This is a genomic window from Streptomyces azureus, from assembly GCF_001270025.1.
Taxonomy (GTDB): Bacteria; Actinomycetota; Actinomycetes; order Streptomycetales; family Streptomycetaceae; genus Streptomyces; species Streptomyces azureus.
This window is the reverse complement of sequence record NZ_DF968252.1, coordinates 1-57,380: the sequence shown is the minus strand read 5'-3', so window position 1 is coordinate 57,380 and position 57,380 is coordinate 1. Positions and strand designations below refer to the sequence as shown.

49 protein-coding genes and 2 pseudogenes (1 of these 51 running past the window's edge) are annotated in these 57,380 nt (G+C 70.5%); 34 read left to right on the top strand and 17 right to left on the bottom strand.

Annotated elements, in window-relative coordinates; genetic code table 11:
• A protein-coding gene (locus AOQ53_RS13950) for a DUF3618 domain-containing protein (protein WP_059417363.1) crosses the window boundary here: on the top strand, positions 1-72 show its 3' end. The gene continues 324 nt to the left of window position 1, outside the view; 72 of the gene's 396 nt are visible here — the last part of the coding sequence; its start codon lies beyond the left edge, outside the window; its stop codon occupies positions 70-72.
• 456 nt (positions 73-528) lie between these two features.
• Entirely contained in the window at positions 529-1,215 is a 687-nt protein-coding gene (locus AOQ53_RS13945; protein ID WP_059417362.1) for an antibiotic biosynthesis monooxygenase, read from the top strand.
• A gap of 57 nt (positions 1,216-1,272) precedes the next feature.
• Here AOQ53_RS13945 and AOQ53_RS13940 read toward each other — a convergent pair whose 3' ends face one another.
• Positions 1,273-3,102 (bottom strand): endonuclease/exonuclease/phosphatase family protein, encoded by a 1,830-nt coding sequence (locus tag AOQ53_RS13940; protein WP_059417361.1) that lies wholly within the window; start codon positions 3,100-3,102, stop codon positions 1,273-1,275.
• A gap of 306 nt (positions 3,103-3,408) precedes the next feature.
• Here AOQ53_RS13940 and AOQ53_RS13935 point away from each other — a divergent pair, with 306 nt between their 5' ends.
• The 6 genes from AOQ53_RS13935 to AOQ53_RS40920 all read left to right on the top strand — a co-directional run bounded on the left by AOQ53_RS13935 (position 3,409) and on the right by AOQ53_RS40920 (position 10,707).
• Positions 3,409-4,827, top strand: a complete 1,419-nt coding sequence (locus tag AOQ53_RS13935; protein ID WP_059417360.1) for a hypothetical protein — start codon at positions 3,409-3,411, stop codon at positions 4,825-4,827.
• A gap of 180 nt (positions 4,828-5,007) precedes the next feature.
• Positions 5,008-6,450, top strand: a complete 1,443-nt coding sequence (locus AOQ53_RS13930; protein ID WP_059417359.1) for an alkaline phosphatase PhoX — start codon at positions 5,008-5,010, stop codon at positions 6,448-6,450.
• 360 nt (positions 6,451-6,810) lie between these two features.
• Positions 6,811-8,394: a TROVE domain-containing protein gene (locus AOQ53_RS13925; protein WP_059417358.1), complete on the top strand. Its 1,584-nt coding sequence runs from the start codon at positions 6,811-6,813 to the stop codon at positions 8,392-8,394.
• 92 nt (positions 8,395-8,486) lie between these two features.
• Positions 8,487-9,128: a GntR family transcriptional regulator gene (locus tag AOQ53_RS13920; RefSeq protein WP_059417357.1), complete on the top strand. Its 642-nt coding sequence runs from the start codon at positions 8,487-8,489 to the stop codon at positions 9,126-9,128.
• A gap of 37 nt (positions 9,129-9,165) precedes the next feature.
• On the top strand, positions 9,166-10,218 hold the full coding sequence (locus AOQ53_RS13915) for a 1-aminocyclopropane-1-carboxylate deaminase (protein WP_059417356.1): 1,053 nt from the start codon (positions 9,166-9,168) through the stop codon (positions 10,216-10,218).
• A gap of 96 nt (positions 10,219-10,314) precedes the next feature.
• Complete coding sequence (locus tag AOQ53_RS40920; protein WP_078945300.1) at positions 10,315-10,707, top strand: VOC family protein; 393 nt, start codon at positions 10,315-10,317, stop codon at positions 10,705-10,707.
• Here the strand turns inward: AOQ53_RS40920 and AOQ53_RS13910 are convergent.
• Positions 10,655-11,635, bottom strand: a complete 981-nt coding sequence (locus AOQ53_RS13910) for an RNA-guided endonuclease InsQ/TnpB family protein (protein ID WP_059417355.1) — start codon at positions 11,633-11,635, stop codon at positions 10,655-10,657. The genes AOQ53_RS40920 and AOQ53_RS13910 overlap by 53 nt on opposite strands.
• Positions 11,636-11,850: 215 nt before the next feature.
• On the opposite strand from AOQ53_RS13910, the pseudogene AOQ53_RS46165 reads away from it, so the two are divergent.
• The 3 genes and pseudogenes from AOQ53_RS46165 to AOQ53_RS13900 all read left to right on the top strand — a co-directional run.
• Positions 11,851-11,922, top strand: a pseudogene (locus AOQ53_RS46165) (VOC family protein); the annotation flags it as partial.
• A gap of 57 nt (positions 11,923-11,979) precedes the next feature.
• Positions 11,980-13,017: a LacI family DNA-binding transcriptional regulator gene (locus AOQ53_RS13905; RefSeq protein WP_078945301.1), complete on the top strand. Its 1,038-nt coding sequence runs from the start codon at positions 11,980-11,982 to the stop codon at positions 13,015-13,017.
• A gap of 130 nt (positions 13,018-13,147) precedes the next feature.
• Complete coding sequence (locus AOQ53_RS13900; RefSeq protein WP_059417354.1) at positions 13,148-13,723, top strand: TetR/AcrR family transcriptional regulator; 576 nt, start codon at positions 13,148-13,150, stop codon at positions 13,721-13,723.
• Between the two features lie 383 nt (positions 13,724-14,106).
• Here AOQ53_RS13900 and AOQ53_RS13895 read toward each other — a convergent pair whose 3' ends face one another.
• From AOQ53_RS13895 to AOQ53_RS13860, 8 genes are all read right to left on the bottom strand, one after another.
• A complete protein-coding gene (locus AOQ53_RS13895; protein ID WP_099054594.1) occupies positions 14,107-15,315 on the bottom strand; it encodes a TerD family protein in 1,209 nt (402 codons plus the stop codon).
• A gap of 64 nt (positions 15,316-15,379) precedes the next feature.
• Positions 15,380-15,601, bottom strand: coding sequence for a hypothetical protein (locus AOQ53_RS13890; protein WP_059417352.1), 222 nt, complete (start codon positions 15,599-15,601; stop codon positions 15,380-15,382).
• A 72-nt stretch (positions 15,602-15,673) separates the two neighbouring features.
• Complete coding sequence (locus tag AOQ53_RS13885; protein WP_059417351.1) at positions 15,674-16,663, bottom strand: zinc-dependent alcohol dehydrogenase family protein; 990 nt, start codon at positions 16,661-16,663, stop codon at positions 15,674-15,676.
• Positions 16,660-17,511, bottom strand: coding sequence for a carbohydrate ABC transporter permease (locus AOQ53_RS13880; RefSeq protein ID WP_059417350.1), 852 nt, complete (start codon positions 17,509-17,511; stop codon positions 16,660-16,662). The genes AOQ53_RS13885 and AOQ53_RS13880 overlap by 4 nt, the downstream gene beginning before the upstream one ends.
• A complete protein-coding gene (locus AOQ53_RS13875; RefSeq protein ID WP_059417349.1) occupies positions 17,508-18,449 on the bottom strand; it encodes a carbohydrate ABC transporter permease in 942 nt (313 codons plus the stop codon). Before AOQ53_RS13875 ends, AOQ53_RS13880 begins: the two co-directional genes overlap by 4 nt.
• Complete coding sequence (locus tag AOQ53_RS13870; RefSeq protein ID WP_059417348.1) at positions 18,446-19,819, bottom strand: ABC transporter substrate-binding protein; 1,374 nt, start codon at positions 19,817-19,819, stop codon at positions 18,446-18,448. Before AOQ53_RS13870 ends, AOQ53_RS13875 begins: the two co-directional genes overlap by 4 nt.
• Positions 19,820-19,896: 77 nt before the next feature.
• On the bottom strand, positions 19,897-20,664 hold the full coding sequence (locus tag AOQ53_RS13865; RefSeq protein ID WP_174523283.1) for a DeoR/GlpR family DNA-binding transcription regulator: 768 nt from the start codon (positions 20,662-20,664) through the stop codon (positions 19,897-19,899).
• Between the two features lie 311 nt (positions 20,665-20,975).
• Positions 20,976-21,785, bottom strand: a complete 810-nt coding sequence (locus AOQ53_RS13860) for an NAD-dependent epimerase/dehydratase family protein (protein WP_059417346.1) — start codon at positions 21,783-21,785, stop codon at positions 20,976-20,978.
• Positions 21,786-22,023: 238 nt separating this feature from the next.
• Between AOQ53_RS13860 and AOQ53_RS13855 the strand changes: the two genes are divergently transcribed.
• Both AOQ53_RS13855 and AOQ53_RS13850 read left to right on the top strand, forming a co-directional pair.
• Positions 22,024-22,965 carry a 5-dehydro-4-deoxyglucarate dehydratase gene (locus AOQ53_RS13855; RefSeq protein WP_059417366.1) on the top strand — a complete coding sequence of 314 codons (942 nt, stop codon included), beginning with the start codon at positions 22,024-22,026 and terminating at the stop codon, positions 22,963-22,965.
• A complete protein-coding gene (locus AOQ53_RS13850) occupies positions 22,962-24,128 on the top strand; it encodes a hypothetical protein (protein ID WP_059417345.1) in 1,167 nt (388 codons plus the stop codon). The genes AOQ53_RS13855 and AOQ53_RS13850 overlap by 4 nt, the downstream gene beginning before the upstream one ends.
• On the opposite strand, the pseudogene AOQ53_RS13845 reads toward AOQ53_RS13850, so the two are convergent.
• Positions 24,065-25,307 (bottom strand): annotated as a pseudogene (locus tag AOQ53_RS13845) (MFS transporter). The gene AOQ53_RS13850 and the pseudogene AOQ53_RS13845 sit on opposite strands and share 64 nt — an antisense overlap.
• Before the next feature lie 131 nt (positions 25,308-25,438).
• Between AOQ53_RS13845 and AOQ53_RS13840 the strand changes: the two are divergent.
• From AOQ53_RS13840 to AOQ53_RS13750, 19 genes are all read left to right on the top strand, one after another.
• Positions 25,439-26,035 (top strand): TIGR03086 family metal-binding protein, encoded by a 597-nt coding sequence (locus AOQ53_RS13840; RefSeq protein WP_059417344.1) that lies wholly within the window; start codon positions 25,439-25,441, stop codon positions 26,033-26,035.
• Positions 26,036-26,185: 150 nt separating this feature from the next.
• Positions 26,186-26,845, top strand: a complete 660-nt coding sequence (locus tag AOQ53_RS13835; RefSeq protein ID WP_059417343.1) for a GntR family transcriptional regulator — start codon at positions 26,186-26,188, stop codon at positions 26,843-26,845.
• Positions 26,842-27,753 (top strand): dihydrodipicolinate synthase family protein, encoded by a 912-nt coding sequence (locus AOQ53_RS13830; RefSeq protein ID WP_059417342.1) that lies wholly within the window; start codon positions 26,842-26,844, stop codon positions 27,751-27,753. The genes AOQ53_RS13835 and AOQ53_RS13830 overlap by 4 nt, the downstream gene beginning before the upstream one ends.
• Positions 27,750-29,483 carry an L-arabinonate dehydratase gene (gene araD, locus AOQ53_RS13825; RefSeq protein WP_059417341.1) on the top strand — a complete coding sequence of 578 codons (1,734 nt, stop codon included), beginning with the start codon at positions 27,750-27,752 and terminating at the stop codon, positions 29,481-29,483. The genes AOQ53_RS13830 and araD overlap by 4 nt, the downstream gene beginning before the upstream one ends.
• A 112-nt stretch (positions 29,484-29,595) precedes the next feature.
• The gene (locus AOQ53_RS13820) at positions 29,596-30,531 is read left to right on the top strand and encodes a carbohydrate ABC transporter permease (protein WP_059417340.1); all 936 of its coding nucleotides are present in this window, start codon (positions 29,596-29,598) and stop codon (positions 30,529-30,531) included.
• On the top strand, positions 30,528-31,424 hold the full coding sequence (locus AOQ53_RS13815) for a carbohydrate ABC transporter permease (RefSeq protein WP_059417339.1): 897 nt from the start codon (positions 30,528-30,530) through the stop codon (positions 31,422-31,424). Before AOQ53_RS13820 ends, AOQ53_RS13815 begins: the two co-directional genes overlap by 4 nt.
• Complete coding sequence (locus AOQ53_RS13810; RefSeq protein WP_059417338.1) at positions 31,421-32,707, top strand: pectate lyase family protein; 1,287 nt, start codon at positions 31,421-31,423, stop codon at positions 32,705-32,707. The genes AOQ53_RS13815 and AOQ53_RS13810 overlap by 4 nt, the downstream gene beginning before the upstream one ends.
• Complete coding sequence (locus AOQ53_RS13805; RefSeq protein WP_174523282.1) at positions 32,704-33,891, top strand: Gfo/Idh/MocA family protein; 1,188 nt, start codon at positions 32,704-32,706, stop codon at positions 33,889-33,891. Before AOQ53_RS13810 ends, AOQ53_RS13805 begins: the two co-directional genes overlap by 4 nt.
• The gene (locus AOQ53_RS13800) at positions 33,888-34,736 is read left to right on the top strand and encodes a DUF6807 domain-containing protein (RefSeq protein WP_059417337.1); all 849 of its coding nucleotides are present in this window, start codon (positions 33,888-33,890) and stop codon (positions 34,734-34,736) included. The genes AOQ53_RS13805 and AOQ53_RS13800 overlap by 4 nt, the downstream gene beginning before the upstream one ends.
• Complete coding sequence (locus AOQ53_RS13795) at positions 34,733-36,241, top strand: glycoside hydrolase family 43 protein (RefSeq protein WP_059417336.1); 1,509 nt, start codon at positions 34,733-34,735, stop codon at positions 36,239-36,241. Before AOQ53_RS13800 ends, AOQ53_RS13795 begins: the two co-directional genes overlap by 4 nt.
• A gap of 42 nt (positions 36,242-36,283) precedes the next feature.
• On the top strand, positions 36,284-38,269 hold the full coding sequence (locus AOQ53_RS13790; RefSeq protein WP_059417335.1) for a pectinesterase family protein: 1,986 nt from the start codon (positions 36,284-36,286) through the stop codon (positions 38,267-38,269).
• A 51-nt stretch (positions 38,270-38,320) separates the two neighbouring features.
• Positions 38,321-39,667, top strand: a complete 1,347-nt coding sequence (locus AOQ53_RS13785; protein ID WP_059417334.1) for an ABC transporter substrate-binding protein — start codon at positions 38,321-38,323, stop codon at positions 39,665-39,667.
• A gap of 141 nt (positions 39,668-39,808) precedes the next feature.
• Complete coding sequence (locus AOQ53_RS13780; protein ID WP_059417333.1) at positions 39,809-40,606, top strand: rhamnogalacturonan acetylesterase; 798 nt, start codon at positions 39,809-39,811, stop codon at positions 40,604-40,606.
• 34 nt (positions 40,607-40,640) lie between these two features.
• Positions 40,641-41,966 (top strand): pectate lyase family protein, encoded by a 1,326-nt coding sequence (locus AOQ53_RS13775; protein WP_059417332.1) that lies wholly within the window; start codon positions 40,641-40,643, stop codon positions 41,964-41,966.
• A 105-nt stretch (positions 41,967-42,071) separates the two neighbouring features.
• A complete protein-coding gene (locus AOQ53_RS13770; protein ID WP_059417331.1) occupies positions 42,072-43,226 on the top strand; it encodes a pectinesterase family protein in 1,155 nt (384 codons plus the stop codon).
• Position 43,227: 1 nt separating this feature from the next.
• The gene (locus tag AOQ53_RS13765; RefSeq protein ID WP_059417330.1) at positions 43,228-44,259 is read left to right on the top strand and encodes a pectinesterase family protein; all 1,032 of its coding nucleotides are present in this window, start codon (positions 43,228-43,230) and stop codon (positions 44,257-44,259) included.
• The gene (locus AOQ53_RS13760) at positions 44,252-45,517 is read left to right on the top strand and encodes a pectate lyase family protein (RefSeq protein ID WP_059417329.1); all 1,266 of its coding nucleotides are present in this window, start codon (positions 44,252-44,254) and stop codon (positions 45,515-45,517) included. Before AOQ53_RS13765 ends, AOQ53_RS13760 begins: the two co-directional genes overlap by 8 nt.
• Complete coding sequence (locus AOQ53_RS13755) at positions 45,504-46,661, top strand: dienelactone hydrolase family protein (RefSeq protein ID WP_059417328.1); 1,158 nt, start codon at positions 45,504-45,506, stop codon at positions 46,659-46,661. Before AOQ53_RS13760 ends, AOQ53_RS13755 begins: the two co-directional genes overlap by 14 nt.
• Positions 46,662-46,788: 127 nt before the next feature.
• Positions 46,789-47,586, top strand: a complete 798-nt coding sequence (locus AOQ53_RS13750; protein WP_059417327.1) for an HAD family acid phosphatase — start codon at positions 46,789-46,791, stop codon at positions 47,584-47,586.
• Here the strand turns inward: AOQ53_RS13750 and AOQ53_RS13745 are convergent.
• Entirely contained in the window at positions 47,583-49,802 is a 2,220-nt protein-coding gene (locus AOQ53_RS13745) for a family 43 glycosylhydrolase (RefSeq protein ID WP_059417326.1), read from the bottom strand. The two genes, AOQ53_RS13750 and AOQ53_RS13745, sit on opposite strands and share 4 nt — an antisense overlap.
• A 244-nt stretch (positions 49,803-50,046) precedes the next feature.
• Between AOQ53_RS13745 and AOQ53_RS13740 the strand changes: the two genes are divergently transcribed.
• Positions 50,047-51,216, top strand: coding sequence for a right-handed parallel beta-helix repeat-containing protein (locus AOQ53_RS13740; protein WP_059417325.1), 1,170 nt, complete (start codon positions 50,047-50,049; stop codon positions 51,214-51,216).
• A gap of 267 nt (positions 51,217-51,483) precedes the next feature.
• Here the strand turns inward: AOQ53_RS13740 and AOQ53_RS13735 are convergent, their stop codons facing one another.
• The 3 genes from AOQ53_RS13735 to AOQ53_RS13725 all read right to left on the bottom strand — a co-directional run bounded on the left by AOQ53_RS13735 (position 51,484) and on the right by AOQ53_RS13725 (position 53,855).
• Positions 51,484-52,317: a pectate lyase gene (locus AOQ53_RS13735; protein WP_059417324.1), complete on the bottom strand. Its 834-nt coding sequence runs from the start codon at positions 52,315-52,317 to the stop codon at positions 51,484-51,486.
• An 84-nt stretch (positions 52,318-52,401) separates the two neighbouring features.
• Positions 52,402-53,253, bottom strand: a complete 852-nt coding sequence (locus tag AOQ53_RS13730; RefSeq protein ID WP_059417323.1) for a hypothetical protein — start codon at positions 53,251-53,253, stop codon at positions 52,402-52,404.
• The gene (locus AOQ53_RS13725; RefSeq protein WP_059417322.1) at positions 53,250-53,855 is read right to left on the bottom strand and encodes a SigE family RNA polymerase sigma factor; all 606 of its coding nucleotides are present in this window, start codon (positions 53,853-53,855) and stop codon (positions 53,250-53,252) included. The genes AOQ53_RS13730 and AOQ53_RS13725 overlap by 4 nt, the downstream gene beginning before the upstream one ends.
• Before the next feature lie 269 nt (positions 53,856-54,124).
• Here AOQ53_RS13725 and AOQ53_RS13720 point away from each other — a divergent pair, with 269 nt between their 5' ends.
• A complete protein-coding gene (locus AOQ53_RS13720) occupies positions 54,125-55,582 on the top strand; it encodes an NCS2 family permease (RefSeq protein ID WP_059417321.1) in 1,458 nt (485 codons plus the stop codon).
• A gap of 90 nt (positions 55,583-55,672) precedes the next feature.
• Here AOQ53_RS13720 and AOQ53_RS13715 read toward each other — a convergent pair whose 3' ends face one another.
• On the bottom strand, positions 55,673-57,130 hold the full coding sequence (locus tag AOQ53_RS13715; protein WP_059417320.1) for a peptidoglycan D,D-transpeptidase FtsI family protein: 1,458 nt from the start codon (positions 57,128-57,130) through the stop codon (positions 55,673-55,675).
• A 54-nt stretch (positions 57,131-57,184) separates the two neighbouring features.
• A partial coding sequence (locus AOQ53_RS13710; RefSeq protein ID WP_148640319.1) for a response regulator transcription factor occupies positions 57,185-57,380 on the bottom strand: 196 nt, incomplete at its 5' end.

The window sequence follows — 57,380 nt, the reverse complement described above, 5'->3', positions numbered from 1 at the left end:
GTTGCTGTCGAGGTGTTGCGGCGGCGGCAGCATGTGACTCGCGGGCATCGCTGGCAGCGCTGGTATCGCTGAGCGGGGTGGAGGGCGGGCCGTTTGCGCCTGCGCGGTGGTGATGGGTCGGGGCCGCGTCGGGGGCGTCCGTCCTCGAACGGCGCGATGGAGTCCCACACCAGCTGACTGGCGTTGACGCGCCAACCGCTGCGGGCGGACACATCCCGACACGTCCCCTTCTCGGCGTGCGCGGGTGCGGCTGCGTCTCGGCTGAGCTGCGGGGTTCCGCTCAGCCGCCGCAGGCCCCCGCCGCGGACCGCCAATCCCGCCTCGCTGCGCCCACCCGTGCCGCTGGGTGCGGCACGGGTGGGCGCAGCGGCACCCCGTTCCGCCGGTCTGCGGACCCACCCGCCCTCAGCACGGACGTTGAGCACCTGGAAGCGCCGGGCCCTGCGACACCCCTCGCTTGACCTCAACCTTGGTCGAGGTTGAAAGGTGGGGTGCGCAGGCAACCGGCGCATATGACTGGAGTGTTCAATGAGCCCTCGAACCGAGCAGCACCCCGACCTCACCGACACCCGGATCGGTGCTCCCTTCTTCAGCACCTGGCGGGTCGGTACACCAGAGCGGCAACGGCAGACCGTGGAGGCGATCGGGCGGACGTGGGAGCGGTGGCCGTGGCCCACCGGTGATCTGCTGGGGTACCACGTCTACGCGGGGCACGACGGGTCCACGTTGATGCACTACTCGCAGTGGAGCGACGAGCAGGGGTACGAGACCTTCTTCAAAGTTCATCGGCAGGAGCGGGTCGACGAGATCGACACCGCCGTGCCGGGCATCGAGCGGGTGAGCCTCGAGCGGTACCGGCGGTACCGCAGCCTCGAGCGGGCCGTCGGGGACGTGCGGGTGCCCGGCCTGATCGTCACCGTGCGGGTCGACTTCGAGGAAGCGGCCGGGGAGCGGCGGGAGGAGTGGGTCGATCTCGTGCTCAAGGCCCTGGGTGACGATCCGGAAGGGAACGCCGGGCTGATCTCCGCTCATTTCCATCTGAGTACCGATGGCGGGCACGTGCTGAACTACGCCGAGTGGGAGAGCGGCCAAGCCTATGACGAGGCCTTGGCGGCGCCCGGGACCGGCACGTGGGAGCGGGTGCGGACGTACCCGGGGGTGAGGGGATCGAGCGGGAGCCGGTACCGGCATGCCCTGGGGCTCGTCCCCGGGTGAGTGCGGTGCCGCGGGGCCGGCTGGACGCTCTGGTCCAGCCGGCCCGTGGCCGAGGAGTTACGGGCGGAAGCGCAGGACCTGCGGGTCGTGGTCGCTGATCTGGTCGTTGAACTCCGCGTTGACGTGCACGCTGTCGTACTCGAAGTCGCAGTCGCGGCGGATCGACGGGCTGATCAGGATCTGGTCGAGGACCTGGCTGTTGCCCTGATAGACGTACGAGTAACGCTCGCTCCTGGGCAGCGACTTGATCGCCGACCAGAGTTCGCCCCGGCCCTCGAGGATCCTGGTGGTGCCGGAGAACTCGAAGTCGTTGATGTCGCCCAGGGCGATGACGTCCGCGTTCTTCTGGGTGTCGAGGATGTCCTTGACGAAGGCGTTCACCAGCGTGGCCTGCTGGTGGCGCTGGGTCTCGGAGCTGCGGGCCGGCGGCTGGTACTGGGAGGTCAGGCCCTGGTCGCCGCCCTTGGAGTTGAAGTGGTTGGCGATCACGAAGACCGTACGGCCGCGGAAGACGAACTCGCCGGCCAGCGGCTTGCGGCTGTTCCTCCAGGCCTCGTCGGCGGGGGCGATCCGCCCGGGGCTGAGCGTCAGGTGCGCCTTGCCGCGGATCTTAGTCACGCCGGTCGCCGCCGTGGCGTCGCCGCCCGCGCGGTCCGTGAAGGAGACCCGCTCCGGGTTGAACAGGAACGCCTGGCGGATGTTGCCGCCGGGCTCACCGCCGTCGGCCTTGTCGGCCGGGTCGATCGAGCGCCAGTCGTACGTCGGGCCGCCGGCCGCGACGATCGCGTCGATCAGCTTGGTCATGGTCTGGTCGGCGGCGACCGTACCGTCGTTCTCCGCGCCGTTGTTGTCCTGGATCTCCTCCAGGGACACGATGTCCGGCGACTTCAGGTTGTTCACGATCGCGGAGGCGTGCTCGGCGAAGGTGTCGTCGGTCGGGTCGAGGTTCTCGACGTTGTAGGTGGCGACCGCGAGTTCCGAGGAGCGCTGCTTGCGCGTCGTCTCACGCTTCAGATCCGCGGACTTGAGCGTTCCGAGTTCGCTCGCGACCAGGGTGTAGCCGCCGAACTGGTTGTAGTCCAGCGGGCCCGCCGTCGTGCCGGTGAGCGTGTCGCCGACGTTCGCCTTCGGGAAGTCCGCCGCCGCACCGAGGGACTGGATCTGGAGGCGGCCGGTGTTCTGGGCGTCATAGGAGCCGTAGACCGTGCCGCCGTTGCGGCTGCGGTTCTCGTGCGGCTTCACCGTCACCCAGAGTTCGGTGTACGGGTCGGTGGCGCCCACGACACGGGTGTCGGTGACGCGGACGGTCATGCCCTCCAGTGCCTCGTAGTGGTCCAGGGCGTACTTCGCGGGCTTGAGGGGGAGGGCGTTGATCGAGCCGTTCGCCGTGGTGTCGCCGGCCGGGGCGTAGGCGGCGGGGACCGACCTCGCGTCGACCGTCGTGGCGGCGGGGAGCCGGTTGCCGCTGGAGACGACCGTGGTCGTCGGCTTGGTGATCTCCGTCAGGGACTGGTTGCCGGAGGCGGTGCCGCCGGGGACGTACTCCGAGACCGTGCCGCTGACCCTGACGGAGTCACCGACGGCGACCCCCTTCGGCGTCGAGCCGGTGAAGACGAAGACGCCCTCGCTGGTCGCCGGGTCGGCGTCCGGGTTCGGGTCTTGCATCCAGAAGCCGCGGGACTGGCCGTAGGTCCGGATGCCGGTGACGATTCCGGTCACGTCCGTGACCTGCTTGCCGGCGTACGGGGACGTCCGGGTGACGCCCTGGATGTCGTGGATGCGGACCGGGTCCGCGTGGGCCGGGGTGGTGAGGACGATCGTGGATGCCGCGGAGCACGCGGCGGCGACGGTGAGCGCGGCGAGGCGCGCGGACGACTTGCTCGGCAACGGGGTTCCCTCCGGGGACGTGACAGGGCGCCGGGACGAGGGTGGTGCGTGGACTGTCTGCCGCTACCTGTGGGGCGGGCAGTGTGACGCGCGTAGAAGGCGGTGGACGGGCGGGTCTGGTGGGGCCGGCCCGGTGAACAAGTGTCCGCCGACTTCTACGCGCGTCAATCTCCAGCCTGCTCAGGTCACTTGTCAAGGTTTCGGCCATGTACAGCTCCTGACGGGGACATGAAGTAGGCGGCATAGGTGTAAATCCGTCTAGGCTGAGCGGCTGAGTCGTATGAGGCGCCCTAGGAGAAACAGCCGATGTCAGACAGCTCCCCCCTGCCGCCGGTGCGGCTGCACCCCGAAGCGGAGCTGGCGCGCGACGCACTGTCCACGCCGTTGCTGTCCCGGGCCGCCCGGCTGGCCCGCTGGGCCGGGCCGGAGACCCGGGTCGACGCCGGGGGCGGGCTCGTCGACGAGCAGCTGCCCGCGGCCGCCGAGGTGCTCGGACTGAGCGGGGACGACGCCGCCGCCGACGCCAGCGAGGCGTGGCGGGTGGCCCTGGACACCGGGCTCGTCGAGATCGTCGACGAGGAGGAGGGCACCGTCACGGCGGGCGAGGACATGGCGCTGCTCACCGGCGGCTCGCCGCAGGACGTGCTCGCGGTGTGGCTCGCGGCCCTGGAGACGGTGCTCGCCGACGCGAGCGTGCCCGACCTCGACGGTCTCGTGGCCGAGGGCGGCGAGGTCGACCTCTCCGCCCTCGACTGGGACCCGGAGGCCGAGGCCGAGTTCCTCGACGGGGTGCTCGGCAACCTCTACCTGCTGACCGCCGGCGAGGACACACCCGCCGGAGCTCCGGTGCCGCTGCCCGCGCTGGCCGCGTCGGTGATCGTGCCCAGCGACATGGGCGAGCCGACCAACGACGTCCTGGAGCAGGTGTCCGACGCGATGATGCGGCTGGACGACCAGTTCCGGATGCTGGAGCCGGTGGGGCTCGTGGCGTACCAGCCCGTGGACGAGACGCTCATGGCCGAGGCCGACGAGGAGCCCGCGGCGCCCGTCGACGACACCGACGTCTCCCGGTACGGCATGGTCCGGCTCACCCCGCTCGGGGTGTACGGCCTGCGTGCCCGGCTGCTGGAGGCCGGATTCGAGGCACCGGCCGTCGGAGACCTCGCGGACAAGGGAGCCGACGCGCTGCTCGACGGCACGGCGGCGTTCCCGCCGGGTGCGGCGCAGGCCGAGACCGAGCAGTGGCTGGAGCGCCGGGAATCGCTCGCCGCGGCACGGGAGTTGCTGGCGGCGGCGCGGGGCTCCGATGCCGGGGCGCCGCTGCGGCGGCTCAGGTGCCAGCAGGCCTTGTCGCTGGTCGGTGCCTCGGCCGGGCCGGCGCTGCGGGAGGTGCTCGACGACGCCGAGCTGGGCGGGCTCGCCCGGGTGTGGCTGACCGAGCACGGCGCGGTGGACGTGCCCCCGCCTTCCGAGGCGATGGTGTACTGGCTGACCATCGACACGGTGGCCGCGCAGCTGGCCGCGGAGGGGAACTCCGAGGAACTGCGGGCGCTGGTGGAGGGGCTCGCGCAGCAGCACAGTGGGTTCTTCGCGGCCGTGTGGCGGGTTGACCACCCTGCGACGGCAGACGTGCTGGAAGCGATGGGGCGGTTGCATCCGGACAAGAAGGTCGCCAAGGAAGCGCGGAAGGCGGCCTTCAAGGCGCGGTCGCAACAGGGTGGTTGATGCCGCTTTGCGGGTGCGGCGCCGTCGTGGCTTGTCGCGCCCACGCGGCGGAGCCGCATATGGATACAGTCCCGCGCCCCTTGGTGCGCTGTTCAACCCCTGTTCACGGATGAGCGAGACGGTGTTGCGGAACGAGGTCCGCCACCCTCCACGGCATACCCACCGTCACAGGAGACACCCATGTCGCTCACCCGCAGGGACTTCGCCAGAACCTCCGCGATCACCGGTGCCGGTGTCGCGCTGGCGGGCAGCGTCGGCGCCCTCGCCACCGCGCCCAACGCCCTCGCGTCCTACGACACCGACAGTGCGGAGGGCGCGGCGGACGCCCGGCACCCAGTCGGTTACGGGCCGCTCGTCCCCGACCCCAAGGGCATCCTCGCCCTGCCCGCCGGCTTCACGTACCGGATCATCACCTACAGCGGCAGGACGAAGCTGGAGTCCGGTGAGTTCACGCCGTCCAACCACGACGGCACCGCCACCTTCGACGGCCCCCGCGGTACCACCCTGCTCGTCAACAACCACGAGCTGAAGGGCCCGCGGGCCAACTGGAAGTACCCGGTGCCGCTCACCGAGGGCCTCGTCTACGACCCGGCCGCCGCCGGTGGCTGCACGGTCGTCGAGATACGCCCCGACGGACGGGTCGCGGAGTGGGTCGGCATCGCGGGCACCTCCACCAACTGCGCCGGCGGCAGTACGCCATGGGGCACCTGGCTCACCTGCGAGGAGAACTCCGACAGGGCCGGCGTCAACGGCATGACCAAGGACCACGGCTACGTCTTCGAGGTCGACCCCTCCGACCGGCGCGCCAACCGCAGCCCCAAGCCGCTGAAGTTCTTCGGCCGCTACGACCACGAGGCCGTCGTCATCGACCCCAGGCGCGGCCACGCCTACCTCACCGAGGACGACGACGAGCCCAACGGCCTCTTCTACCGCTGGACCCCGCCCAAGGGCTTCGCGTACGGCCCCGGGAAGTTCCGCGAGCTCGCGGATGACGCCGGTGTCCTCCAGGCGCCCAAGTGCTACGACTCCGGCGGCCGGTTCGTCGACGACCTGTCCCGCGCCACGAAGACCGGCACCGTCTACGGCGTCGACTGGGTGGACGTACCCGACCGCGACGCCCGCACCACGCCGGTGCGCGAGCAGTTCGGTGACGGGGAGGTCACCCGCGCCCGCAAGCTGGAGGGCATGTGGTGGGGCGACGGGGGTGCCTACATCGTCTCCTCGTACGCCCGTGAGGAGAGCCCCGTCCAGCACGACGGCCAGGTCTGGTTCTACGACCCCAGGCGCCGGACGCTGACGCTGAAGGTCCTGCTCGGCGTGAACCCCGACCCGTCCGAGGACGGCGCGTTCGACGGCCCCGACAACATCACCGTCTCCCCGTACGGCGGCATCGTCCTGGCCGAGGACGGCGAGGGCGTCTCGCACCTCTTCGGCGCCACCGAGAGCGGCCGCACCTACCCGATCGCCCGCAACGACCTGAACGTCGGCACCGAAGAGGAGCCGGAGTACAGCGAGTTCGCCGGTGTCACCTTCTCACCCGACGGCAAGACCCTTTACGCCAACATCCAGGACCCGGGCATCCTGCTCGCCATCACCGGCCCCTGGAAGCGGCAGAAGCGGTAATTAATTCGCTCGCAGGCCCCGCACTGCGCCTCCTACAGTGAGATCACAACGTCACGCACCTCCCGGTGCGATGGCAGCGGCTACTTCTCTTCCAAAGAATCCGACGCCGCCGCCGACTTGATCTCGGGAGGCGCAGCATGGGGTGGGTGCCCGGTGCGCAGGCAACGGTTACTTCATTTGATCGGAAGGTTGCGGGTTCGAGTCCCGTCAGCGACTTCGGGTCGCTGTAGCTCAATCGGCAGAGCATCCGGATAAGTCCGTCGCCGACTTCTGTTCTCGGGCACCCACCTTTCTCATGCGCGCTTCCCCCGAAATCTGCGAAGACTTCGGCAACCTGTAAAGAATTCGGGGGAATTCATCATGGCGCGATTCAACAGCAAGGCGGCGCGGGCGCGTCCCGTCTCCCGCGTGACCTCCACCGGGCGTGTGCTGCGCACGTACGAGGGCGGCCGGGGCCGCGAACGTGACACACGCTCCGAGCTCTTCCTGCTGGCTGTGTCCAACTTCGTTTCGCAGCAGACCTTCTACGAGACCGGCGCCGACCGCGACGACCGCTTCGCGAAGCTCGTGCGCGAGCTCGCCGTCACCGACCCGGCGTGGACGGCCGGCCTGCTCGGCTGGCTGCGCGGCGAGGGCAACCTGCGTACGGCCTCCGTGGTCGGCGCCGCCGAGTACGTCAAGGCCCGCCTGGACGCGGGCGCGACCGGCGGCCCGGCCAACCGGCAGGTGGTCGCCTCCGTGCTCCAGCGGCCCGACGAGCCCGGTGAACTGCTCGCGTACTGGACGGCGATGTACGGCCGCAACGTGCCCAAGCCGGTCAAGCGGGGCATCGCCGACGCCGTGCGCCGGCTCTACCACGGCAAGGCGCTGCTGAAGTACGACACCGCCTCCAAGGGCTACCGCTTCGGCGACATCCTCAACCTCGTGCACGCCGCCCCGGACCCGGACAAGCCGTGGCAGGGCGAGCTGTTCCGGTACGCCCTCGACCGGCGGCACCACCCCGACACCGCGGTGCCGCCCGCGTCGGACCGCGTTCTCACCGCGCACCGCGAACTGATGGCCCTGCCGGTGGCCAAGCGGCGCGCGGTCGTGACCGCCGAGGGCGGTGCCGAGCGGCTGGCCGCGGCCGGGATGACGTGGGAGGCGCTGGCGGGCTGGCTCCAGGGGCCGATGGACAAGGCGGCCTGGGAGGCCGTGATCCCGTCCATGGGCACGATGGCGCTCGTGCGCAACCTGCGGAACTTCGACGAGGCCGGGGTGTCCGACGAGGCCGCCGAGCGGGTCGCCGCGCGGATCAGCGACCCGGCGGAGGTCGCGCGCTCGCGGCAGTTCCCCTTCCGGTACCTCGCCGCCTACCAGCACACGCCGTCGCTGCGCTGGTCGTACGCACTGGAGCGGGCGCTCGGCCACTCGCTGGCCAACGTGCCCGTGCTGCCCGGCCGGACGCTGGTGCTCGTGGACCGCTCGGGCTCGATGTTCTGGTCGCGGCTGTCCGACCGCTCGGAGCTCAACCGCGCCGACGCCGCCGCGATCTTCGGCACGGCGCTCGCGCTGCGGGCGGAGCGCGCGGACCTGGTCGAGTTCGGCTCGACGAGCGACCGCGTGAAGTTCCGCAAGGGCGAGTCGGTGCTGAAGATCCTCGACCGCTTCGGCGACCTGGGCGGCACCGACACCACCGAGGCGGTGCGCCGGCACTACCGGAAGCACGACCGCGTGCTGATCGTCACCGACGAGCAGTACACGCACCACCACCGGGGTGACCCGACCGAGCAGGTCCCGGCCGACGTGCCGGTCTACACCTGGAACCTCGCCGGATACCGGGCGGGCCACGGCCCGTCGGGCACCGGGAACCGGCACACCTTCACAGGCCTCACGGACGCCGCCTTCCGGATGGTGCCGCTGATCGAGGCCTCCCGGGACGCCGACTGGCCCTGGGCGGCCTGAGGGACCGTGGCCCGCACCGCGAGGGGAGTGCGGGCCACGGTCTTGTCCGGACCCTTGTCCAGACCTGGTACTGACATCTAACATTTCAGTTTATGGAAGCCATCCGGCCCGTGCCCCGGACCCTGCTCAGGGACCGTGCGTACGCGGCGATCCGGGACGCCATCGTGGCCGGGGAGATCGAACCCGGTGCCGTGGTGCGGGACGCCGAGCTCGCGGAGCGGCTGGGGTTGTCCCGGGGGCCGGTGCGGGAGGCGTTCTCCCGGCTCGTGGACGAGGGGCTGCTGGAGAGCAAGCCGCAGAGCTACACCCGGGTGACCCCGCTCGTGGCCTCCGACGTCAGGGACGCCGCCGCCGTGGTCGGCGCCATGCACGAGCTCGTCACGCGGGTCGCCGTGTCCCGGCTGGGCGCCGCGGACATCGAGGCGATGAGCGCCGCCAACCAGCGGTTCTCCGTCGCCGTCGGCGCCGGAGACGTGGACGGAGCCCTGCGCGCCGATGACGCGCTGCACGAGGTCCTCGTCCGGGTGAGCGGCAACCGCGCGGCCGCCGCGACCGTCGCCCGCTACACCCCGCTCATCCGCCGCCTGGAGCGACAGCGCTTCGGCGAGGGCGGCAGCTGCCGTTCGGCCGGACTTCACGAGCGGCTGATCGAGGCCTGCGCGACCGGTGACGTGGCCGAGGCGGTCCGCGTCACGGCTGAGATCTGGCGAGGGCTCGCAGAACTCGCCGACTGAGACCGGACCGATACCCATCCCGACCCCGGGAGGAACCATGTCCCTTTCCCCGTCCCCGTCTCCTTCCTCTTCCTCGCCCCTTGCCTCATACGAGCGTTACCCCCTCCTCTTCGGGCCCTCGCCCGTCCATCCCCTGGAGCGGCTGACCGCGCACCTCGGCGGGGCCGCCCTCTGGGCCAAGCGCGAGGACTGCAATTCCGGTGTCGCGTACGGCGGCAACAAGACCCGCAAGCTGGAGTACCTGGTCGCCGACGCGCTCGCGAAGGGCTGCGACACGCTCGTGTCGATCGGCGGGGTGCAGTCGAACCACACCCGGCAGGTCGCGGCGGTAGCCGCCCGGGCCGGGCTCAAGTGCGTGCTGGTGCAGGAGAGTTGGGTGGAGTGGCCCGACGCCGTGTACGACAAGGTCGGCAACATCCTGCTCAGCCGCCTCGCCGGGGCCGACGTGCGGCTGGTGAAGGCCGGGTTCGGGATCGGGTTCAAGGAGAGCTGGGAGCAGGCGCTCAGGGAGGTCGAGGAGGCGGGCGGCAAGCCGTACGCCATCCCGGCCGGCGCCTCCGACCATCCGCTCGGCGGCCTCGGTTTCGCCGGGTGGGCGTACGAGGTCGCCGAGCAGGAGCGCGAGCTGGGCGTCTTCTTCGACACCGTGGTCGTGTGCTCGGTGACCGGCTCCACCCAGGCCGGCATGGTCGCGGGGTTCGCCGCGCTGGAGGAGGCGGGCGGGCGGCCCCGGCGCGTGCTCGGCATCGACGCCTCGGCGAAACCCGCCGCGACCCGTGGCCAGATCGCCCGGATCGCGCACAACACCGGGCAGCTCATCGGCCTCAAGCGCGAGTCGACCGAGCTCGACGTCGAACTCGACGAGCGGTACCACGCGGGCACGTACGGCATCCCCGACGAGTCCACCCTGGCGGCGATGCGGCTCGCGGCCCGGACGGAGGGGATGGTCACCGACCCCGTCTACGAGGGGAAATCCATGGCCGGGATGATCGACCTGGTCTCGCGGGGCGAGATCGGCCGCGACTCCACGGTTCTCTATGCCCACCTGGGCGGACAGCCGGCGCTGAACGCGTACAGCGCGCTGTTCTGACGCCTGACCGTGGGGCCCTCCCTCCCCCGGCCGCGTGGGAATCAACCGGCCGGCCCCTGGGTTGTCAGCGGATACCCCAGCTCTCGGAGGAGCCCCATGCCCGAGGAACCAGCCGTACGAGAACTCCGTCTGGTCGTGACCGCGGACGACTACGACGCCGCGCTGCACTTCTACCGGGACGTGCTCGGCCTGACCGAGCAGGGCGCGTTCGCCTCGGAGAGCGGGCGGGATCACGATCCTGGAGGCCGGGCGGGCCACCCTGGAGCTGACCGACCCGAACCATGCCGCCTTCATCGACGAGGTCGAGGTGGGGCGGCGGGTGGCCGGGCACGTCGGGTCGCCTTCCAGGTGGACGACTCCGTCGCCACCACGGCGAAGCTGGCCGCCGCCGGCGCCGAGGTGGTCGCCGGGCCCACGCGCACACCCTGGAACTCCGTCAACTACCCGTCGCTAAAGCGACGGGCGCACAACGGGCGCCACTGGCTGTGATGCTGCGTCTGCGTCCTGCCCCTCCCACCGACTTCGGGGGTGGGGCTGGGGCCGTTGACTGGGCCCCGCGTCGCCACAACTCCCACGCGCGGGCGCGGATGTTGCGGGAGCTGTTCCGGTCCGCGTGATCAACGAATCCGCAGGACCGGCACGCGAACCAGGCCTGGGAGACCCGGTTCGCTGCGTCGATGTGGCCGCACTCGGCGCAGGTACGGGAGGTGTACGCCGGATCGACGTGCACGACCGGCACCCCGGCCTTGCGGGCCTTGTACGTGATGAACTGCCCCAGCTGGGCGAAGGACCAGCTGGAGTCCGAGGTGGTGGCGATGTTCACGATGCCCAGGTCGATGCCGAGGAAGTCCACCGGTTCGGTGTTCGGCTCGGCCTCGGGGATTTCGCACGTGGCGTTCAGGAACCACATGCCGTCCCTGTGCACGAGATCGGACTCGCCCCTGCGGTACAGCGCGAGCGTGGCCAGCTGCTCGACAGATGCCGTGAAAGCCACGTTCTTCATCCGCCCGCCGGTGGTCCAGACCGACACCGTCCGCCCGGCGATCTGCCACGACAGCATCCGGTCGTCGTAGGGCTGAGCACCAAAGGAACGGAAGGCAACGGGCTTTTGCGTGGCGCGGCGGTAGCGCGCTGAGCCGGGACGCCCCAGACGGCCCGCCCTCAGGTTCGCCTTCAGCGTGGCGTACGCGTCGCAGGTCTTCTTGATCGTGTGCCGGGCCGCCTGAGCACCGAGGTTCCAGCGGGACTTGACCTGCTCGTAGGTGAGCCTGCGCAGGGCGAAGTTCCTGAACTCCCCGTGTTCAAAGGCGACCCGGCTCACCCAGGTGGCAGCCTCGTTGCAGCCGCGCAGGGTCGCCTCCAGAGCCGCCGCCTGCACGGGCGTCGGCAGCAGCCTGACCTGCACCACCAGCTTCACGATCAGCGATCGTAGACACCCGCACGACACCCCACCACACGTTCCCAGCTGCTCACCCCATCGAGTGACCCGTGCACCCTGTCCCGAGGCGTCGCGTCCCGAGTGATGCCCGGCCGCTACGCGGCCGGGCAGGCACAGCGATACCGCGGCGCTCCGCGCCGCGAGCCCGAAGGTGCGATTCCTCCCGGGGCCGAAACCCCGGGGTTCCTTGCAAGAACAGGCTGAACTCCCGCCTCGAGGCCCCGGGCGCCCTCCAGCTGACGCTCTTCACCGAGCTCGACGACTGAGGGGCCCGCCCGGCCGCCCCTGCCGGGCGGTGGCCGGAGCCGGATAAAGTGCTGAACGTGTGGACCGACAATCAGCGGGCGGAGCCGGATGCCGAGCGGCCCGGCGGTGCCCGGCGCCGGGCCACGATCCACGACGTCGCACGCCTGGCCGGGGTGTCACGGCAAACGGTCTCCCGGGCGGTCAACGACAAGGGGGAGATCGACCCGGCCACCAAGGAGCGGGTCCTGGAGGCGGCCCGGCTCCTGGACTACCGGCCCAGCCGGTTCGCGCGCGGACTCGTTCAGAAGGGCGCGGTGACGGCGGGCCTGGTCATACCGGACCTGCGCAACCCGTTCTTCCCCGAGGTGGCCGCCGGGGTGCTGGAGGCGGCCGAACAGCGCGGCTGGCAGGTGGTCGTGTGGGACTCCCGGATCGACGAGGCCAGGGAGCGGCAGGCGCTCGACGTGCTCTCCCACCAGGCGGACGCGGTCGTGGGCTATTTCAAGGACCCGGACGACGTCCTCACCCGGCACCTCGGAGGCGTGCCGCTGGTGCTTCTGGAGCGCGGCCCGCAGCAGACCCGGTTCGCGGCCGTGGGCATCGACGCCGCCACCGGAGTCGAGCAGGGCCTGAACCACCTGTTCCGCGCGGGGCACCGCAGGATCGGCATGCTGGACGGCGTGCACGGCCCCGGCCCCCGCAGGCTGGCGTTCCTGGAGCAGGTGCGGCGCCTCGGAGTGCCGGTCGACGAGGACTGGGTCGTGGTGTGCCCGGAGCACAGCGTGGCCGGCGGCGAGGCCGGCATGGAACGACTCCTGGCGGCGCGGCCCGAGACCACCGCGGTCTTCGGCTTCAACGACCTGATCGCGGTCGGGGCGATGCGCACCGCCCGCCGCCATGGCCGGAGTGTTCCGGACGATCTGGCGGTGCTGGGCTTCGACGGCCTCTCCCTGGGTGAACTGGTGGACCCCGCCCTGACCACCCTGCACATCGACAAGCGGCAGCTGGGACGGCTGGCCGTGGAGCAGGTGGCCCGGCTGCGCGCGGGTGAGGAGCCGCTGCGGGGTGCGGACGCGTGGGTGGTGCCCGAGCTGGTGGTCCGCTCCTCCGCCTGACCCGCCCGGCCGTGAGCCCGGCGGGCCGTTCCGGACCTCCGGCCGCCGGCCGTTCTCGATATGGTGCGGAGAGGGTCCCCGGTTCGTGAATCCCCGGTTCGTGAGTCCCCGGTTCGTGAGGAGTGGCTGCATGGCGCAGGTCAGGCCCATGCGGGCGGATGCTCGGCGCAACTACGAGCGGTTGCTGAAGGTGGCCGCGGAGGCCTTCGCCGAGCACGGGGCGGGCGCGTCGCTCGACGACATCGCCAAGCGGGCCGGCGTCGGCTCCGGCACGCTCTACCGGCATTTCCCGACCCGGCACGCGCTGTTGGAGGCCGCGTACCTCGACCGCATCGAGGCGATCGCGGCCCGGGCCGACGAACTCGCGGCCGAACTGCCGCCGGGTGAGGCGCTGGTGGAGTGGCTGTACGGACTCGGCGCCGGAATGATCCAGATGCGCGGCCTCAGAGCCCTGCTGGGCCCGGCCGTCACGCAGAGCGGCTCGACCGTGGCCACGGCCTGCGGCGACTCGGTGAAGAGCGCTGCGGGGCGCCTGGTCCGGGCAGCACAGGAGGAGGGCACGCTCCGGCGGGACGTCGAGCCGGTCGACGTACTGCGGCTGGCACACGGCGTGTCGACGGCGGCGGAGCTGGCGGACGGGGAGGGCGAACACATCCGCCGCTATCTGACGTTGCTGACGGAGGGACTGCGGCCGCGTGGCGGCTGAGGGGCGGCGGGCCGCGGGGTGGTGCGGCGGGCTCTTGGGGCACGTGTGCGGTTGGTTGGGAGGCCCGCGCGGCTTTGCGGTTGTGGCCGGGGTGGGCGTGTGGGGTTGCTGCGGGCTCGTGGTCACGGCCGGGGCGGCTTCGCGGGCTTGTTGCGAGCCTCGCGGTCATGGCCGCTGACGTGGGCGTGGAGACTCGTGGCCGTGTGAGCGCTGTGGTGGCGGCCTGGCCGGCCCCGGCCCGTCCGGAGTCGGGGAGCGTCGTGAGCTTGAGCTTGCGGTCCCCGCGTCGTCGGCGTGGCAGGACGGCGTCGCGTGCCCCCGGCAACCGGGTCGTGGGGATGGGGCTGGGCCGGGGGCGTCGCTGAGTTGTCGTCTGTGTGTCGTTACAGGGTCTGGGCCGCCGGCTTCACCATTCCCCTGACCGTGCGGGACTTCACGAAGTCGCCGATCGCCGTCATCTCCCACTCGCCGGAGAACTGGCGGATCAGCTTGGCCATCATCACGCCGGTCTGCGGCTCGGCGCTGGTGAGGTCGAAACGGACCAGTTCCTCGCCGGTCGTGGCGTCCAGGAGGCGGCAGTAGGCCTTGGCGACCTCCGTGAACTTCTGGCCGGAGAAGGAGTTGACCGTGAAGACCAGGCCGGTCACCTCCTGCGGGAGGCGGCCGAGGTCGACCACGATCACCTCGTCGTCACCGCCGCCCTCACCCGTGAGGTTGTCACCGGAGTGCTTGATCGCGCCGCCGACGATGGACAGCTTGCCGAAGTAGCAGCTGTCGATGTGGTTGCGCTGCGGCCCATAGGCGATGACCGAGGCGTCCAGGTCGATGTCCTTGCCGCGGTACGCCGGCTCCCATCCGAGGCCCATCTTGACCTGGGAGAGCAGGGGGCGGCCGCCCTTCATCAGGGAGACGGTCTGGTTCTTCTGGAGGCTTACGCGGCCCTTGTCGAGGTTGATCTTCCCGGCGCCGGGTGCGGGCGGCGGAGGCGTGGCGGGAGCCGGGGGCGCCGCGGGCGTGGTGACGGGCGGGGCCGGCGCGGCCACCGGCGGTTGCGCCGGGGCCGACGGCGGGGTCACCGGCTGCTGGGCCGGGGCGGCCGGCTCCTCCACCGAGACACCGAAGTCCGTGGCGATGCCCGCCAGGCCGTTGGCGTATCCCTGGCCGACGGCTCGGGCCTTCCACTGGCCGTTGCGCAGGTAGATCTCCACGATCACCAGGGCCGTCTCGTCACCGAGCTGCGGGGGCGTGAACGAGGCCAGGACGGAGCTGTCGTCCGCGTTGCGGATCGTGGCCGTCGGTTCGATGCCCCGGAAGGTCTGGCCCGCGGCGTCCGGGCTCGCCGTGACGACGATCTTCTCGATGCCGGGGGGCACGGCCGTCGTGTCGACCACGATCGCGTCGGGCGTGGTGCCGCCGCCCGAGCGGTACGTCACGCCCGGGCCCGACGGCTGGTTGTAGAAGATGAAGTCGTCGTCGGAGCGCACCTTGCCGTCGGCGGTGAGCAGCAGGCTCGATACGTCGAGCCGCACCGGGGCGGCGACGTCCACCGTCACGCGGGCGGCGGACAGGGGGATGTTCGAGCCGGGGGTCATAGCTGTCATGCCGGGTGAACGATCGAGGCGGTTTTGCCGTTCCCTTACCTGCCGCCCATTCGGGTCAGCGGCGGTTGCGGGGATGATCGCGGGCGGTGCGTTCGTTGCCCCGCTTGTAGTTTCCGGTCCAGCGGGCCATGACGAGCTGGGGGTCGGAGGCCTCGACGTCGGCGATGAACTGCTCGGCCCGGGTGCCGTTCAGCGTGGTGGCGGGGCGGCCGTGGTGGGTGATGCGGACCGTTCCGCCCGCGTGCTGCTCATAGGTGAATCCGTGGGGTCGTGGCATGCCGTGAGCGTACGGGGGCGGTGGCAGGCGCCCCAGCGAATTTCGCCTGCCCCGCCCGCAGCGGTCCGTTCCCTACGGCACGATCACGATCTTGCGGCCGACCCCTGACGCGAACTGTTCCAGCGCCTCCGGGTACCGCTCCAACGGGATCCGGTCGCTGATGAAGACGTCGGGGTCGAGCACCCCGTTCGCGAACAGCTCGGCCGCGCGCTCGAAGCTGTGCAGCACCGCCATCGAGCCGGTGATGGTGATCTCCTGGTTGTAGATGCGGTACGGGTCGATCGTCACGCGGGTCGCGTAGTCGGCCACTCCGAACTGGAGGAACGTGCCGGCCTTCGCCACCCGGTCCAGGCCGTCCTGGATCGCCGCCGCGTTGCCCGTGGCGTCGACGACCAGGTCCCAGCCCTGCGGGCGGTCGAGTTCGTCCGGGCCCGCTGCCGACGCCGAGACGCCGAGGCGGCGGGCCGTCTCCAGGCGGGCCGGGTTCACGTCGACGACGTCCACGCTCGCCGCGCCCGTGCGCTTGGCCAGCTCCAGCATCATCAGGCCCATCGTGCCGGAACCGTAGATCAGGACGTGCGCGCCGAGGCGGGACCGGAGCACGTCGTAGCCGCGTACCGCGCAGGACAGGGGCTCCACCAGGGCCGCGTCCTGCGTGCGGACGTGGCCGGGGAGCTTCACGCAGTTCGCCACGGGGGCCAGGGCGTACTTCGCGGCCCCGCCCGCCGTAGTGACGCCGATCGCCGCCCAGCGTTCGCAGAGGTTGTTGTGGCCGGTGCGGCAGTAGCGGCACTCGTAGCAGTAGAGGGAGGGGTCGACCGCCACCCGGTCGCCCACCGACACCTCGGTGACCTGGGTGCCGACCCCGACCACCTCGCCCGCGAACTCGTGCCCGGGCACGATCGGCAGCTTGGGGGCGAACTCGCCCTGGAGGATGTGCAGGTCCGTGCCGCACAGCCCGCAGGCCGCGACCTCGACGACGACCTCGCGCGGACCTGGCGTCGGGTCCGGGACCTCGGCGACGACGGCCCTGCCCACGGACTCGATGACGGCGGCCTTCATTTCACGGCTCCCAACGACAGGCCCTGGACCAGCTTGTCCTGGGCGGCGAACCCCGCGGCGAGCACCGGCAGGGAGATGACGAGCGACGCGGCGCACACCTTCGCCAGGAACAGGCCCTGGCTGGTGATGAAGCCGGTCAGGAAGACGGGGGCGGTCTCGGCGACCACACCGGTCAGCACCCGGGCGAAGAGCAGTTCGTTCCAGCTGAAGATGAAGCAGATCAGGGCGGTCGCCGCGATGCCGGGCAGGGCGATCGGGGCCACCACGCGTGCGAGGACCGTCGGCAGCCGTGCCCCGTCCACCCGGGCCGCCTCGATCACCGCGACCGGGATCTCGGCGAGGAACGACTGCATCATCCACACCGCGATCGGCAGGTTCATGGAGGTGTAGAGGATGACCAGCAGCCAGATGTTGTCGAGCATCCCGGCGTTCTTGGCGAAGAGGTAGATCGGGAGCAGGCCCGCGACCGCGGGCAGCATCTTGGTGGAGAGGAAGAAGAACAGGACGTCCGTCCATTTGCGGACGCGGTTGATGGACAGCGCGTACGCCGCCGGGAAGGCCAGCAGCAGGACCAGCAGGGTCGAGGCCACGGACGCGACCGTGGAGTTGATCAGCGCCGGCCAGGGGCTCGCGCCGCCGCCCGCGCCGAAGAACTCGCGGTAGCCGTCCAGGGTCAGGGCAGCGGCGAAGGAGGGCGGGTTGGTCGCCGCGTCCTGCTCGGAGTGGAAGGACGTCAGCGCCATCCACGCGATGGGCAGGAAGAACGCGATGCCGAGCAGCCAGGCCAGCAGGCCCAGGCCCGCACCTTTGCCTCGGACACGGCGGACACGCAGGGCGGTCGTGCTCATGCGCCGGACACCTCCTCGCGGAACAGGGACGACACCACGCGCAGGGCGAAGGTCGCGATGACGATCGAGCCGATGACCACCAGGACGCCCGCGGCCGAGGCGAGACCGTTCTCGTGGGCCTGGTAGAAGCTCTGGTAGACGGTGTAGGGGAGGTTGGCGGTGCCCAGGCCGCCGGAGGTGATCGTGAAGACCGCGTCGAAGTTCTGGACGATGTAGATCGAGCCCAGCAGGGCGCCCAGTTCGAGGTAGCGGCGCAGATGCGGGAGCGTCAGGTGGACGAAGATCTGCCAGTCGCTCGCGCCGTCGACCCGGGCCGCCTCGATCTGCTGGTGGTCACGGCTCTGGAGGCCGGCCAGCAGGATCAGCATCATGAACGGCGTCCACTGCCAGACGAGCGACGCTTCGACCGCGAGCAGCGGGGTGTTCGAGATCCAGTCGGGCTGTGGGCCGCCCACATAGTGCAACAACCCGTTGAACAGGCCGTATTCGGGGTTGTAGAGCACGTGCTTCCAGAGCAGGGCCGCCGCGACCGGGACCACCAGGAAGGGTGCGATCAGCAGCGTCCGCACGATGCCCCGGCCGCGGAACCTCCGGTCCAGCAGCAGCGCCAGGACGAGGCCCAGCACCAGGCTGGCCAGGACCACCGCCACCGTCAGCAGGACGGTCGTCCACACCGACTGGCGCAGGTCCGCGTCGGTGAGGACCTCCTGGTAGTTGTCGAGGCCCGTGAAGTGCCGGGCGTCGGGATAGAGGGAGTTCCAGTCGAAGAAGGAGATCACCAGCGTGGCCACGAAGGGCAGCTGGGTGACGACGATCATGAAGATCAGGGCGGGGAGCAGCGGGGCGCGGGTGGCCCAGGCGCGCAGGCGGGCGGAGGGCCGGCGGACCGGAGCGCGCGTCTCGGGAGCGGCCACGGGGGCCGTTGTCATGGCGGTCATCGTCCCTCGTACTCCTCGGAGATCCTCTCGGCGAGTGCCTGCGACTTCTTCAGGGCCGATTCGACGGACTGGCGTCCGGCGATGGCCGCGCTGATCTCCTGCGAGACCTTGGTGCCGAGGTCGGTGAACTCGGGGATGCCGACGAACTGGATGCCGGGCGCGGGCCGCGGCTGCACACCGGGATCATTGGGCCGGGCCCCTTCGATGGCCTCCTTGGTCATCTCCTGGAAGGCGGCGGCCTCCTTGCGGTAGTCGGCGTTGGCGTACGTCGACGCCCGCTTGCCGGCCGGGACGTTGGACCAGCCGATCCGGTCGCCGACCAGCTGCTCGTACTCCTTGCCGGACGCCCAGGAGACGAACTTCCAGGCGTCGTCGGAGTTGCGGGAGGCCTTCTGGATGCCCCAGGCCCAGGTGTAGAGCCAGCCGGAGGACTCGGTCTTCTCGACGGGTGCGGGGGCGTAGCCGACCTTGCCCTTGACCGGGGAGTTCGACGCCTCCAGGGATCCGGCCGCGGAGGTGGCGTCGTACCACATGGCGACCTTGCCCTGGGTCATGTTGTTCAGGCACTCGGCGAATCCGGCCTGGGCGGCGCCGGACTCGCCGTGCTCGCGGACCAGGTCGACATAGAACTTCGTCGCCTTCTCGAAGGCGGGGGAGTCGAGCCGCGCCTTCCAGTTCTTGTCGAACCAGGTGCCGCCGAAGGTGTTCACGACGGTGGTCAGGGGGGCCATCACCTCGCCCCAGCCGGGCAGGCCGCGCAGGCAGATGCCCTTCATGCCCGGTTCGGCGCCGTCCGCCTTCGCCGCGAGGCCCGCCACCTGCTGCCAGGTAGGGCGCGCGGGCATCGTCAGGCCCTTCTTCTCGAACACGTCCTTGCGGTACATCAGGAACGAGGACTCGCCGTAGAAGGGCTGGCCGTAGAGCTTGCCGTCGTCCCCGGTGAGGGACTGGCGCATCGGCTTCAGGATGTCCTGCTCGTCGTAGGCCGGGTCCTTGGCCACATAGCCGTTCATCTCGTGCAGCCAGCCGTTGCGGGCGTAGATCGGTATCTCGTAGTTGGACAGCGTGGCGACGTCGTACTGGCCGGCCTGGTTGGCGAAGTCCTGGCTGATCTTGTCGCGGACGTCGTTCTCGGGCAGGACGGTGAAGTTGACCTTGATGCCGGTCTCTTCGGTGAAGTGGGCGCGGGTGAGCTTCTGGAGCTCGACCATCTGGGGGTTGTTGACCATCAGGACGTTGATGGCGTCGCCGCCGGATCCGGCCCCGCCCGCCCCGACCCAGCAGCCGGAGAGCAGCGGGGCGAGCAGCGTCCCTGCGGCGGCCGCGGCGAGCGTGGCTCGCGGTGGCCGTCGTCGGCTCTGGGTTCGCATGGATCGCTCCTGGATTATGGGGAGATAAGGGGCATGGCAGGACGTGGCTGAGCCCTGCGGGGACGGGGATCGGTGGGTCAGACGCGGATGACCTGTGGGCCGAGCAGTGAGTAGCGGTGGGCCTCGGCGGCCGGCAGAAGCGTGCTCGTCACGATCGTCTCCAGTGAGCCGACCTCGGCGAACCGGCAGAAGCTGACCGCTCCGAACTTGGTGTGCACGCCCGCGAAGACCGTGCGGCGGGCGGCCCGGACCGCCTGGGCCTTGACCTCGCTGACGGCCGGGTCGGGGGTGGTGAGGCCGTGTTCGCGGGAGATGCCGTTGGCGCCGATGTACGCCAGGTCGACGACGAAACCGGCCAGCATCTTCGTCGTCCAGTGGTCGACGGTGGCGAGGGTGCCGGAGCGGACCCGGCCGCCGAGCAGCAGGACCGACACGGTGTCGGTCCCGGCGAGCGCGCCGGCGACCGGCAGGGACGCGGTGACCACGGTCAGCGGCCGGTCCCGGGGGAGTGCCTCGGCGATGAGCTGGGGGGTGAAGCCCTCGTCGACGAAGACGGTCTCGGCGTCGCCCAGCAGTTCGGCGGCGGCGGCCGCGATGCGGCGCTTCTCGGGGACGTGGCTGGTGGCGCGGAAGGCGAGCGTCGTCTCGAAGCCGGCGCTCTCCACCGGGTAGGCGCCGCCATGGGTGCGGCGGAGCAGGCCGTGGTCCTCCAGGACCCGCAGGTCCCGCCGTACGGTTTCCTTGGCCACGCCCAGTTCGGCGGCGAGGGCGGTGACGTCGACGGAGCCGCTCGCGCGGGCGGCGCGGACGATCTCGCGCTGGCGTTCCTCCGCTGTTCTGTTCATGGTCGTCACCCGCCTTCCTGCTGTGCTGCCCGTTCGGGCCCTCGGTCGGGCCATGGGGAAGTTCTACAGCGGGTGTTCCACGACGACCAGGTCTGTTGCGGAAGGGTTCGTGCCCGTGTGTGCCCGTTCGGTCCCGGACACACGCCGCGTGCCGGAGGGGGCTCGTGGCCGTCCGCGGGCGCGTTGTGACTGGTCGCGCAGTTCCCCGCGCCCCTGAGGGCGCTGCCCGACCGTATTCGGGCCGTGCCCGAATGCCCGAACGGGCGGGCCCGTTCTCTGCCCGCCCGCCCTCTCGCGACGACTCTTTCCGGTCAGTACGGCCAGATCGGCGGGTCCGTCACGAAGTGGCCGCCGAGGTAGGCGTGCGCCTCGTTCTCCGGGTCCAGCTCGCCCTGCTCGGCGATGAGCTTCTCGGCCCACGGCTCGGAGTCGTCCTGCGGTTCGTAGCCGAGCTCCCGGGCTGTGGTGAGGTCCCACCACAGCCGGGTGTTGGCGGAGGAGCCGTGGACGACGGTGTGGCCGACGTGCTCGGCGGTCAGGGCCGCGTGGAAGAGGCGGGCGCCGTCGGCGGGACTCATCCACACCGAGAGCATGCGCACGCTGGTCGGCTCGGGGAAGCAGGAGCCGATCCGCACCGAGACCGTCTCCAGGCCGTGCTTGTCCCAGTAGAGCTGCGCGAGGTCCTCGCCGAAGCACTTGGACAGGCCGTAGAAGGTGTCCGGGCGGCGGGGGGTGTCGACCGGGATCAGGGGGTCGTCGCCCTGGGGGCGCGGGGTGTAGCCGACGGCGTGGTTGGAGGAGGCGAAGACGATCCGGCCGACGCCCTCCTCGCGGGCGGCCTCGTACAGGTGGTAGGTGCCCTCGATGTTCGCCTTGAGGATCTTCTCGAAGGGGGCTTCCAGGGAGATGCCCGCGAGGTGGATGATCGCGTCGACGCCGCGGACCGCCTCGCGCACGGCGTCCTGGTCGGCGAGGTCGGCGGTGATCGCGTCCGGCGCGCCCTCGACCGGGCGCAGGTCGAGCAGCCGCAGCTCGTAGCCGTAGTCCGGGAGCAGGTCCCGCATCAGGGTGCCGAGGCCGCCGGCGGCGCCGGTGAGCAGGACGGTGCGGGGAGCGGGCATCCTCGGTCTCCTTGACTCTCCCACCGTGCACATGAGTGCACGGCATTCATAAGCGTGGACACGCTAAAGATCTGGAGTGGAGCGCGTCAAGTATGCCGCGGAAGGAGTGAATCCGCTGGGCGTCGCGGGTTCGCGCGCTTGACCGGCGCCGATGCGGCGCTTTAGCGTGGTGTCGTTCAGAAATATAGACGGCAATCATGAATATGGAACCGGGAGAGCTATGGAACCGGGAGAGCTCGTGACGTCAGCCCCTCTCGCCGCTCGACTCAACATCCCCAGCGGACCGCTGTTCTTCCCGGTCACCGCCTACGGCCCCGACGGCTCCGTGGACCTCGACACCTACCGCACGCACGTACGCCGCGGGGTCGAGGCCGGAGCCGCCGCCGTGTTCGCCTGCTGCGGCACCGGCGAGTTCCACGCGCTGACGCCCGAGGAGTTCGACCGGTGCGTCCGGGCGGCCGTCGAGGCGGCCGAGGGGCGGGTGCCGGTCGTCGCGGGCGCCGGGTACGGCACCGCGCTCGCCGTGCGCTACGCCCGCCTCGCCGAGGCGGCCGGGGCGGACGGGCTGCTCGCCATGCCGCCGTACCTCGTCGTCGCCGGGCAGGAGGGGCTGCTGCGGCACTACCGGGAGGTCGCCGCCGCGACCTCCCTGCCCGTGGTCGTCTACCAGCGCGACAACGCGGTCTTCACCCCGGAGACCGTCGTCGGACTCGCCCGCACGGACGGGATCATCGGCCTCAAGGACGGGCTCGGCGACCTCGACCTCATGCAGCGCATCGTCAGCGCCGTACGCTCCGAGGCCCCCGGCGACTTCCTCTACTTCAACGGCCTGCCGACCGCCGAACAGACCCAGCTCGCCTACCGAGCCCTCGGCGTCACGCTCTACTCGTCCGCCGTGTTCTGCTTCGCGCCCGAGATCGCCCTCGCCTTCCACCAGGCGCTCCGCGGCGGCGACGACACCTTGGTGGAGAAGCTGCTGGACGGCTTCTACCGCCCCTTCGTGGAACTGCGCGCCCAGGGCCGCGGCTACGCCGTCGCCCTGGTCAAGGCCGGCGTACGGCTGCGCGGACTGGACGTGGGGGAGGTGCGCCCCCCGCTGCACGAGCCGACCGAGGATCATGTCAAGCAGCTCGCCGAAGTGATCGAGCGTGGCTATGCGCTGCTTGAGGAGGCCAAGTGAAGGCGTCGGCATTCGTCTACCCCTGGGACGTCAACGGGGACCCGGAGGCACCCGCGCGGATCGCCGCGCTCGGCGTGGAACAGGTGACGCTCGCCGCCGCCTACCACTCCACGCGTGCGCTCACGCCCCGCCACCCGCGCCACCGCGTCGTCACCGCCGAGCACGCCGCCGTGCTGTACCCGCTGGGCGAGCGCTGGGACGGGCGGGAGCTGCGCCCCTACCCGGCCGGTGACTGGGCCCCCGGGGACGCCTTCGGCGAAGCCACCGCCGCGCTCGCGGACGCCGGCCTGGAGGTGCACACCTGGGTCGTCCTCGCGCACAATTCCCGCCTGGGCGCCGAGCACCCGGACACCTCGGTCGTCAACGCCTACGGCGACCGCTATCCCTGGGCGCCGTGCATCGCGCAGCCCGCCACGCGCGCGTACCTGACCGACCTGGCGGCGGAGGCGGCCGTACGACCCGGGGCGCTCGGGACCGAGCTGGAGTCCCTCGGCTGGTACGGCCTGCAGCATCTGCACGCCCACGACAAGACCGGCGGCGTCGGCCTCGGCGACGCCGGGCAGTACCTGATGGCGCTGTGCTTCTGCCCGGCCTGCCGGGAGGGCTACGGCCGGCACGGCCTGGACGCCGACGTGCTGGCCGCCGCCGTACGGACCGCGCTGGAGCCGGTGTGGCAGGGGGTGACGCCCTCCGACGGAGGCTGGACGGGCGTCGAGAAGCTCCTCGGCGAGACGCTCGCCAACACCACGCGCGCGTACCGCGACGCGACCGCCCGCACGCTCCAGGAGGAGGCCGTGGCAGCGGTGCGGGCGGCCGCGCCCGACGGCTTCCAGGTGCTGCTGCACGCGGACCCGGTGTCCTACCACGTCGGTGCGAACCCGGGGGTCGACCCGGCGCACATCCTGTCCGTCGCTGACGGGGTGGTCGTGCCCTGCGCGGGCGGCACCGGCACGCTGACGCCGTTCGCGCGGCAGGGCCGGGAAGGCGCCGTCATCGCCGCCAACTTCACCGTCGTCTCCGGCATGGGCGGCAGCCCCGGCACCCTCGCCGCCGACGCGGCCGAGGCACGGCGGCTCGGCGCCACCGAACTGCGGCTGTATCACGCCGGGTTGGCGTCCGACGGCGACCTGGAGACGGTCCGCTCCGTCCTCGCCGGGCGCTGAAACAGCGGCACCGCCGTCACCAGCAGGGCCATGCCCAGGGCCACCAGCACCAGCCGGTGGCTCACCAGCTCGACCAGGGCCGCCCCGGCGGCCAGCCCGACCACGTTCGGCGTGTACACCAGGGTGTTGGCGGTGGCGGTGACCCGGCCCAGCAGCGGGCCCGGCGTCTCGCGCTGCACGGACGTCAGCGTGGCGATCAGCACGGCGGGCAGCCCCGCGCCGATCGCCGCGCCGCACGCGAGAGCCACCGGGCCCGAGGGCACCACCCGCAGGGCCACCGCGAGAGCCAGCAGGGCGATGCCGTACGCCGCGAAGCGCCGCGCGCCCAGGCGGCGCAGTGCGGTGCCGGAGAGCAGTCCGACCGCGATCGACCCGGCACCCTGCACGGCGTACAGCACACCGGCGTACGCGGGGGAGCGGCCGAGGTCGTCGACGACGGCGTAGAGCATCGCGCCGTTCAGGCCGGCGCACAGCATGGTGGCGCCGCCCGCCAGGATCAGGGGGTGCAGCACGGGGTGTGCCCACAGGTGGCGGGCGCCCTCGGCGGTCCGCTGCCGGCGGCTGCCGGTGGGCGGTGCCGGCTTCTCCCCCCGTACCCGCAGCACCGCGTACAGGCCCGTGGCCAGGACGAACGTCGCCGCGTCCAGGAGAGCGACGCTCGCGCCGCCGTACGCCGCGTACAGGCCCGCGCCCCGCCGGCGGGGCCAGGAGTTTCATGCCCTCGTTGGCCGTCATGCGCAGACCGTTGAAGTCGCCGAGCAGGGGCGGGTCGACGGCGGTCGCGACCAGCGCCGACTCGGCCGCGTCGTGGACGACGCCCGCCGCGCCGTATACGAACAGCACCGCGTACAGCAGCCACAGATCGCCCGGGGCGTCGACGCCCACGAGGGCGAGCAGGAGGGCGCCCAGCAACAGGTTCACGCCGATCAGCAGCGGTTTGCGGCGGACCCGGTCGGCGAGGGCGCCCAGCAGCGGGCCGGCCAGGGTCGGCAGCCACAGGGCGAGCACGCACAGCGCGGCCAGGCCGTCCGAGCCGGTGAGGTCCTTGACCCACACCCCGGACGCCAGCCACAGCGCCGAGGTGCCGAAGCCGGAGACCACCACTCCGGAGAGGCAGAGCCCCGCGTCGCGGTCGCGCAGGACACGTACCACGGGCCAGGTCGTCGTTCTGGTCGTCATGCCTGGTCATCGTGGCTCTAAGTCCCGTGCGCAGGGATCGGGAAAGTGCCGTAGAAAACGGGCGCCCGGGCGATGAGTTCCGCGGTCGCCGTCGGTCTGCCTCTCAGGAGCCACACCAGGAGGAACAGCCGATGACCGACACCACCCCGACCCTCGACCTCGGGCCGCAGACGGCGCTCCTGGCGCGCCTGGCCGAAGGCGTCACCGACGAGCGACTGGCGGACCCGACGCCCTGTCCGGAGTACGCGGTGCGCAACCTGCTGGGCCACCTGGTCGGGCTGACCGTCGCCTTCCGTGACGCCGGCCGCAAGGACCTGGGCGTCACGACCGACACCAGTCCGGACTCCGCGCTCCCGGACATCGGGCCCGGCTGGCGCGAGGAGCTGCCCAAGGCCCTCGCCGAACTGGCCGAGGCCTGGCGCGACCCGGCCGCCTGGACCGGCATGACCCGGGCCGGTGGCGTCGGCCTGCCCGGCGAGATCGCGGGGCTCGTCGCCACCGACGAACTGGTGATCCACGGCTGGGACCTGGCCCGCGCGACCGGCCAGGAGTACGCCCCCGACCCGGCCGCGCTCCGGATCTGCCACGACTTCCTCGCCGCGAGCGTCGACGATCCCAGCCGGGGCGAGATCTTCGGCCCGGTCGTCCCCACAGAGCCCGAGGCGTCCTTGCTGGACCGGGCCGTGGCACTGAGCGGGCGGGATCCGGGGTGGAAGCCCAGGTCGTAGAAAGCGATTGCTACTTCCTTCGTCAGAAGCATTGACGAAACAAACGCGCCCTCTTAACGTCATCGCGTCGTACTTCGTACGTCATATATGAGACGCGATACGCGAGATCCGATACGCGATCCTTCGGGACGCGAGATCCGAGAGGCGCGCATGACCTCTGTGCCCACGCCGATCCCCTCCCGCACGCAATACGTGCTGGAGGGGATCAAACACCGCATCCTCACCGGGCAGTTGACGCCGGGCCAGGCGCTGGTCGAGACCGAGCTCGCCGCGCAGTTCGGGGTGTCGAAGACCCCGGTGCGCGAGGCGCTCAAGACCCTCGCCGGGACCGGGCTGGTCGTGATGAGCCAGTACAAGGGCGTCACGGTGCGCATGGTGGACGCGGACATGGCGCGCGAGGTCTACGACGTGCGGCTGCTGCTGGAGCCCGAGGCGCTGCGGCGCGCCGTGCAGCGCGGCGCCTCCCTGGACGTCGCCCGGGAGGCGCTGACCAAGGCCGACGCCGCCACCGACACCGCCGAACGCTCCCTGGCCAACCGGGAGTTCCACCGCGCCCTGTACCTGCCGTGCGGGAATCCGCTGCTCGGCCGGATGCTCGACGAGGTCCGCGACCAGGCCGCCCTCGTCTCCGCCGTAGCGTGGGCCGCCTCGCCCTCCTGGGAGCGGGAGGCCGGCGAGCACCGCGAGATCCTCCGGCTCGCCCTCGACGGCGACGCCGACGGCGCGGCACGCGCCCTCCACTCCCACATCGCGTCCTTCGTGCAGCGTGCTTTCCCCCAGGCAGGACTGGAACAGGAAGGTCAGGAATGAGCAGCGTGGCGTTCGAGACCCAGCGGGCGGCCCTGGCCGACGTGGTGGCGATCCCGGTGACGCCGTTCGCCGAGGACGGCTCCGTCGAGCAGGACACCTACCGGGCCCTGCTGCGCCGCCTGCTCGACGGCGGCATCACGACCCTCACCCCGAACGGCAACACCGGCGAGTTCTACGCCCTGACCCCCGAAGAGCGCCGGCTCGTCACGGAGTTGACGATCGACGAGGCCGGGGAGCGGGCCGTCGTCCTGGTCGGCGTCGGGCACGACATTCCGACCGCCGTCGCCTCCGCCCGGCACGCCCGTGACCTCGGCGCCCAGATGGTGATGGTCCATCAGCCCGTCCACCCGTACGTCTCCCAGGCCGGCTGGGTCGACTACCACCGCGCGGTCGCCGAGGCCGTGCCCGAGCTGGGCGTCGTCCCGTACATCCGCAACGCGCAGCTCACCGGCGCCCGCCTCGCCGAGCTCGCCGACACCTGCCCGAACGTCATCGGCGTGAAGTACGCCGTCCCGGACGCCGCCAAGTTCGCGGCCTTCGCCCGGGACGCCGGGCTGGAACGGTTCGTGTGGGTGGCCGGCCTCGCCGAGCCCTACGCGCCCTCCTACTTCTCCGCGGGCGCCACCGGCTTCACCTCCGGGCTCGTCAACGTCGCCCCGGCCGTCTCCCTGAACATGATCGAGGCGCTGCGCTCCGGCGACTACCCGGCCGCCATGAAGGTCTGGGAGCAGATCCGCCGCTTCGAGGAACTGCGCGCCGCGAACGGCTCCGCCAACAACGTCACCGTCGTCAAGGAGGCCCTCGCCTCCCTCGGGCTGTGCCGCCGCGAGGTCCGCCCGCCGAGCAGGCCGCTGCCCGAGAGCGAGCGGGCCGAGGTCGCCGCCATCGCCGCCGGGTGGTCGATATGACCGCACCGAAGAAGCGTCCGGAGGACCTGCGCAGCCACCAGTGGTACGGCACCGAAGGGCTGCGTACCTTCAGCCACCGCGCCCGTACCCGCCAGCTCGGCTATCTGCCCGAGGAACACCTCGGCAAGCCCGTCATCGCGGTCCTCAACACCTGGTCGGACATCAACCCCTGCCACGTGCACCTCAGGGACCGCGCCCAGGCCGTCAAGCGCGGTGTCTGGCAGGCGGGCGGTTTCCCGCTGGAGTTCCCGGTCTCGACCCTGAGTGAGACCTTCCAGAAGCCGACTCCCATGCTCTACCGCAACATGCTCGCCATGGAGACCGAGGAACTGCTGCGGTCGTACCCGGTCGACGGGGCCGTCCTGATGGGCGGCTGCGACAAGTCCACGCCCGCCCTGCTCATGGGCGCGGCGAGCGCGGACCTGCCGGCGGTGTTCGTGCCGGCCGGGCCCATGCTGCCGGGCCACTGGCGCAACGAGGTCCTCGGTTCCGGCACCGACATGTGGAAGTACTGGGACGACAAGCGGGCCGGGGTCATCGGCGACTGCGAGATGCAGGAGCTGGAGAGCGGTCTGGCCCGCTCGCCCGGTCACTGCATGACGATGGGCACGGCCTCCACCCTGACCGCCGCCGCCGAGGCCCTCGGCGTCACGGTCCCGGGCGCCTCCAGCATCCCGGCCGTCGACTCCGGGCACGACCGGATGGCCGCCAAGGCGGGCATGACGATCGTCGAACTGGTCCACAAGGACCGGAAGCTGAGCGACATCCTCACCGCCGACGCCTTCCACGACGCCGTGACGACCGTGCTCGGCCTCGGCGGCTCCACCAACGCCGTGATCCACCTGATCGCCATGGCCGGCCGCGCGGGTGTCCGGCTCACGCTCGACGACTTCGACCGCATCGCACGCACGGTCCCGGTGCTGGCCAACGTACGGCCCGGTGGACAGACGTACCTGATGGAGGACTTCCACTTCGCGGGCGGCCTGCCCGGGTTCCTCTCCCGGATCACCGACCTGCTCCACCTGGACCGGCCGACCGTCTCGTACGACACGCTGCGGGAGCAGATCGCCGGCGCGCAGGTGCACAACGACGACGTCATCCGGACCCGGGACAACCCGGTCGCCGCCGAGGGCGGGGTCGCCGTGCTGCGCGGCAACCTCTGCCCGGACGGCGCCGTCATCAAGCACATCTCCGCCGAGCCGCACCTGCTCAAGCACACCGGTCCCGCCGTCGTCTTCGACGACTACAGGACCATGCAGCGCACCATCAACGACCCGTCGCTCGGCATCACCCCCGACCACGTGCTCGTGCTGCGGGGCGCCGGCCCCAAGGGCGGCCCGGGCATGCCCGAGTACGGGATGCTGCCCCTGCCCGACTACCTGCTCAAGCAGGGCGTCCGGGACATGGTCCGCATCTCCGACGCCCGGATGAGCGGCACGAGTTACGGCGCCTGTGTGCTGCACGTCGCGCCCGAGTCGTACGTCGGCGGACCGCTCGCCCTCGTCCGCACCGGCGACTCCATCACCCTCGACGTCGAGGCGCGCACCCTCCATCTCCATGTGGACGGCGAGGAGCTTCAGCGGCGCAGGGCGGACTGGACACCGCCGCCCACCCGGTACGAGCGCGGCTACGGCGCGCTCTACAACGAGCAGATCACGCAGGCCGACACCGGCTGCGACTTCGAGTTCCTGGCCCGGCCAGGCAAGGTGCAGGACCCGTACGCGGGCTGAACCACCGCACCACCCAGGTACCTCAGCACGACCCGGCACGACCCTGCACAGGAAGAAAGCGCTTCCGGCGCACGCACGACGTACCACGACGTACTGAGATCGGAGAACAGTCATGGCCCAAGCCGCAGCCGTGGCGAAACCGCCCGCGCCACCCCGGCGGCGCCGTGCCTCCGCCACCCCGCGCAGGCTCCCCTACCTGCTGATCGCACCGGCCGCCCTGCTCATGCTGGGCTTCATCGCCTATCCGGTCATCAGCGTCTTCTACTACAGCCTGCAGAACTACAACCCCACCAAGCCGTGGCGGAACGGATACGCGGGCTTCGACAACTTCGTCCACGCCTTCACCGAGGACCCCGTCTTCTGGGACACCCTGGTCTTCAGCGCCAAGTGGGTCTTCGTCGAGGTCGGCCTCCAGCTGCTGTTCGGTCTCGCGCTGGCCCTCATCGTCAACCAGACCTTCGTGGGCCGGGGCCTGGGACGCGCGATGGTCTTCTCCCCGTGGGCCGTCTCCGGCGTCCTCACCTCCGCGATCTGGGTGCTGCTCTACAACTCCCAGACGGGCATCACCCGTTACCTCGCGGACATCGGCATCGGCTCCTACGGCACGAGCTGGCTGTCGGACACCTCGACGGTGTTCCCAGCGGCGATCGTCGCCGACCTGTGGCGCGGGGTGCCCTTCTTCGCGATCCTCATCCTCGCCGACCTCCAGTCCGTCTCGAAGGACCTCTACGAGGCCGCCGAGGTCGACGGGGCCAGCCGGATCAAGCAGTTCTGGCACATCACGCTGCCCCATCTGAAGGACGCCATCATCCTGTCCACGCTGCTGCGCGCGGTCTGGGAGTTCAACAACGTCGACCTGCTCTACACACTGACCGGCGGCGGCCCGGCGGGTGAGACGACCACGCTGCCGCTGTACATCGCCAACACATCCGTCGACGCCCACAACTTCGGCTACGCGTCGGCCCTGACCACGGTGGCGTTCGTGATCCTGCTCTTCTGCTCGATGGTCTATCTGCGGCTGAGCAAGTTCGGAGGCGAGAGCAAGTGAGCGTCAAGGAAGCCACCAAGGCGGCGCCCGCCCCGGCGCCCACGGCCCCCGAACCGCCGCGCCCCGCCAAGGGCAAGCGCGCCTGGGACGAGGCGCCCCGCTGGCAGATCTACCTGCCCCTGGGGATCTACCTGGTCTTCACCCTCATCCCCTTCTACTGGATCCTGCTGTTCGCCCTGCGCCCGGCCGGATCGACCTCGCTGGTGCCCTGGCCGATGACCTTCGACCACTTCGAGAAGGTGTGGACGGAGCGCAACTTCGGCACCTACTTCGCCAACAGCGTGCTCGTCGGCGTCGCCACCCTGGTCATGACGACCCTCGTCGCCCTGGCCGGCGGCTACGCCCTCGCCCGGTTCGACTTCAAGATCAAGCGGGTGTTCATGCTGGCCCTGCTGTGCTCCCAGTTCGTGCCGGGCGCGCTGCTGCTGGTCCCGCTGTTCGAGATCTTCGCCGAACTCCAGATGATCAACAGCCTCGGCAGTGTCATCCTCGCCGAGACGGTCTTCCAGTTGCCGCTGTCGATGATCCTGATCAGCAACTTCATCAAGAACGTGCCGTACTCCCTGGAGGAGGCGGCCTGGGTGGACGGCTGCAACCGCATGACGGCCTTCCGGATCGTCGTGCTGCCGCTGCTGCGGCCGGGCCTGATCGCCGTCGGCTCCTTCGCCTTCGTGCACTCCTGGAACCACTTCCTGTTCGCCCTGATGTTCCTCAACAACCAGGAAAAGCAGACCATCCCGGTCGGCCTGAACACCCTGATGAGCGCGGACAGCGTCGACCTGGGCGCCCTCGCCGCGGGCGGCATCATCGCGGCCGTGCCGGTCGTGCTCGTGTTCGCCTTCATCCAGAAGTGGCTGATCACCGGGTTCAGCGCGGGGGCGGTGAAGGGATGAGACTGCGCCAACTCGCCGTAGCGGCCGGGCTGGTGGGCGTGCTCTGCGTCCCCGCCCACGCCGAGGCACGGGACATCAGCCGCGACACCCTGCCCGCGAACGACGGCTGGGCCTCGCACGGCACAGGCACCACCGGAGGGGCCGCGGCCGACGACGCTCACGTCTTCACCGTGACCGACCGGGCCGGACTGGTCCGCGCCCTCGACGGCGGCAGCGACACCCCGAAGATCATCAGGATCGCCGGGACCATCGACGCCAACACCGACGACGACGGCGACCGTCTGGACTGCTCCGACTACGCCACCGGCGGCTACAGCCTGAAGAAGTACCTCGCCGCCTACGACCCCCGCACCTGGGGCTCGGCCAAGCCCAGCGGCCCGCAGGAGGAGGCCCGCCAGGCCTCCGCCGCCCGGCAGGCCGAGCGGGTCGTGCTGCCCGTCGGCTCCAACACCACGATCGTCGGGCTCGGCGACTCGGCCGTCCTGAAGGGCGCGAGCCTGGCGGTGCGGAACGCGGACAACGTGATCATCCGCAACCTCGACATCCGCGACGCCTACGACTGCTTCCCCGTCTGGCAGCCCAACACCGGCGGCCTCGGCGACTGGAAGACGGCGTACGACACGATCTGGCTGGCCGGCGCCACCCATGTGTGGGTCGACCACGTGACGTTGAGCGACAAGGGCCACCCGGACGCCGAGGAGCCCACCCACTTCGCCCGCAACTACCTGCGCCACGACGGACTGCTGGACATCACCAACGGCTCGGACCTGGTGACCATCTCCTGGAGCCGGTTCGCCGACCACGACAAGGCGATGCTCATCGGCAGCGGCGACACCGCCACCGGCGACCGCGGAAAGCTCCGGGTCACCCTCCACCACAACGAGTTCGAGTCGGTCGTCCAGCGCGCCCCGCGCGTGCGCTTCGGCCAGGTGCACGTCTACAACAACCGCTACGAGATCACCGGCGACGACTACCGCTACTCCCTCGGCGTCTCCACCGAGTCGAAGATCTACGCCCAGAACAACGCCTTCCACACCCCCGGCCATGTGGAGGTCGCCGACCTGGTCAAGAGCTGGAACGGCAGCGCCCTGCACCAGAGCGGCACGCTCTTCAACGGCTTTCCGGTCGACCTGCTCATGATCTACAACGCTTACAACTCGGGCAGTGAGCGCGACCTGACGGGTGACGTCGGCTGGACGCCCGCCCTGCACGGGCGGATCGACAGCGCCGCCGCGGCCGACCGGGCGGTGGCCCGCGGCGCGGGTGCGGGGAGGATCCCATGACCGGTCGCATGATCGACTCCATGAACACACCTCTGCCCGTCGTCCTCGCCGGCGCCCGGGGCCACGGCCGCTGGCACGTCGAGAACATCCGCCGCCTCCAGAAGAAGGGCCTCGTACGGCTGGCCGGCGTCTGCGAACTGACGCCGCTGACCGAGGCGGAGCTCGACGGCCTGGGCACGCCCGAGCAGTCCGCCGACTTCGGCGCCCTGCTGGACTCCACCGGCGCCCGGATCGCCGTGATCTGCACACCGATCCCCACCCACACCGACCTCGCGCTCACGGCGGCCGAACGGGGCGTGCACCTCCTGCTGGAGAAGCCGCCCGCCCCCTCGTACGCGGAGTTCCGCCGTATGGCCGACGGGATCGCGGCGGCCGACGTCGTCTGCCAGATCGGCTTCCAGTCGCTGGGCTCGCACGCCGTGCCCGCCATCCGCGAGCTGATCGCCGAGGGTGCGATCGGGCAGCTGGCCGGGCTCGGCGGGGCCGGAGCCTGGGTACGGGACGAGGACTACTTCCGGCGGGCGCCCTGGGCGGGCAAGCGGCGGCTGAACGGCGTCGACGTGATCGACGGGGCGCTGACCAACCCGCTCGCCCACGCCGTCGCCACCGCCCTCGCCCTCGGCGGCAGCACCCGCGCCGAGGACGTCACCGGCATCGAGACCGAACTGCTGCGCGCCAACGCCATCGAGTCGGACGACACCTCCTGCGTCCGGATCGGCACCGCCCAGGGCCACCCGGTGACCGTCGCCGCGACCCTGTGCGCCGAGCGGGCGGACGAGCCGTACGTCCTCGTGCACGGCAGCACCGGCCGGATCACCTTCTGGTACAAGCAGGACCGCGTGCTGCTCCAGCGGGCGGGGCACGGCCCGGAGGAGTTCGAGCACGGCCGCACCGACCTGCTGGAGAACCTCGTCGCGCACCTCACCACCGGTGCGGACCTGCTGGTTCCGCCGGACGAGACCGGCGCCTTCATGAAGGTCGTGGAGGCCATCCGCACGGCCCCCGATCCGGCACCCCTGCCGGACACCGCCTGGCACCGCGTCCCCGGCGAGAACCGCCGGGTGGTGCCCGGCATCGACGGGCTCGTCGCGGCCGCCGCCGACACCCTCTCCCTCTACTCCGAGCTGGGCGCCCCCTGGGCACTGGGCACGGAGCACCTGTCGAAAGAGGTGAGCACCAGATGACCAGCAGCAACGACACCGCGGTGCTGCGTGTCGCGGGACGGCCGGTCGGCCGGTACGTCACCCGGCCCGAGCTGCCGGCCCGGCTCTCCCCGCGGCCCTATCTGCACCCCGTCACCACCCTGGCCGGCACGGCGGTCACCGAGCTGGCCCCCGCCGACCACGCACACCACCTCGGCGTCGGTGTCGCCGTTCCCGACGTCGAGGGGTTCAACTTCTGGGGCGGGCGCACCTACGTCCGCGACCAGGGCCCGACCGAGCTGGACAACCACGGCGCCCAGCGGCACGTGGCATTCCAGCTGCGCGACCCGGACGGCTTCGTGGAGGAGCTGCGCTGGGTGGCGGCGGGCGGCGAGCTGCTGCGCGAGCGCCGTACGGTCGCGGCCACCGAACTCACCGACCAGGCCTGGGCGCTGGACCTCACCTTCTCCCTCACCAACGTCACCAAGGACACGCTGTCGATCGGCAGCCCCGCGACCAACGGGCGACCGGGCGCGGCCTACGGCGGATTCTTCTGGCGAGCCCGCAAGGAGTCCTCCGCGCCGGAGGTCTTCTCGGCCGGGGCCGAGGGCGAGGAGCGGGTCCACGGCCGCCTTGCCGACTGGCTCGCCCTGCGGGGCGGCACCTGGACGCTGGTCTTCGCCGGCGCCACCGAACAGACCCGCCGCGACCCGTGGTTCGTGCGCACCGAGGAGTACCCGGGCGTCGGCTCCTCACTGGCGTACGGCGAGCGGCTGCCGATCCCGCCGGGCGAGACCGTCGTCCGCCGCGTGGTCACCGTCGTCGCCGACGGCCGCCTCGACCGGGACGCCGCGGCGGCCCTCGTCCGCAAGGCGGTGAGCCCGTGACCACCGAGACGTACCGCAACCCGATCCTCGACGCCGACTGGTCCGACCCGGACGTCGTCCGCGTCGGCGACGACTTCTACCTGACCGCATCCAGCTTCGGGCGCGCCCCCGGACTGCCCTTGCTCCATTCCCGCGACCTGGTGAACTGGACCCTGGTCGGCCACGCGCTCGAACGCCTGGAACCTGCGGAGGAGTTCGAGAAGCCCCGCCACGACTGCGGCGTCTGGGCCCCGTCCCTCAGGTACCACGACGAACGCTTCTGGATCTTCTGGGGCGACCCCGACCAGGGCATCTTCCAGGTCAACGCCCCCGAGATCAGGGGCCCCTGGACCCGCCCGCACCTGCTGAAGGCCGGCAAGGGCCTGATCGACCCCTGTCCGCTGTGGGACGAGGAGACCGGCGAGGCCTATCTGGTCCATGCCTGGGCCAAGTCCCGCTCGGGCATCAAGAACCGCCTCACCGGGCACCGCATGCACCCCGACGGCACCGAACTCCTCGACGAGGGCAAGGTGATCGTCGACGCCGACCGCATACCCGGCTGGTTCACCCTCGAAGGTCCCAAGCTCTACAAGCACGACGGCTGGTTCTGGATCTTCGCCCCCGCCGGGGGAGTGGAGACAGGGTGGCAGGGCGCCTTCCGCTCGCGCGGCTTCTTCGGGCCGTACGAGGAGAGGATCGTCCTGGAGCAGAAGGACACCGACGTCAACGGCCCCCACCAGGGCGGCTGGGTGCGCACCGCGTCCGGCGAGGACTGGTTCCTGCACTTCCAGCAGCGCGGCGCCTACGGCCGGGTCGTGCACCTCCAGCCGATGCGCTGGGGTGCGGACAGCTGGCCGGTGCTCGGCGACGACGGCGCCCCTGTCGCCGTGCACAAGAAGCCCGACCTGCCGCCGCAGCCGCCCGCCGCGCCCGCCACCGACGACGACTTCCCCGGCGGACGGTACGGCCGCCAGTGGCAGTGGACCGCCAACCCGGGCGACGGCTGGGCCACCCAGCACTCCGGGGACGGACTCCGGCTGACCTGCGTCCGCTCGGCCGACGCGCACGACCTGCGCAAGCTGCCGAACCTCCTCACCCAGCGGCTGCCCGGCGTGCCGTCCGCCGTCGAGGTGGAGCTGCGCCTGCACAGTGAGGAGCCGGGGGCGCGGGCCGGGCTCGCGGTCCTCGGGGACGCGTTCAGCTGGATCGGTCTCCAGCGGGGGGCCGACGGCACGGTCCACCTCGTGCACCGGTTCGCCGAGGGGGTCGCCGAGCGGGAGCGCGACGCGGCCCACCCGCGCCTCGCACCCGAGGGGCGGGCCAGGCTCCGCATCGAGATCGGCGCCGGAGCCCGCTGCCGCTTCTCCTACGACCTCGGCGACGGTCCGTGCCCGTCGGGTCCCGTCTTCGCCGCCACCCCCTGGCGCTGGGTCGGCGCCCTGCTCGGCCTCTTCGCCCTCGCGCCCGCCGGGTCGGGACACGCGGGCGCCGCCACGTTCACGCAGTTCCGGATCACCGACTTGTAACCCACCGCATCTGTACGCCTGTCTCGCCTGTTGGGAGCCGCAATGACGCACCTCCGTAGCAAGCGCTTGCCCAGACCGGGTGTCGCCCTGGCCGCCGTCGCGGGCCTGGTCGCCGCCCTGGGACTGGGCGCGACCGGGGAGGCGAGGGCCGCCGAACCCGCCCCCGCCGAGATGTCCACACCGGCGGCCGCCCGCTGGACCGACCAGGCCCACGGCTTCGCCTCGCTGGCCGGAGGCACCACGGGCGGGGCCGGCGGCAAGGTCGTCACGGTCACCGACCAGGCCTCGCTGGCGAAGTACGCGGCCGCCGAGGAGCCGTACGTCATCCGGGTGGCGGGGGCGGTCGCCGTCCAGCCCTTCGGCTCGGACATCGTCGTCGCCTCGAACAAGACGATCATCGGCGTCGGCGACACCGGTGAGATCGTCCACGGCGAACTGCACCTCAACCCCGGCACGCACAACGTCATCATCCGCAACCTGACGATCCGCGACTCCTACGTCGAGGGCGACTGGGACGGCAAGACCAACGACTTCGACGCCATCCAGATGGACGCCGTCCACCACGTCTGGATCGACCACAACCGCTTCACCCACATGGGCGACGGCTTGCTCGACATCCGCAAGGACAGCCAGTACGTCACCGTCTCCTACAACCAGTTCAGCGACCACAACAAGGCGTTCGGGATCGGCTGGACGTCCAACGTCCAGACGCAGATCACCATCGACCACAACTGGTTCACCGGCACGAAGCAGCGCAATCCCTCGGCGGACAACTGCGCCTACGCGCACCTCTACAACAACTACATCTCCGCGCAGGTGGCCGATGGCGACCCCGTGTGGACGTACGGGAACTGGTCCCGGGGCCGCAGCAAGATGGTCATCGAGAACAGCTACTACGACCGGGTCCAGCACCCCTACCAGGCCGACACCACCGCGGAGTTGGTGGAGCGGGGCTCGATCCTGAGGAAGACGAGCGGGCGGACCGACGAGTGGGGTGCCGCCTTCGACCCGCGGGACTTCTACGACTACCGGCTCGATCCCGCGGCCGCCGTCCCCGCCCTGGTGAAGAAGTTCTCCGGTCCGCAGCGGCGGATCGGTGTGACCCTCGACGTCCCGGGCGCCTACCCGACCGTGCAGGCCGCCGTGGACGCCGTGCCCGAGGGCAACGACGTGCCGGTGACGATCGCGGTCGCGCCGGGCACCTACCGCGAGAAGGTGTTCATCCCGGCGACCAAGCCGAAGATCCTGCTCCGGGGGACTGGACACGACCGCTCCGACACCGTCATCGTCTACGACACGCCCGCCGAGTACGGCGGTTCGACGGGCAGCGCCACCGTGCGGATCGCCGCGAACGACGTCACCGCACGCAACCTCACCTTCAGCAACGACTTCGACGAGGCCGCGGTCGAGCTGAAGGGCGAGCAGGCCCTCGCCATGAAGACGACCGGCGACCGGATCGTCTTCGAGGACACCGCCTTCCTGGGCAACCAGGACACCCTGATGACCGACAGCCCCAAGCTGAACGTGATCAGCCGGGTGTATGTCCGCGACTCGTACATCGAGGGCGACGTCGACTTCATCTACGGGCGGGCGACGACCGTGATCGAGCGGTCCGTGATCAAGGCGCTCAGCCGGGGGTCCACGACCAACAACGGCTACATCACGGCCGCCTCGACGTGGAAGGACAACCCGTACGGGTTCCTGATCACCCGCTCGAAGATCGTGAGCGACGCGCCGGCCGGGAGCTTCCACCTCGGCCGGCCCTGGCACCCGGGCGGCGAGCCGAACGCGGTGGCCCAGGTGCTGATCCGCGACACCCGGCTGCCCGCCGCGATCAAGGCCTCGCCGTGGACCGACATGAGCGGGTTCTCGTGGAAGGACGCGCGCTTCACGGAGTACCGGAACTACGGGCCGGGGGCCGCTGTCACCCAGGACCGGCCGCAGATGAGCGACGAGGACGCGGGGACGCACACCGTCACCGCGTACCTCAAGGGCAACGACAACTGGGCGCCCCACGCACGTCACTGACCCCCCCCACAACTTCATATCTCCGTCTGATCCAGAAGAGAGAGCCGATCAATGAAGAGCAGCATCCGCAGAAGCAGGCGCGCGGCCACGGCCGTCGCCCTGGGCTCCGTCCTCGCCCTGACCGCGACCGCCTGCGGTGACGACGGCAGCGGCGCCGGTGGCGACAAGGGGGCCGAGGGCAGCGGCAAGGGCGAGATCGTCTTCTGGGACAACAACGGCGGTGTCCGCACGGACATCTGGAAGCAGATCATCGCCGACTTCGAGAAGGCGAACCCGTCCATCAAGGTCGAGTACGTCGGTATCTCCGCCACCGAGTACCAGTCCAAGGTCGACACCGCCATCCAGGGCGGCGGTCTTCCGGACGTCGGCGGTGTCGGCGCGGCGATGGCCGCCGGGTTCGCCGCCCAGAACGCGCTGGAGCCCCTGGACGGCCGACTCGGCAAGTCCGCGCTCAAGGGCAAGCTCAACGAGTCCATGGTCGAGTCGCTGAAGTCCGCCGGTGGCGGCGACGCGCTGTACTCGGTCCCGACCTCCGCGAACAACGGCACCCTCTACTACCGCACCGACCTGTTCAAGAAGGCCGGCCTGGACGCGCCCACCACGTGGGAGAACTTCTACGAGGCCGCCGAGAAGCTCACCAACGCCAAGAAGAACGAGTTCGGCTACACCATCCGCGGCGGCGCGGGCTCCATCGCCCAGGCGCTGGACGCGATGTACGGGCAGTCCGGCATCACGTCCTTCTGGGACGCCGGCGGCAAGAAGACCACGGTCAACGACCCGAAGAACGTCGAGGCGCTGGAGAAGTACGCCGGTCTGTACAAGAAGTACACGCCGGCCGCCGACCTCAACAACGACTTCACCAAGATGGTCTCGCAGTGGGACTCCGGCACGATCGGGATGCTCAACCACAACCTGGGCTCCTACCAGGACCATGTGAAGGCGCTCGGCACCGACAAGTTCCGCGGCATCCCGCAGCCCACCGGCCCGGGCGGCAAGCGCGTCCAGATCTCCAACCCGGTCGACGGCCTCGGCCTGTTCAAGAGCTCCAAGAACAAGGAGGCCGCCTGGAAGTTCATCGAGTTCGCCGCCTCGCACGAGTCCAACTCCAAGTGGAACGAGTCGGCCGGCGCCATCCCGTCCCACACGGACGCCGCCAAGGACGCCTGGATCTCCAAGGCCGAGCCGACCAAGCTCGCCGCCGAGGCCCTCAACGACGGCTCCACCACCATCGTCCAGCTGCCGTACTACCTGCCGGACTGGAACACCATCTCCAAGGCCGAAAACGAGCCCGACTTCCAGAAGGTCCTGCTCGGCGACATGAGCGCCAAGGATTTCCTGGACAAGATGGCCGATCAGCTGAACGAGGCTCAGGCGGAGTGGGACCAGCAGAAGGGCTGAGGTGCCCGGTCTCGCCCTGGGGCGGCCTGTGGTGTGCAGGCTGCGGGTCGCCCCGGGCTGGTCGCGCACACGCGGCGCAGCCGCGTACGGAAAACACCGCACCCCCGCGCCCCCGGGGGCCCGCTGAACGAAAGGTCTGTCGTGTCACTGAGCCGTAGACAAGTCACCACGGCCGCTGTTGCCGCCGTTCCCCTCACCGTCGCCATGACCGGTACCGCACAGGCCACCGGCCGCCGCGCCCGAACCCTCTACATCGCCGGTGACTCCACCGCCGCCCAGAAGTACACCGACGCGGCGCCCGAGACCGGGTGGGGAATGGCGCTGCCGTTCTTCCTCCACAAGGATCGGCCGGTCGCCAATCACGCGGTCAACGGCCGCAGTTCCAAGAGCTTCGTCGACGAAGGACGGCTCGGCGTCATCCTGCGGCAGATCCAGCCGGGCGACTTCCTGCTCATCCAGTTCGGTCACAACGACGCGAAGGTGAGCGACCCCGCCCGGTACACCGAGCCCTGGACGACGTACCAGGACCACCTGCGGATGTACATCGACGGGGCCCGGGCGCGCGGGGCGCGGCCCGTGCTCGCCACGTCCGTCGAGCGGCGCAAGTTCGACGCGGCCGGCAAGGCTCTGACGACGCACGGCGAATACCCGGCGGCGATGCGGGCGCTCGCCAAGGAGGAGCAGGTGACGCTGCTCGACATCCAGGCGCTGTCGATCGCGCTGTGGCAGAGGCTGGGGGTCGAGGAGACGAAGAAGTACTTCAACTGGACCGCGACCGAGCAGGACAACACGCACTTCAACCCGCCCGGTGCGATCGCCGTGGCGCGGCTGGTCGCGCGGGAGTTGCTGCGTACGCGGGTGCTCGCGCCGAGCGAGGTGCGCCGGCTGGACGAGACGATTCCCGAGTCCTGGATCACCTGGCCGAAGGCCACCGCGTAACACCCCCCCGTCCCTGGAAAAGGAGATCCGCGCCATGCACACACGTAGATGGCATGGGCATGCCATGACGAAGAGGGTCGTCGTCCTCGCCGGATGCACCGCACTGGTGCTCTCCCTCACCGGCACCGCCGCCGCCCAGGCCGACTCCCGCGATCCCGCCCGGCAGACGCTCGGAGCGAAGGACGGTTGGGGGTCGTACGGCACCGGCACCACCGGTGGTGCCGCCGCGGACGCCGAGCACGTGTACACCGTGACCACCTGGGCCCAGTTCAAGGCCGCCCTCGCCGCGGGCGGCAGCGCACCGAAGATCATCAAGGTGAAGGGGACCATCGACGCGGTCTCCGAGGGGTGTGACGCCTTCGCCGTGCCCGGGTACGACTTCGACGCCTATCTGAAGAAGTACGCGCCCGAGACGTGGGGGCTGGACAAGGACCTGAGCGGCGAGCCCGCCGACAGCCCCGAGGGACTGCGCCGCGCCTCCGCCGACAACCAGGACCAGGCCATCAAGGCCAACGTGCCCGCCAACACCACCATCATCGGCGTCGGGAAGAACGCGGGCTTCAAGGGCGCCAGCCTCCAGATCAAGGGCGTCGACAACGTCATCGTCCGCAACCTCACCTTCGAGAGCCCCCTCGACTGCTTCCCGCAGTGGGACCCGACCGACACCTCCACGGGCGCCTGGAACTCCGAGTACGACACCGCCGTCGTCTACGGCTCCACCCATGTCTGGATGGACCACAACACCTTCACCGACGGCAGCCACCCCGACAGCAAGGCACCGACGTACTTCGGCACCCTGTACCAGCAGCACGACGGCCAGCTGGACATCGTCCGGGGATCCAACTACGTCACCGCCTCCTGGAACGTCTTCGCCGACCACGACAAGACGCTCATGATCGGCAACAGCGACAGCGAGTCGACGGCCGTGGGCGACCGGGGCAAGCTCAAGGTGACGCTCCACCACAACCTGTTCCGCAACCTGGTCGAGCGCGCGCCGCGCGTCCGCTTCGGGCAGGTCGACACGTACAACAACCACTACGTGGCCGGACAGGACTACGTCTACAGCTTCGGCATCGGCAAGGAGTCCCAGCTCGTCGCCGAGCACAACGCCTTCACGCTGCCGAGCGGGGTCAGCCCGGCGAAGATCCTCAAGAAGTGGATGGATTCGCCGGTCACCGCCGCGAACAACCACGTCAACGGCAAGCTGACCGACCTGATCGCCGTGCACAACGCGGAGATCCCCGGCGAGACCCTCCGGTCGGGCGCCGGCTGGACGCCGACCCTGCGGACCAAGGTCGACCCGGCGAAGGCCGTCCCCGGGATCGTCGACCACCGCGCGGGCGCCGGCCGCATCTGCTGACGCCCCCGAGAACCGGCCGGTCCGGGCGCACGCCACGAGGTGCGCCCGGCCGGCCCCTCCTCGGACCATCACCCCGCACGAGCCGCACCGCGAAGGGGCAGCCGCATGTCCTCGCACTTCCACCGTTCTCTCTCCCGCAGGGGATTCCTCGTCGCGAGCGCCGGGGCGGGCGCCGCACTCGCCCCCGCGCCGGTCCCCGCGCGGGCCACCGGGCGGCAGCGCCCGTTCGGCCGGTACGGTTCACCGGCCGCCCGCCTCAACCCGAAGACGCTGTACGTCGATCCGCACGGCCGCGGCGACCACACCTCCGTCCGGGAAGCCGTCGCCGCCGCTGGGGGTACCTCCCAGGCGTTCAGCACTGGGGGAGGCAGCGGCTGGACGCTGGTCATCGCGCCGGGCACCTACCGGGAGACGGTCGCCGTCGACGCCACCCGTACCGAGGCGACCTGGATCGGCGCCTCCGAGGACCCCCGTGACGTCGTGATCGTGTACGACAACGCGGCCGGGACGCCCAAGCCCGGCGGCGGCACCTACGGCACCACCGGCTCCGCCACCACCACCGTCCGGGCCGACGGCTTCACCGCCCACCGCATCACCTTCGCCAACGACTTCCTGCGCGCCGACCACCCCGACATCACCGGCACCCAGGCCGTCGCCATCAAGGTGCAGGGCGACCGCTCGGCCTTCCACCACTGCCGCTTCCTCGGCTGCCAGGACACCCTGTACGCCGACTCCAACTCCGCGAGCCTCGTCGCCCGCCAGTTCTTCTCGCACTGCTACGTCGAGGGTGACGTCGACTTCGTCTTCGGCCGGGCCACGGCCGTCTTCGAACACTGCCACTTCCGTACCCTGAACCGCACCGACGCGTCCGGCGCCCCGTACGGCTTCGTCTTCGCCCCCTCCACGGAGCGCGCCAACCCGCACGGCTACCTCGTGACGCGCGGCCACGTCAGCAGCGAGGCCCCGGACGGCTACTACAAGCTGGCCCGCCCCTGGGTGCCCACCTCCAGCACCACCGTCCGCCCGATGCTCACGGTGCGCAACACCTGGCTGGGCCCGGGCATCGACGCGGTCGCGCCCTACGCCAACATGCGGGACGCCCACCCCTGGCAGGACCAGCGCTTCGCCGAATACCGCAACACCGGCCCGGGCGCCGTCGTCACCGTCCCGGAGAACCGGCCCCAGCTCACCGACGAGCAGGCCCGGTCGGCGACCCGTGCCACCTGGCTCGGCGACTGGCGGCCACCGGGGGCGTGCTGAGATGCGCCGACGCACTCTCCTGGTCGCCGGCGTCGTCGGCGGCCTGACCGCCGCCGGCTCCCGGTCCGCCTCCGCCGCGCCGCGCCACCGCGTCCTGCACGTCCGCCCCGGCGGCTCGGTCCAGGCGGCCGTGGACGCGGTGACCGGCCCCCGCTGGACGGTCGTCGTGCACCCGGGCACGTACCGCGAGGTCGTCAAAATCCCCGCGGACAAGGCGGAGTTGACCCTGCGCGGGGCGACCCGCGACCCGCGTGACGTCGTCATCGTGTACGACCACGCCAACGGCACCCAGAAGCCCGACGGTTCGGGAACGTACGGCACGGCGGGCTCCGCCACCTTCACCTCGGCGGCCCCCGGACTGACCGTCCGCGACCTCACCCTCGCCAACGACTGGTTGCGTGCCGACCACCCCGATATCACCGGCACCCAGGCAGTCGCCGCGTACGTGACGGGGGACCGGTCGTCCTTCGACAACGTCCGCTTCCTGGCCCACCAGGACACCCTCTTCACCGACACGACCGCGCTCGGCACCTTCGACCGGCAGTACTTCCGGCACTGTTACATCGAGGGCGACGTCGACTTCGTCTTCGGGCGGGCGACCGCCGTGTTCGAGCAGTGCCACTTCCGCACACTGGCACGGGACGTCGACTTCACACCCAAGGGCATGGTCTTCGCGCCCTCCACGGCCCGGGCGAACCCGTACGGCATCCTCGCCGTCCGCTGCCGTATCACCTCCGGCGCCGAGGACGGGGCGTACAAGCTGGCCCGGCCCTGGGTGCCGTCGTACGAGACCACGGCCTGGCCGTCGCTGGTGGTGCGGGAGACCCGGATCGGGCCGGGCATCGACGCGGTGGCCCCGTACACCAACATGCGCGAGGCCTTTCCCTGGCAGTCGATGCGGTTCGCCGAGTACCGGAACCCGGGGGCCGGGGCGGCGATTCACGTACCGGAGAACCGGCCGCAACTCACCCGCGTCCAGGCCCGGTCGCACACCAGGGAGACGTACCTCGGCGACTGGCGGCCCTATGCGTAGGGCCGCGGTTCTCCTCCTCGGTCTCTGCCTGCTCTGGCCGGCCTCGCCGGCCTCCGCCGCCGAACGCGCCCCCGTCGGCTGGGCCTCCACCGGCTCGGGAACCACCGGCGGGGCGGGCGGTACGACCTGGACGGTGGACACCCGCGCCGAGCTCAAGCAGGCCCTGGCGAACGACGGAGCCCCCACCGCGCCCAAGGTCATCCGGGTCGCCGGTGACATCTCCGGGCACGAGGCGGACGACGGTTCCCTGCTCGGCGAGCAGGACTACGCGCCCGGATACGACCTCGGCAAGTACATGTCCTGCTTCGGCGAGGACGGCGCCGTCTGGTCCGACACCCGCTACGACTACTGCAAGCAGCAACGGCAGCTGCGCCAGACCGGGTCGAACAAGGAGAAGGCACAGATCCAGCTCACCGTGCCGAGCAACACGACCCTCGTCGGCGCGGGCCGCGACGCCCGGCTGCTCGGGGTGTTCCTGACGGTCAACACCGGCAGCAACATCATCGTGCGGAACCTGCACCTGGAGGCGCCCGTCGACCACTTCACCACCTGGTCCCCGGGCGACGGCACACGGGGCAGCTGGGACGCCCGCTTCGACGCGCTGACCGTGATCACCGGCAGGCACATCTGGATCGACCACTGCACTTTCACCGACGGCCGTTTCCCGGACCGCGAGGCGCCCCTCGGCTTCCACGGCGAGCGCGTGCAGCGACACGACGGGCTGCTGGACATCGAGGACGGCTCCGACTTCGTCACGGTCTCCGACAGCCGGTTCGAGGACCACGACAAGGCGATCCTCATCGGGTCGGGTGATGGACGCGGCGACCGCGACCGGGGGCACCTCAAAGTGACCTTCGTCCGAAACCTGTTCAGCGGCATCGTGCAGCGCGCCCCCCGGGTCCGCTTCGGGCAGGTGCACGTCGTCAACAACGTCCACCGGGGGCAGGCGCCGCTCTACGCCCTGGGTGTCGGCGTGGAGTCCGCGATCTTCTCCGAGCGCAATGTCTTCCGGTATCCCGGGGGCGGGCCGTCGCTCGCCGTCGCGGACTACGGGGGCGAACGGTTCCGCGACACCGGCTCCTGGTTCAACGGCCGGCCCGCCCGGCTCAACGCCGTGGCGAGCGGTCTGGGCCTCGAAACCGACGTCGGCTGGGATCCCGCCGAGGTGTACGACTACCGCGCCCTGACGTCCCCGTCGGCGGTCGAGCGGTACGTGCTGCGGCACGCCGGAACAGGGAGGTCGTATGGGCACCCATGAGCGGCTCGGCCGGCGGACGTTCGTGGTCGGGGCGAGCACGGCGCTGCTCGCCGGGGGACCGGTGAGCGGGGCGGCGGCGGCCGTCGTGGACGGTCCGCTGCCCGACTTCCACCCGGCGCTGAAGGACGCCCTGACCTTCCCGCTCGCCTGGGGGAGATCCCCGATCCGCGACTTCCGCGCCTGGCGGCGTGCCGCCCGGGCCACGGTCGAGGAGCACCTGCTCGTCGAACGGCAGGACGGGACGCCGTACGCACCGGAGGTCGGTGGCCGTGCCCAAGGGGAGGGTTACACAAGGGAGTTGGTCACCGTCTCCCTCACCCGCCACGAACGGGTGCGCGGCGTACTGCTCACCCCGCACGGCCGCGGGCCCTTCCCCGCCGTGCTGCTCCTGCACGACCACGGCGCCAAGTTCGACATCGGCAAGGAGAAACTGGTCCGGCCCTGGTACGACGACACGCGTCTCACGTCCGCCCGGGCCTGGGCGGACAAGTACTTCAGCGGGCGGTTCGTCGGCGACGAACTGGCCCGGCGGGGCTATGTGGTGCTGTGCCTGGACGCTCTCGGCTGGGGCGACCGCGGGCCCCTCGCCTACGAGCAGCAGCAGGCCCTGGCCGCCAACTTCTACAACCTCGGCTCCTCACTCGCCGGACTCATGGCACGCGAGGACGCCCGCGCCGCCGGGTTCCTGGCCGGCCTCGACCGCGTGGACGCCCGCCGGGTCGCGGCCGTCGGCTTCTCCATGGGCGCCTACCGCGCCTGGCAGACCGCCGCCCTCAGCGACGACATCGCGGCCGCCGCGAGCGTGTGCTGGATGACCGGCCTGAAGGAAATGATGGTGCCCGGCAACAACACGCTGCGCGGGCAGTCGTCGTACTACATGCTCCACCCGGGCCTGCCCCGGTTCCTCGACTTCCCCGACGTGGCGGGCATCGCCGCACCCAGGCCGATGCTCTTCTTCAGCGGCGCGCTGGACACCCTCTTCCCCGCCGACGGCGTACGGGTGGCCCACGACAAGCTGCGCGCCCTCTGGCGTTCGCACCACGCCGAGGAGCGGTTGCACCTCAAGACCTGGCCCGACCTCGGCCACGTCTTCGTCGACCGCATGCAGGACGAGGTCTTCACATGGCTCGACTCCGTCCTGTGAACCCCGCTCCATCCTCGATGAACTGACCCGCCTCCCGGGGCGCTTGACCCGTTTTTTGGCCCACTCAAGGTCTCGATCGGGTAAAGCGTCTGGCGTCCAGGCGGGTGACGCGCGTAGAAGACTTGTCATGCATAAGCCACTGCGTATCGCGGCCGTCGCCACGGCCTGTGCCGTCGCCGGCGCCGCCCTCTACGGCGCCGGCGCGGCCACCGCCGGTCAGTCCACGGCCAACTCCACGCACGAGCCCTACAACATCGGGCTCCTGGTCAAGGACATCGACAGCTACTACGGCACCACGGCAGACGCGAACGGCGTCTACCAGGCGTCCGCCGACAGCCCCTACGCCAAGGACCTCGCGCGCCTCGACGCGTCCGCGAGAAAGTACATCGACCAGGCCGCCCGCAAGGCGCGGCACAAGGGCGAGAAGCCCGCCGTCGTCTTCGACATCGACGACACGCTGCTGCTCAGCCTGGACTACGAGAAGCGCAACAACTACACCTACAACTCGGCCACTTGGGCGGCCTACGTCAACAAGGCCGACCGCCCGGCCGTCTTCGGCAGCCCCGAGCTGGTGCGGTACGCCGAGAAGAAGGGCGTCGAGGTCTTCTACAACTCGGGCCTGAGCGAGGCGCAGCGCTCCGCAGCGGTCGAGAACCTGAAGAAGGTCGGCGTCGAGGTGAACCTCGACGCCGACCACATGTTCCTCAAGAACACCGCGAACCCGCCCTCGTACCTGAGCGGTTGCGCCACGCCGGGCGCCTGGACCTGCACCACCGTGCAGTACAAGTCCGGCACCCGTCAGCACATCGAGAAGGACCTCGGGTACGAGATCATCGCCAACTTCGGCGACCAGTACTCGGACCTCGAGGGCGGCTACGCCGACAGGACCTACAAGCTGCCCAACCCGACGTACTTCGTCGGTTAGTCACTCTCCTTCGTCCGTACCGGCTTCACCGACTCCAGCGTCGGCACCACCGGCTTGATCGTGCCGTCCGCCGCGAACTCCATGCGGTCGATGGTGGTCTCGCGGTGCATGCCGTCGCCGCCGGGCCTGCCGGGGCCGTTGAGGGCGAAGCGGTGGTAGACCATGTACCAGTCGTCGGTGCCGGGGGTGTTCACCACCGAGTGGTGACCGGTGCCGAGGATGCCGTACTCGGGCCGCTTCTGAAGGATCGTCCCTCGCTTGGTCCACGGGCCGAGCGGGGACGGTCCCGTCGCGTACGCCACGTGGTAGTTCTCGCTGCGGGTGTCGTCCTCCGACCACATGAAGTAGTACGTGCCCTTCCGCTTGATCACGAAGGCGCCCTCGCGGAAGTTGTCCGGGGTGATGTCCTGCACCTTCGACGCGTCGAAGGACACCATGTCGTCGCCCAGCGGAACGACGTACCCGCGTCCGTTGCCCCAGTACAGGTACGCCTGCCCGTCGTCGTCCGTGAAGACCGACGGGTCGATCATCTGGCCCTTGAGCGATCCGCCCTTGGCGACCAGCGGCTTGCCGAGCGCGTCCTTGAAGGGGCCGGCGGGGGAGTCGGCCACCGCCACGCCGATCTGCTGCTCGGCGCAGAAGTAGAAGTAGTACTTGCCGTTCCGCTCGGCGATCGCGGGCGCCCAGGCGTACTTGTCGGCCCAGGTCACGTCAGGCCCGAGGTCGACGATGACGCCGTGGTCCTTCCAGTGGACCAGGTCCTTCGACGAGTACGCCTTGAACTTCGTGCCGCTCCAGCCCTGGAAGCCGTCCGTCGTCGGGTAGATCCAGTACCTGCCGTTCAGGTAGTGCACGTCCGGGTCGGCGTTCAGGCCGGGCAGCATGGGGCTGCGGGTGCGGACCGCCTCGACCGTCCAGGTGCGCTTGGTGCCGTCGGCCGCTGTCACGGTGTACTTCTGCGGCGTGCGGAAGTCGCGCCGGGTGCCGGACTTCGGGCTCAGCGTCGCGCCCTTGCCCACCCACAGCTTCGGGGCGAGGCCGCGCAGATCGGCGTTGGGCTCCATCGGCAGCACGACCTTCGAGGCGCTGCCCGTGACGATGGAGTAGCCCTTCTGGTGCTTCGCCGTCGCGTCCACGACCGAGGCGGGCGTCGACGGGTACGCCGCCAGCAGCCGGTCGTACTCCTTCTGCGTCACCGGGAGCACCGTGCCGTGCCGGGGGCTCGCCGGGAGCTGGTAGTCCGTGGACGGGGTCCACTTGCCCGAGGCGAGGTCGGTGGTCTCGAACGGGATGTAGCCGCGGCCGCCGTACTCGTCGATGAACAGGTACCACTTCTTCTCGGTGTTCGACTTGAACACCGTCGGGCCCTCACCGCGGTCCATCGCGCCCTTGCCGATGCAGTCGGCCACGAAGTCGTACTTGGTCGAGGTCAGGGACGTCGACTTCTCACCGGTGATGAACTTCGAGCAGGGGCTGGAGGAGCTGGGGTCCCGCTCGTCCTTGGTGTAGCGGTAGTACTCGTCCTTGTACTTGACGACCGTGGAGTCGATCACCGAGTAGCCGGGGTCGTTCCAGATCTTCGGCTCGCTGAAGGTCCGGAAGTCCTTGGTCGTCGCGTACATCATCTTGTTGTACGTGTTGCCCTTGTGCTCCGGGTCGTCGTCGGCGTACAGCTTCGACGCCCAGAAGACGACGTACTCACCGAGCTCGTCGTCCCAGTAGGCCTCCGGGGCCCAGGTGTTGCCCGCGTTGTCCGGGGAGACCTTCACCAGGCGCTGGTCGGTCCAGTTGACCAGGTCGGTGGACTCCCAGACCATGATCGACTTGCTGCCGTGCCGCTGGACCTGGTCCCAGCTGCCGCTGGAGTTCTTGTACATCCGCAGGTCGGTGGCGATCAGATAGAACTTGTCGCCCTCGGGGGAGCGGATCACGAACGGGTCGCGCAGGCCCTTCTCGCCGATCGTCGACGTCAGGACCGGCTTGCCGGCGTTCAGCTCACGCCAGTGCAGCGCGTCGTTGCCCCGGCTGAGGGCGTAACGGATCTGCTCGCCGTCGGCGGTGCCTTCGCCCGTGAAGTAGGCGAAGAGGTAGCCGGCGTACTTGGAGTGCTTCACGGGTGGGGCTCCGGGGTCCGCGGTGCTGGGTGGCGCCGTGAGAAGGGTCAGGAGGAGGCCGGTCAGGGCCAGGAACGGCAGCAGGAGCGTGCGGGGGCGCATGACACTTCCTGTCGGAGTCTGGGGGATTCTGTTGGATAGCGGCTCTCGGAGTTTCACCGCACGGGGACAGGGCGTCAACGGGTGTGCATGAGGCCAGTGGTTCCGAAAATTTCGGAAGGTCGGGCGCCGAGCACGTGACGGCGGCAACCCTTTCGCGGCACGGCGGCGACTGTTGGTCGGAAACGCACCGGAGCGGGCCCCTCCGAACCGTTTCCGTCCCCATTCCCCAGGAAAGGAACGCTCCGTGCTGCTCAGCGCAGGACGCCACCGCAGGACACGTACGCTCGCCATCGCCGCCGCGGTGGCCTGCGCCTCGGGGGCGGGCGGCGTCTACCTCGGGCTCTCCGGCGGCGGCGCGCAGGCCGCCTCGTCGACGGTCACCGTCTCCACCGCGGCACAGCTCGAAGCAGCCGTGAAGAACGCCACCGCGGGGACCACCATCCAGGTTCGCGGCGGCACCTACTACCCGGCCGCGACTCTCAAGTCCACGGCGAACGGCACCCGTTCGGCGCGTATCACCCTGCGGGCGTACGGCAGCGAGAAGGTCCGGATCGACGGCTCCGAACTGCCAGACGGCTCCTGGCTCGCCGCCCTCCACGGCGACCACTGGACCGTCGAGAACCTCGCCTTCGTCAACTCACCGGCCCAGGGCTTCGTCGCCACGTCCTCCGCCGGCGGCATCTTCAAGAACCTCGTCACCGCGGACAACGGCGACTCCGGCTTCACCCTGCGCGGCGACGGCACCACCGGCAACCTCGTGCAGAACCTGGACAGCCACGGCAACTACGACCCGGCCGGCCACGGCCAGAACGCCGACGGCATCGCCGTCAAGTTCGGCTCCGGGACGGGCAACAGGATCACCGGCGCCCGGCTGTACAACAACTCCGACGACGGCCTCGACCTCTGGCAGTTCTCCTCACCGGTCACCATCGAGCACTCCTGGGCCTTCGGCAACGGCGAGAACCGCTGGAACGACCCGGCCTTCGAGGGCAACGGCAACGGTTTCGAACTGGGTGGCGGCGGAGCATCGGTCGCCCATGTCGTCAGCAACAACGCCGCCTGGGGCAACGCGCTGCACGGCTTCACCGAGAACTCCAACACCGGTCCCATCGCCGTGAACCGCAACACCACGTACGCCAACGCCCACAAGGGCTTCTACTTCGCCACGGGCAAGGCCCGCCTCGGCGAGAACCTCGCCGTGGGCGACAAGGGCGGCCCCGCCGAACCGGGGTCCTCGGCCGTCTCCGCCGGCAACAACTGGGACAGCGGCGTCGCCACCCCGCCCTTCAGGTCGACGGACGCGAGAAGCGCGTACGGAGCGCGCCGGGCGGACGGCTCCCTCCCCGCGACCACGTTCCTGACGACCGGCTCCACGGCCATCGGTTCGACGATGGACTTTGCGGACACCCCCTAGCTTGATCTTTAACCTCGGGCCTCGAACGGCTCGTCGTACTTCTAGGGACTCCGCCGAGCGCGCGCACACGACGACGCCCCCGCCGGTGCGAACCGGCGGGGGCGTCCTGCCGACCGGCCGAGGGGGGCTCGGCCGGGGCTGTTCGACCGTCCGGAGGGGGGCTCCGGAGGGTCGGGTGCCGGGAAGTCCGACTGGGGGCCCGGACATCCGGCATCCGGCCGGCCCAAGGGGGATTCGGGCAGGCCGGAGCTCACACGTGCTGCGGCATCACTGGTAGCTGATGTCCGAGGCCTTGAACTTGCAGGTCTTGCCGTCCGGCCCGGGCGGGGTCAGCTCCTTGGGCTCCTTGCCCGTGTTGTTGCCCTCGAAGCGCACACACGTCTTGATCTTCTTCTTGCTGTCGCCGTGGATGCGGATCTTCGACAGCGTGGCCGTGTCGCCGTAGTTGGCGTTCACGCCGACGATCGAGTTCATCGGCGCGGTGACGTCGATGTCGTTCAGCACGACCGTGCGCTTGTACTGCGTCTTGCAGTTGCCGCAGGAGCGCACCAGCTTCCCGGCGTTCTGCACCTGGAAGCCCGACACGTTCAGCGTGCCTGCGCCGTTGAACTGGAGCACCTTGTCGTCGGCGTTCTTCGCGCCGCCGCCGATCACCTTGTACACGGCCGACGACGACTTGCCCTTGAAGCTGGCCGCGTCCTCGCCGACGTCCGTCCACCACACGTTCTGGAGCGTGCAGCTGCCCTTGCAGTGCACACCGTCCGCGGCCGGGGTGCCGATGATGACGTTCTTCAGCACCGCGCCGTCGGCCAGCTCGAAGAGGGGGGCCTGACCCTCGTCCTGGCTGTCGCCGCCGAGCGCGCCGGAGCCGTAGAACATCTTCATCCCGCCGTCGCGGACACCGGAGACCGGGATGGTCTGCGACACGGGCGTCTTGCCCTTGTCCGTGGGCCAGGAGGACGCGGCGCCCGCGGTGGACAGCATCGACGTGGTGACGATCGCCGCTCCCGTGATGCCGAACGCCGATAACCCGGCGATCAGCGCCCGCCGCTTGGTGACCCGGCGGCGATGGCGGACGCGCTGTTCTGCTGGTGCAGTCATGTACCGATTCCTCAATGGGGGGTGACTCTTGCGCCTGGTGGTCGCCACTGGTGAGGAATGGGTTGCCGTGGCTTCAGGAATTTTTCACGAGTCGTCTTCGGCGTCGTCCACGGCCGCGAAGCCACCGCCCACGGACAGCCGCTCCGAACCGGCCGCGGCCGTCAGCGCGTAGCGGTCGGCCCCGGCGTCACGGCCGCCGCGCTCGTGGCCGAACTGGCCCGCGAACACCCACTCGCCCGCCGGGACCTTACGGCCCTCCTTGAGGGTCCAGGTGTAGACGAGGAAGCCGTCCCGCTCGCCGACCGTGAGTGTGAAGTCCTGCTCGGGCAGCGACCGCCAGGCGCCCGCGTCGGAGACCCCGCCGGTCTGGGCGATGCTCAACCGCACGGTCAGCGCGGTCAGTTCCTCGCGCGTCTTGATCGTGATGTTGCTCTGCGCCCAGAAGTCGTTGCTGTGCGGGTCGACCGAGCCGTCCGACCACAGCGGCCCGTCCTCCGTGGCGGCGGGCGGCCGCCCGGTGACGGAGGTGCTCGGCGTCCGCGAGGGCGGTGGAGCGGACTCGCGGTGCTCCGGCGGGGCGGACGGTGTGGGATCCACCGGCGGCGCGGGGGCCCGGCTCGTCGCCTCCGGCGACGGCGTGGGCGTGGGGGTCGGAGACGTCGCCACGTCCTGCTGCTGCGGGGAGGTCTCCTCCTTCACCGCGGACGCGACCGCGTAACCGCCCACCGCCAGCACACCCGCCACCGCGGCCGTCGCACCGGCCACCCGCATCCACCCGAACACGGGCGGACGCGTCGCCCGGTGCCCGGAGCCGGCCGGAGCGGCCATACCGCGCTCGACCCGGGCCAGGATGCGCTCCCGCTCGGGCTCGTGCGTCCCGGCCGCCTCGTGCAGCCGGGCGCGCAGCTCCTCGTGCACGTCCCGCCGCATGGTCATCGCTCCCTTCCTCCGCCCTCACCGGTGCGCGCCCGCAAGCTTTCCACGACCGGCGAGCAACGGGGAGCGCCCACCGTCGCGTGCATCCGCCGCGGTACGCCCTGTGTGCCCAGCAACCGCTGGAGTTCGGCCATTCCCTTGGAGGTCTGGCTCTTCACCGTACCCACCGAGACGCCGAGGGCGAGCGCGGTGTCCTTCTCCGAGAGGTCGAACGCGTGCCGCAGCACCACACAGGCCCGCTTGCGGAACGGCAGCCTGCGCAACGCCTCCTGGACGTCGACCACGCCCGCGACGTCCGGGTTCTCGGTGTTCTCCTCGCGCTGCGACCAGAACAGGGCGATGCGCCGCCGCTCCCGCACGGCGCTGCGGATCCGGGTACGGGCCAGGTTGGCGACCACACCGCGCGCGTACGCCGCCGGATGGTCGGCCGCGCGCACCCGGTCCCAGCGGTGCCACAGCGCCAGTAACGCGTCCGCCGCCAGGTCGTCGGCGGCGTCCGACTCGCCCGTCAGCAGGTAGGCCAGGCGGGACAGCTCTGCGTAGTGACGCTCGAAGAAGGCGTGGAACTCCACGGAGGCGGCGTCGTCGACGACTGTGCCCACGGGCGACCTCTCCTCGCAGCGGCTTCGGACACTCCCGGCCGGGGTGCCTGTGAGTGTCATGTTGATGACATGTGATCATCCGGGGGAGGTCCGGACGAGATCGGGAAGCGTAGCAGCGTTCTCAGGATGGTTCGTACGGAGCTTCGAACGGCGTATGGCGGGCCGGACTCTGATTCCGTAACACGAAGAAAACCTGAACGTGGTTCAACGCGGGAACAATCCAGCCAGCATCCGCACACCGATCACCCAGGCACCGAGGAGCACCAGTCATGTCCGAATCGCAGAAGGTGGCCGACCGGCCCGACGCCGCACCACCAGCGGTGAACAGCGTCGACCGGTTCTTCAAGATCTCCGAGCGGGGATCCACCTTCGGCCGTGAGATACGCGGCGGCTTCGCCACGTTCTTCACGATGGCCTACATCCTTGTCCTGAATCCCATCATCCTGGGCAGCGCGAAGGACAAGTTCGGGCACCAGCTGGACGCCGTCCAACTCACCACCGCCACCGCCCTGGTGGCCGCGGTCATGACGATCATCATGGGCGTGGGCGGCAATCTGCCCCTCGCGCTCGCCGCCGGACTCGGCCTGAACGCCGTGGTCGCCTTCCAGATCGCCCCGCTGATGAGCTGGGACGACGCGATGGGCCTGATCGTCCTCGAAGGCCTGCTGATCTGCGTACTGGTGGTGACCGGCCTGCGCGAGGCCGTCATGCACGCCATACCCCAGCCGCTCAAGCAGGCGATCAGCGTCGGCATCGGCCTGTTCATCGCCTTCATCGGCTTCGTCGACGCCGGGTTCGTCAGCCGCATCCCGGACGCCGCGAACACCACCGTGCCGGTTCAGCTGGGCGGCACGGGAACGCTCACCGGATGGCCGATTCTCGTCTTCTGCCTCGGCGTCCTGCTGACGATCGGCCTGCTCGCCCGCAAGGTCAAGGGCGCCATCCTGATCAGCATCGTCACCATGACGGCGCTGGCGATAGTGATCAACTCCATAGCCGACATCAAGAGCTGGGGCCTGACCACACCGTCCTGGCCCGACAAGCTCGTCGACGCCCCCGACTTCGGACTCATCGGCGACTTCGACCTGTTCGGTGCCTTCAGCGCCCCCGGCGTCGGGGTCATCACCGTCGTCCTGCTGATCTTCACCCTGATCCTGTCGGACTTCTTCGACACCATGGGCACGGTCGTCGGCATCAGCGCCGAGGCCGGCCTGCTCGACGAAGAGGGCAAGGTCCCGAACCTCGGCCGGGTGCTGCTGATCGACGGTGCCGCGGCGGTCGCGGGCGGTGCGGCCTCGGCCTCCTCGGCGACCTCCTACATCGAGTCGGCGGCCGGCGTCGGCGAGGGCTCGCGCACCGGCTTCTCCAACCTGGTCACCGGCTCACTGTTCGGCCTCGCGCTGTTCCTGACCCCGCTGCTCACCATCGTCCCGCTCCAGGCGGCCGCCCCCGCCCTGGTCGCCGTCGGCTTCCTGATGATGACCCAGGTCAAGCACATCGACTGGGACCGCTACGACATCGCCATCCCCGCGTTCCTCACCATCGCCGTGATGCCGTTCACCTACTCCATCACCAACGGCATCGGCGCCGGCTTCCTCGCCTACGTCGTCATCAAGACCGTGCTCGGCAAGGCCAAGGAGGTCCACTGGCTGCTGTGGGGGACCTCGGCGCTGTTCCTCGTGTACTTCGCGATCGACCCGATCGAGCAGCTGCTCGGAGCCAAGTGACGCCAGGCGTGCAGTGACGGCGAAGGGCCGCCCCCGGGGGGAAGGGGGCGGCCCATCTGTCTGTACAGACGGCTTTCGGGCGGCGGAGGTTCAGTCCTTCAACGCAGCTTCCATCATCGCCTTGGCGACCGGCGCCGCCAGGCCGTTGCCGCTGACCTCCGAGCGGGCCGCGTTCGACTGCTCCACGACGACCGCCACGGCGACCTCCTTGCCCGACGAGTCGGACTTCCCGTACGAGGTGAACCAGGCGTACGGCACCTCGCTGTTGTTCTCGCCGTGCTGGGCCGTACCCGTCTTGCCGCCCACGGTCGCGCCCGGGATCTGGGCGTTCGTGCCGGTGCCCTCCTCCACGACCGTCTGCATCGCCGACTGCAACTGCTCGGCGGTCGATGAGCTGACGATCTCCTTCGAGCCCGCCTCGTCGTCGTAGTCCTGCAACACATCACCACCGCTGTTGGTGATCTGCGAAACCATATGGGGCGAAACCAGCTTGCCGCCGTTGGCTATGGCCGCCGACACCATGGCCATCTGGAGCGGCGTCGCCGTGACGTCGAACTGGCCGATGCCCGTCTGGGCCGTCTCCGAGGGATACATGTCCGACGGGTACACGCTCGTGTAGGCCCGCACCGGCACGTCCAGCTTGTCGTCGTTGAAGCCGAACTTCTCGGCCATCGCCTTGACCTTCTCCTGGCCCAGGTCGACGGCCATCTTCCCGAAGACGTTGTTGCAGGAGTACTGCAACGCCACCCGGATCGAGGCGTTCGCGCACGGCGCACTCGGGTTCTCGTTCTCCAGCACCCCGGTCGTGCCCGGCAGCGGGTACGGGTTCGGACTGTCGGTCTTCTCGTCCACCGACGAGTACAGCCCGTCCTCCAGCGCTGCCGCCGCCACGACCAGCTTGAACGTCGAACCCGGCGGCAGCGGCTGGCGCAGCGCACGGTTGGTCAGGGGCTTGTCCGGGTCCGAGGTGAGCTTCTTCCAGGCCACTCCCGCCGTGTTGGCGTCGGTCAGCGACGAGGGGTCGTACGACGGGGTCGACACGACCGCGAGGATCTTCCCGGTCTTCGGGTCGATGGCGACGGCCCCGCCCTTCTTGTCGCCGAGCGCGTCGTACGCCGCCTTCTGCACGTCCGGGTCGATCGTCGTGACGACGTTGCCCGGGTCGGCCCGCTGGTTGGTGAGGGTGTCCATCACGGACTTCAGCCGGCTGTCCGTGCCGTTGAGCAGGTCGGTGTAGATGCCCTCCAGTTGGGTCGGCGCGTACGCCTGCGACGCGTAGCCCGTCACCGCCGCGTACAGCTCGCCGTCCGTGTACGTGCGCTTGTACTTGAGGTCGCCGGTCGTCGTCGGGGCCGAGCCGGTGACCGACCGGCCGCCCACGATGATGTTCCCGAGCGGCGCCGAGTACGTCTCGATCGCGTTCCGCCGGTTGTCCTTGTCGTCTGCGAGCGCCTGGCCCTCGTAGAACTGCACCCACGTCGCCCTGACCAGCAGAGCGAACACCAGCAGCAGCGCGAAGACCGAGGCTCGCCTGATCGTCTTGTTCATCCCGAACTGAGGACGAATTACACCGGGCGGATCGTTCCCACCCGACCCGTTTTCTCATCCGGCGTTCAGGAAGCCCGCCTCGTACGCCGCGATGACCGCCTGCGTACGGTCCCGGGTGCCCGTCTTGGCCAGCACCGCCGCCACGTGCGACTTCACCGTGGCGGGGCCGACCTCCATCCGGCGGGCGATCTCCGCGTTGGTCAGGCCCGCCGCCATGTGCCGCAGCACCTCCCGCTCGCGTCCCGTGAGC

Excerpts from the sequence above, each read along its gene's own strand:
- AOQ53_RS13945 (WP_059417362.1), top strand. The coding sequence starts at position 529 with ATGAGCCCTCGAACCGAGCAGCACCCCGACCTCACCGACACCCGGATC.
- AOQ53_RS13935 (WP_059417360.1), top strand. The coding sequence starts at position 3,409 with ATGTCAGACAGCTCCCCCCTGCCGCCGGTGCGGCTGCACCCCGAAGCG.
- AOQ53_RS13930 (WP_059417359.1), top strand. The coding sequence starts at position 5,008 with ATGTCGCTCACCCGCAGGGACTTCGCCAGAACCTCCGCGATCACCGGT.
- AOQ53_RS13925 (WP_059417358.1), top strand. The coding sequence starts at position 6,811 with ATGGCGCGATTCAACAGCAAGGCGGCGCGGGCGCGTCCCGTCTCCCGC.
- AOQ53_RS13920 (WP_059417357.1), top strand. The coding sequence starts at position 8,487 with ATGGAAGCCATCCGGCCCGTGCCCCGGACCCTGCTCAGGGACCGTGCG.
- AOQ53_RS13915 (WP_059417356.1), top strand. The coding sequence starts at position 9,166 with ATGTCCCTTTCCCCGTCCCCGTCTCCTTCCTCTTCCTCGCCCCTTGCC.
- AOQ53_RS40920 (WP_078945300.1), top strand. The coding sequence starts at position 10,315 with ATGCCCGAGGAACCAGCCGTACGAGAACTCCGTCTGGTCGTGACCGCG.
- AOQ53_RS13900 (WP_059417354.1), top strand. The coding sequence starts at position 13,148 with ATGGCGCAGGTCAGGCCCATGCGGGCGGATGCTCGGCGCAACTACGAG.
- AOQ53_RS13895 (WP_099054594.1), bottom strand. The coding sequence starts at position 15,315 with ATGACCCCCGGCTCGAACATCCCCCTGTCCGCCGCCCGCGTGACGGTG.
- AOQ53_RS13890 (WP_059417352.1), bottom strand. The coding sequence starts at position 15,601 with ATGCCACGACCCCACGGATTCACCTATGAGCAGCACGCGGGCGGAACG.
- AOQ53_RS13885 (WP_059417351.1), bottom strand. The coding sequence starts at position 16,663 with ATGAAGGCCGCCGTCATCGAGTCCGTGGGCAGGGCCGTCGTCGCCGAG.
- AOQ53_RS13880 (WP_059417350.1), bottom strand. The coding sequence starts at position 17,511 with ATGAGCACGACCGCCCTGCGTGTCCGCCGTGTCCGAGGCAAAGGTGCG.
- AOQ53_RS13875 (WP_059417349.1), bottom strand. The coding sequence starts at position 18,449 with ATGACCGCCATGACAACGGCCCCCGTGGCCGCTCCCGAGACGCGCGCT.
- AOQ53_RS13870 (WP_059417348.1), bottom strand. The coding sequence starts at position 19,819 with ATGCGAACCCAGAGCCGACGACGGCCACCGCGAGCCACGCTCGCCGCG.
- AOQ53_RS13865 (WP_174523283.1), bottom strand. The coding sequence starts at position 20,664 with ATGAACAGAACAGCGGAGGAACGCCAGCGCGAGATCGTCCGCGCCGCC.
- AOQ53_RS13860 (WP_059417346.1), bottom strand. The coding sequence starts at position 21,785 with ATGCCCGCTCCCCGCACCGTCCTGCTCACCGGCGCCGCCGGCGGCCTC.
- AOQ53_RS13840 (WP_059417344.1), top strand. The coding sequence starts at position 25,439 with ATGACCGACACCACCCCGACCCTCGACCTCGGGCCGCAGACGGCGCTC.
- AOQ53_RS13835 (WP_059417343.1), top strand. The coding sequence starts at position 26,186 with ATGACCTCTGTGCCCACGCCGATCCCCTCCCGCACGCAATACGTGCTG.
- AOQ53_RS13830 (WP_059417342.1), top strand. The coding sequence starts at position 26,842 with ATGAGCAGCGTGGCGTTCGAGACCCAGCGGGCGGCCCTGGCCGACGTG.
- araD (WP_059417341.1), top strand. The coding sequence starts at position 27,750 with ATGACCGCACCGAAGAAGCGTCCGGAGGACCTGCGCAGCCACCAGTGG.
- AOQ53_RS13820 (WP_059417340.1), top strand. The coding sequence starts at position 29,596 with ATGGCCCAAGCCGCAGCCGTGGCGAAACCGCCCGCGCCACCCCGGCGG.
- AOQ53_RS13810 (WP_059417338.1), top strand. The coding sequence starts at position 31,421 with ATGAGACTGCGCCAACTCGCCGTAGCGGCCGGGCTGGTGGGCGTGCTC.
- AOQ53_RS13805 (WP_174523282.1), top strand. The coding sequence starts at position 32,704 with ATGACCGGTCGCATGATCGACTCCATGAACACACCTCTGCCCGTCGTC.
- AOQ53_RS13800 (WP_059417337.1), top strand. The coding sequence starts at position 33,888 with ATGACCAGCAGCAACGACACCGCGGTGCTGCGTGTCGCGGGACGGCCG.
- AOQ53_RS13790 (WP_059417335.1), top strand. The coding sequence starts at position 36,284 with ATGACGCACCTCCGTAGCAAGCGCTTGCCCAGACCGGGTGTCGCCCTG.
- AOQ53_RS13785 (WP_059417334.1), top strand. The coding sequence starts at position 38,321 with ATGAAGAGCAGCATCCGCAGAAGCAGGCGCGCGGCCACGGCCGTCGCC.
- AOQ53_RS13775 (WP_059417332.1), top strand. The coding sequence starts at position 40,641 with ATGCACACACGTAGATGGCATGGGCATGCCATGACGAAGAGGGTCGTC.
- AOQ53_RS13770 (WP_059417331.1), top strand. The coding sequence starts at position 42,072 with ATGTCCTCGCACTTCCACCGTTCTCTCTCCCGCAGGGGATTCCTCGTC.
- AOQ53_RS13765 (WP_059417330.1), top strand. The coding sequence starts at position 43,228 with ATGCGCCGACGCACTCTCCTGGTCGCCGGCGTCGTCGGCGGCCTGACC.
- AOQ53_RS13760 (WP_059417329.1), top strand. The coding sequence starts at position 44,252 with ATGCGTAGGGCCGCGGTTCTCCTCCTCGGTCTCTGCCTGCTCTGGCCG.
- AOQ53_RS13755 (WP_059417328.1), top strand. The coding sequence starts at position 45,504 with ATGGGCACCCATGAGCGGCTCGGCCGGCGGACGTTCGTGGTCGGGGCG.
- AOQ53_RS13750 (WP_059417327.1), top strand. The coding sequence starts at position 46,789 with ATGCATAAGCCACTGCGTATCGCGGCCGTCGCCACGGCCTGTGCCGTC.
- AOQ53_RS13745 (WP_059417326.1), bottom strand. The coding sequence starts at position 49,802 with ATGCGCCCCCGCACGCTCCTGCTGCCGTTCCTGGCCCTGACCGGCCTC.
- AOQ53_RS13735 (WP_059417324.1), bottom strand. The coding sequence starts at position 52,317 with ATGACTGCACCAGCAGAACAGCGCGTCCGCCATCGCCGCCGGGTCACC.
- AOQ53_RS13730 (WP_059417323.1), bottom strand. The coding sequence starts at position 53,253 with ATGACCATGCGGCGGGACGTGCACGAGGAGCTGCGCGCCCGGCTGCAC.
- AOQ53_RS13720 (WP_059417321.1), top strand. The coding sequence starts at position 54,125 with ATGTCCGAATCGCAGAAGGTGGCCGACCGGCCCGACGCCGCACCACCA.
- AOQ53_RS13715 (WP_059417320.1), bottom strand. The coding sequence starts at position 57,130 with ATGAACAAGACGATCAGGCGAGCCTCGGTCTTCGCGCTGCTGCTGGTG.